This is a genomic window from Pseudomonas sp. TSO6 (assembly GCF_056098905.1).
In genome coordinates, this window is the sequence record NZ_JBLZWV010000020.1 from 169,801 (window position 1) to 222,470 (window position 52,670).

Genomic DNA, 52,670 nt, shown 5'->3' on the forward strand with positions numbered 1-52,670 from the left:
GCGTAGTGATGGGTACCGGCGACATCGACTGGCCGGCCACCTGGGCGCAGATTCGCAATCATCCCGAGGTCAGCTTCATTCCTGAAGTCTGGCAAGGGCACAAGGATCATGGTGCCGGCTTCTGGTCGGCGCTGCAGTTTTTGACGCGGCTTGCTTAAGTGCCGGTTTCGAGAGGGTATTCAAGGTGACACAGACTGTCCGTGTAGCAGATTACATCATGGAGCGCCTGGCGCGTCTGGGCGTGGAGCAGGTCTACTTTCTGCCGGGCGGCGGTGCGATGCACCTCAATGACGCCCTGGGGCGCCACCCCGATCTGGAGCCGGTGCTGTGCCTGCACGAGCAGGCGGCGGCTATTGCCGCCGAAGCAGCCGGCAAGCTCACGGGTGGCCCGGCAGCATGCATGACGACCTGTGGCCCAGGTGCGACCAATACGGTTACGGCAGTGTTGGGTGCCTGGCTGGACTCAACGCCTGTGTTCTTCGTTTCTGGCCAGGTCAAGAGTGCCGACCTTAAAGCCGGTACCGGCCTGCGCATGCTGGGCGTTCAGGAAGCCGACATCGTGTCGATTGTCGAGCCGATCACCAAGGCGGCTTTCACCCTGACCGATCCCGAGGCGGTCGCCGAAGTCTTCGACCAGCTCGAACATGCCGCGCTCAGCGGGCGCCGAGGCCCGGTATGGCTGGATGTACCGCTGGACGTTCAGGCTGCCCGGATTGACCCGGCGACCTTGCGCCGGGCGCAGCGCCCCGTGGCTGCGGAGCAACCCGACATCCGTGCGGCGGTCGAGCAAACCGTGAGTTTGCTGCGCCAGGCCAAGCGCCCAGGCATCATCGCCGGCAGTGGTATTCGCATGGCGGGTGCGGTTGATGCATTCAACCAGTTGATCGAAGCCGCAGGCGTACCGGTCATGCCCACTTGGCTAGCCATGGACATCATCGAGGACGAGCACCCGCTCTATGGCGGCCGTCCAGGCTCCATAGCACCGCGCTGGGCCAACTTTGCGCTGCAGAACTGCGACCTGCTGATCGTGCTTGGTTCGCGCCTGGATATGGCGCTGACTGCCTACAACCATGCTCACTTCGCACCTTATGCGAAGAAAGTTGTGGTGGATATCGATCCGGCGGAAATCGCCAAGTTGCAGATGCCCATCGAGGTCTCCGTCGTCTCGGATGTGAAACCGTTCATTGAAGCCTTGGCTGCGCATGTTTGCCGTGATCGCCTACCGTCCTACGCCGACTGGCTGGCGCGCATCGCACAATGGCGCAAGCAATACCCGCTGTTGCAGAGCGAGCACGCGGACGACAGCCAGGGCGTGAGCATGTACTACTTCACTGACCAGCTGTCCTCGCTGCTCAACGAAGGCGACGTGATCGCACCGGGCAGCTCGGGTTTCGCCTCCGAGTTGTTCCTGCTCAACCTGCGCCTGAAGAAGGGCCAGCGTTGCTTCCACAACCGCGGCACGGGGTCGATGGGCTTTGGCATTCCGTCGGCAATCGGCGCGTGTCTGGCCTCTGGCCGCCAGCCGACTGTGTGTGTTGAAGGCGATGGTGGTTTGCAGCTGAACATTCAGGAGCTGGCGACCCTGGCCGCGCAGAATCTGCCGGTCAAATGCTTCGTCATCAACAACCAGGGCTATGCCTCGATTCGTGCCTCGCAGAGCGCTCATTTCAAACTGCTGGTGGGTGCCGATGCCAGCAGCGGATTGCAGCTGCCGGACCTGGCGCAACTGGCCAGTGCGTATGGTGTGGGTTATGCGCGCATCGAATCGCACAAAGATTTGCAGGCTGATTTGCAGGCAGTGCTGGAGCGCGATGGCCCGGTGATCTGTGAGGTACTTGTGCAGATCGAGGAGCCGCGTGTTCCACGGGTGATGACGCGCATGGACGAGAACGGCAAGCCGGTAACCGGTGCGCTCGAAGACTTGTATCCGTTCCTCAGCCGCGAAGAGCTGGCACAGCAGATGGCTGTTTCGCTGGACCGTCAGGGATGAAGGTGTGGCTCAAGCGTCGCTTGACCGGGTTGTGCTACGGCTACCTGCGTAGCCAGCACGACTGGGCGCATGATAAATCGCCCAAGGTGCGTCATGCACGCGTGCTGCCCATGGCCAGCCACGCGCCGTGGGTCAATGACGCCGCGTTTTTGAAGGTGTACGAGACCGTGCGCCACGCCACCTTGGTCGACATCATGCGGCTGTACGAGTTGTGGACGCTGGCGCGCCAACTCGACAACGTTGAGGGCGACTTTCTCGAGGTTGGGGTATGGCGCGGTGGCTCGGGGTGTTTGCTGGCAATGGCCGGCCAGCGCGAGGGGCGTAGTGTTTTTTTGGCGGACACGTTCACTGGCGTAGTCAAGGCCGGAGCACATGACACCAGCTACAGCGGCGGCGAGCATGCTGATACCGGTGTTGACCTGGTCCTGGAAATGGCCAAGCGTTGCCGGGTGGCAGATAACGTACGCGTACTGGTCGGCATGTTCCCGGAGAACAACGCGGAACAGGTCAGTGACCGGCTGGCGTTGCTGCATATTGACGTTGACGTCTATGAGTCTGCTCGCGATGTACTGCTTTGGGCTGCGCCCAGGCTCGTGCGTGGAGCCGTGGTGGTTTTCGACGATTACGGGTTCTTTGGCTGTGAAGGGGTAACGCGCATGGTCAACGAGTTCGTGACGCAGAACAGCGGATACCGCTTCCTTCATAACCTCAACGGGCATGCCGTCCTGATCAAGGTAGCCGATCATGGCGAATGAGTTCGGCTTCGACCAACTGTTGGTGTATGGGGCCAGGCTTGCAGGGCGGCGCGTACGGGATTATCTCGTTGCACGAGGGCAGCGCGTGGATGCTTTTCTCGACCGCGATGAGAGCTTGCACGACGTGGACGGCTTACCAGTCTTTAGTGCGCAAGACTGGGCTGCTAACCATGACCCGGCTAAAGCCTGTGTGTTGATAGGTTTGTTCAACGCCCATGTGGATACCAAGACCATTTTCGATGATCTGGAGGCGCTGGGGTTTGGTCGCATAGTCAGCCTGGTCGAATTCGTAGGCCTTTATCCAGAAGACCAGCCGTTTCGTTACTGGCTGGTTGCCCCCAGCTTTTACGAACAGCATGCAGCACGTATTGCAGCGTTGCGGGTTGCGCTGGAGGATGAGGCGAGCAAACAGCTGTTGGACGCGATAGTGGAGTACCGCACCTTGGGTGATCCGCGTTGCCTTCCTTCGGTAGCAGGGCAGCAGTATTTCCCGGAAGACGTGCCGGGTTTGCCTGAACCGCTGCGGTTCATCGATTGCGGTGCATACATCGGCGACACTGTTCAGGCGTTGCTGGCTGCCGGTTTTCGTTTCACCAGCCTGGCGACATTCGAGCCGGACCTGGATAACTATCGTCATCTGACGGCGCAACTTGGCCAGGTCCCGGGCGCAATCCATTTTCCCTGTGGCGTGTCAGACAGCAGCCGTTTGAGTGGGTATGACCCCACTCTGGGGGCGGGTGGACATCTTGTCGAGTCCGGCGGGAACCCTGTGTGTTGTGTGCGCCTGGATGACGCCTTGCCCGGATTCGCGCCGAACTTCATCAAGATGGATATCGAAGGCGAAGAGCCGGCAGCCTTGTGCGGGGCGGCGGGCCTGCTGCGTGCACATCGTCCGCACCTGGCCATTAGTATTTATCACCGTGCGGAACACCTCTGGGAAATAGCTGAGCAGTTGCAAGGCTTTGATTTGGGCTACCGCTTTTACCTGCGCTGTCACTCGCCCAGTACCTTTGATGCAGTGCTCTATGCTGTGCCTGAGAGGCCGTGAGTGCCACATGTCACGGTAGCTCATATGCTTTTTCGTCAGCGAAATACGTAGCGGTCGCGGTGCAAGGAAATCGGATGTGCGATCAATGAATAAACTGTCCACGATAGACCAGCCTGTTGTCATTTATGGTGGCGGTCAGATAGGTGTTGGCTTTTGTCGGCGTTTGATGCAATGCGGTGTGAACGTTTGCGCCATCATTGATCGTCATCCGGAAGGTGTGTCGAATGCGCCTGTACCGGTGATGAATGTGGAGACGTGCATTCAAAGGCATGGTAATGCGCTGGTGTTCGTGGCAATAGGAAATGGCCTTGCCCACCCTCCGATTGCGCGTACCTTGCGAAGCGTCGGCTATACGAAAATACTGCACTTGCCCGCGTTTCTCCGTGGAGAAAAAGCGGCCGCCATGACGCGCGCATGGAACGCATTTTATTCGGGTGATTATGCGGTGCCCTTTGCCAGTTTTGACGAGCTGTATACGGTGCACGCGGGTGACTACCTGTTGAGCGCGTTGTCAGATTATGTGACTGCCATTGTGCACAAGGACTATGTCTATACCGTAAGGCGTTCTTACGATGGCATTGATCACGATTACGCTGACTACTTCAAGTGGCAAAATCAGGAACAAGACGTTATCGACAGGGCGACCAACGTCCGGCTGGATGATCCGGCAGTCAAGGCACTGCTTCCTTTTGATGAGTTGTTTACCCAGGCGCAGCTGGACTTTTATCGCGCGAAAACCTTTTTCGATATGGGGGATTATTATCGAGAGGCTGCGTCAGTCGCCGTGTTTGATAGCGCAGCGCACCGCTTCAATATTCTCGATGGCTCTCATCGCGCCTTCTATCTGGAGCGCCAGGGGTTCGACGGCATTCCGCTTAAAATGAAGCGGGCGGAGTGGGAGGCTTATTTCAGAGCGTACCAGGCACAGGCGCTGATGGATTATTGCAGGCAGCTGCAGTCGCTTCCTGTTGTTGTTAAACATCCTGCTTTCATGTCGTTCCCCGTACGCGAGCGTGAGCCAGACGTTGAGTTCTTGCGCCTGCTCAAGGGAGTGTGCCCGGTATGATCTGGACTGCCGAGACGCCGATAGTGCTGTACGGTGCCGCCCATCGTGGGACGATGGTTTCGCGTTATCTGAGGGCTGGCTGCAATGTCACAGGCTTTATTGACAAGCGTGCTGCCGAGATAGAGCGCCACGAGGGGCTGCCGGTCACAAGTGTAGGGCATGCAGACAAATCTGCACTCGTGATCATTTGTGTAAACAATATTTTTGAGCACGAAAGCATTGCGCTTGGCTTGGCCGCAGAGGGGTTCGAACGGGTCATTTTTTGCCCGGTGAATGGGTCCAACATGTCGTGGCGATCTGCTGAAGACCGGGCGCAGATGGCAAAGCTTCATAACCATATCATTGACGAACAGCTGACCTTGCCCGTTGAGATCCCTGCATTGAGAGGGCTTTTTCATCCGGACTACAAGGATGATGCGCTCATCAGTGACGCGTCGGGGGACGTGCTGGCGTGGATACCGGCCTTGTTGGTCTGTGCACGCCGTAACGGGAATGGCCTGTTCCAGGACAGTCCGGTGTTTACCCTGTTCCCCTACCTGGAGCTGTTCAAGTGGTTTGACGGTGAGGCGGGCGCAACACCGGACCACTACATGGACCTTTACTGTCGCAACGCGGCTGATCAATTTGGTATCGCGCAAACGGCCGCGTGGGTGGATAACGTGCTGCGAAGCCGTAGGCAGGTGTATGAGCGCATGCGGCAAACGGAATCTATCGACCCCTTGTTCTTTTTGAACCATGCGGTGAAGGCGGACTGGAACAGTGAAGAAAACCACTTCAACATGGACAGCGGCAAACACCGTGCCGCCTTCCAGATTCATCGCAAGCGATCACTGGTTCCGCTCAAGCTGTCGAGTGCGGACTATGAGGCCTACCTTAATCGCCCCGCTTTGAAAGCGCTGATTGATTGCATGGTGCGATCAGGCATCACCGAATTGCCCTATCCAGTAATGCACTCGTATTTTCTGAGAGCGCCGTATCGGGCAGAAAGTGCCTACTATGAGACGTTGCTGAAGTTGTGCCGTGTGCTGGTACTGAGAAACTTCAGCGAAACCGGCAGGGTCAGCCTCCGCGGCGTTCATCTGCGGGCAGAAAGCGCCGAGCTCGAGCCGCTGGCCCAGGCGTTTGCGCTGCTAGGTTGCTCGGTTCGCCATGCTTATCAAGAAAGCGAGTTTGACCGTGGCGTCAGGGATTTGTACCGCATATCCGATCGCTTCGCACGGTCGGCCGCTGCGCTCGAAGCGTATGACTTTTTACTGGATGAGTGGGTGGCTCGATAATGCGTGCGCAACTGATTGATGTGTGTGCGCAGCCTGACTTGCAGGCGCAGGTGGATGATGTTATCCAGCGAATGGAGCAGCACTGCCCGGTACGCGTTTTGTGCTATTCGCTGATGGGCTCTATTCCTCTTGGTATGGGGAATGCTTCGTCTGATTATGACCTGCTTGCGTTTTACGAGCCGCAGCGGGCAATAACCGCCAAGCAGTATGATGTTATCAATAACAAGACCCCGCTGCTGGGCGCGGAGCACATTGCAGGGCAGGTAAACTTGTTGCTTGCTGATATTGAACTGTGTGCTTTGAAATTTATGGATATGCCGGAGGCTGTATTTTCGCAGGCATACCCTCATCATCTTAACTCTCTGACCGTCCATGACGCCGCGTTCGATATCACTGTGGTGCCTGGTTGCAGCTCTCCCAAGGTTGCCTCGATTTTTTCCGATATGTTCTATTACGGCAACGGTGTGTTGACGGATCGCTTGGGTAGCGTGCGTGAAAATTTTGCAGAGATGAAAAACCTGCTTCGGGTCTATGACTTTTGCAAGCGCCGCTTCGTAACGACTTACGGCCGGCTTCAGCACTATCTTGTGGATGAGGGCAATGTCAGGCTACGTACCTACCTGCAAAGCATCAACGATATTTTGGCGATCGAGTATGCGCTTGACCGCCTCGACGTACCGCCGCCTGATGTTTCGGTCATGCTGAATTATCTCGATGATGCAAAGGTGTCGGGAATTGCGCGGCACTATGTCGATGTTAACGGCAGCACCACGTCTGCAAAAGAAAAGCTACTGATTGATCCGAACTTGACGTTGAATCAGTGGATCGCTGAGAGGCTGGAGCGTATCAGGCCGCGCTTGGCGGCACTGTACCCGCAGCGCGCGGATGCACTGTTCGATATCGTTATCGAGTGACAAACGATTTTTTCAGGTGCTTGGTTTTATTTTATGTTGCGGGATGGCAGTTCGTGGCCATTCCAATCGGTTAGGCAGGTAATATGATGAATGCTGGCTTGTCCTCACTCGGCGCCAATTTTTCAGCGATGCAGAAGGGTTGCATCTATTCATTTGCACTTCCGTCTGGCGAGCGTTTGCCGGTTTGCTGGTCGGATGCGCCTCTGCGTGATGCTCAAGATCACATCGTGATCAGGCACCCGTCTCGGCTGGAGGCATTATCACGTCTGGATAATTACCCCAATATCAGGCGCTTGCTGGACTCGAACACTGGCCTGGCCGATTTGGCGGCGCTAAAGAAGCAGGCGCTCGGCTGGCTGAGTGAGGGGTTCTATATCTTTGGGGCCTTCAAGGTCGGTTTGCGATTGGCGCTTCACGCGCAAACGCTAGGCGTTGAGGTCAAAGGTTTTCTCGACAATGACCGGGCGAAGGAAGGCGGTTCAATGGAGGGGATCTCGATCGCTCACCCATCCAGCCTTTCTTTGGACAACGCGGTCGTCGTTGTCGCGAGTGGCAGGCATGGCAACGCCATTTCCAGGCAATTGGGTCAGGTGCCGGGGATTCGCCTGGTCAACATGCATGAATTTCTATACGCGCTGGATGGCGCGGGGCCTGGCCTGGGGTGCGAGAAGTTTTCCAGTTTTGCAGAGGCACCATTACGTGATCCCTGGCGGTTCATTTCTGCTTTTTTGTGCCTGGACGATGAGCCATCACGCAAGGTTTTTGATGCGTTGATCGGTATGCGCACACGCCTGTCAATTGCGTGTGCCGAGCAGGCCAAGTCGCCTTGGGATGAAGAGTATTTCGACAAGGCATTTGTACGGCCTGAACAGGCAGCGCGCTTTGTGGACGCTGGCGCGGCAGCGGGCGATACCCTGCATCGGCTGGAGAAACACTTTGGCCCGGTCGAGCAGGCCTGGCTGTTTGAACCCGAATTACCCGCTTACTACGAGGCGCTCAAGAGTGTCTCGGACCGGCCCAGTGTCTGGCTGTTCAACATGGGGCTGGACGAAGTGCCCAGCCGGGCCATCTATCAGCCAGAGCTTTCGTATGACATTGCTGGAGAATTAAGCAGTGATGTTCCCGCAAGCATCACCTCGTTCATTCAGGGTGTACCGCTGGATGCCGTGGTGCCGGGCAAGGTTGGCTTGTTCAAGCTCGACATCGAGGGCATGGAGGCATCTGCCTTGCGGGGCGCACGCATGATCATCGAGCGCGACAGGCCCGCGTTGGCAGTCTGTGCTTATCATCGTTCTGACGATTATTGGTGCTTGATCGATGAAGTGCAGTCCATTCGCAGCGATTACAAGGTGGGCATGCGCTTGTACGCGGACATTCTGGAAGACATTACCCTGTATTTCTATTAGGCCTGTGGCCAGGCGGCCATGCTTTGGGGGCGCCTGAACTGCTGCGGCGTCTCCACTCCCGCGTTTAACCTACCCATGAGTCCCTGACGCCAATGCCTGGATTTTCCTCGCTTTCACCCGTAATCAGAAACGCGTTGCTTGCCGTCCCCTCCACGCTTGGTTTGCACAACGCCTTGGCGGGGCAGCATGTGCTATTGACCGGTGGTACAGGTTTTTTTGGATCATGGTTGTTGGCGTTGTTTCAGCAACTAAACCTGCAAGGCGCAGGTGTGAATGTCACCGTTCTGTCACGCTACCCATCCCGGTTTCTGGATGCGCAGCCTTGTTACCGTGAGTGCGCTTGGCTGCATTGGGTCTGTGGTGATGTGCGTGATCTGCTGACCGTTCCGGGTCAGCCTGTCAATCTGATTATTCATGCGGCAACCGAAACTTCCGCGGCTGCCCATGGCAAACCGTTGGAAATTTTCGACACCATCATGACCGGTGCGCGTCGGGTGCTCGACCTGGCAGTAAGGGATCAGGCGCGCGTGCTTTTTACTGGCTCCGGTGCGCAGTACGGGGTTCTGCGGGGAGGAGCCGGTGAGGTCGCCGGGGTCGCGGAAGGCTTCGCTAGCGCTTGTGTCAGCAACAGCGCGGGAAGTGCGTATGCCGAAGGTAAGCGAGCACAGGAAACCTTGGGCGCGATTTATGCACAGACGCATGGCATTGACGTAATCATGGCGCGCTGCTTCGCCTTTTCGGGGCCAGGTCTGCCGCTTGATGGCCACTTCGCCATTGGCAACTTTGTTCGTGACGCCCTGTTTGCGGATCAGGTGGTGATCCGCTCTTGTGGGACGGCGGTGCGTAGCTATTTGCACGGTGCAGATCTGGCTGCATGGCTGTTGGTTTTGCTGGCACGAGGCAAATCCGGCGAGGCCTACAACGTTGGCTCCGATCAGGCGATCAGCATTGCCGATCTGGCGCGTCGGGTTGTTTCGCGAGTGGCTCAAGGAAAACAGGTGCGGATCATGGGGCGCCCCGAGGGTTCGGAGCGTTCCTTTTATGTACCGGATATTGGCCATGCCCGTGGGTTGGGGCTGGACGTCTGGACCAGCCTGGACCAATCGATCGACAGCATGGCTGCCTGGGCGAAATCCCTGGGTGAACGAAATTGAATTTCAACGAGGCTGCGTGTAAGCGAGGCCGTGACAGAGGGGATGCGTGATGGATTGGGCCTCAATTGCAGGCGGTAGTTGCCAGGGGAAGCCTTGGCGAGTGGGTATCGCCGGGGTTCAGCTAGGGCAGGAGCAGAAGGCTTTTCTTTTAAGCGATGAGCAATGGGAGAAGTTGCAGGCTCTATTTCCTCTTGGCCCATTGCAGACCTATGGTAATGCCAACGGTCTTGTCTTCGAGCGGGTGGTGGTAGCCGACGTCACTGGTCACTATGACAGTGTCCTCTTGATTGAGCAGGTTGATGCAAGCTCGCAAGTGCTTACATTCTCGGCCGATACTCGACGCTATCTGATGCAGTTGGAGAACTCCAGGGACGGCGCACAGCTACTCGAACAGTTTGATCGGGTGTTTCTACCTGCCAAAGAGGCGTTCACAGGCCAAGACCTGGTGCGGCTCAATCAGCCGCTGGAACTACCGCTTGCCGAATTGAGCCTGCGCTCGGCTTTCAGCGCAAAGGCATGTGTGCATGGCCGGGACGCTATCGAGTTGGCGGGAGCACACTTCGCTTTATGTGACCTTGAGCCCGAGTTGTCGGGTTGGCTGTCACCTGAGTGGCAGTCTTGCCTGTTGTCGGGTGCCGTTCCTGTGCATACCGCAACCGCTTCGGTGCCAGAATGGTTTCCGCGTGACTGCTATGTAGACGGTAGTGCGTTTAGTAACAGCGAAGACTTGTTCGCTTTTCTTGATGGTATGCAGTGGGCGGAGTACGAGGCGCTGGCGAGTCGCTTGCGGTCGTTTCTCATGCAAGGCAGCGCTCGCCCGGATGAGCGTATTTACCCCTATACCGTAGACTTCTGGATCAATGCGCTGACCTCCGCCATTGCACTGGATGCAACAGCGGTGCGTGGCGCAGCGCCGTTGTTGAGCGTGGTCATCCCAGCCTATAACTATGGTCGGTATCTGGGGCAGGCAGTGCGGTCCGTGTTGAGCCAGGGTGTCGAGGAGGTTGAAGTCCTTGTTGTGGACAATGACTCGACGGACAACACGCAGTTGGTCATGGCGGAATTTTCGTCTGATACGCGGGTGCGCTATATGCGTAACCGGCGGAATTTCGGGGCAGGCAACAGCTCTCAAAATGGCTTTTGGGCAGCCAAAGGCAAATACATGATTTTGTTCATGGCCGACGATTTCATGAATCCAGGCCATGTTCAGCGCCTTCTCCCTGCGCTGGAAAGCAATGCGCAGGTTGCCCTGGGTTACAGTCCTATATGTTGGGTCAGCGAGCAAGGAGAGCCCGTACCAGGGCCTCGCCACCCGGGGCATCGGGGCGCAGATTATTTTGGCGGGCGTAATGAGGTTGCGGATCTTCTGATTTACGACAGCTACATTACTCCCTCTGCAGCCATCATTCGTAGAGATGCCTTTTTCAAGGCCTGGCGGCGTGATGTCAGAATTCGAGGGTCTGGTGACTGGCAGCTTATGGTTCAGCTTGCAGAGCTTTACCCTGACTTCGCCTTCAGCGCTGTGCCTGGTGTGAGCTATCGCGTACATGGTGCACAACATTCCCATGAGTTTTATGTCTCCTCCGCACCGCTGGAAGGGCACACCTGTATTCTCGAAGGCGTATTTGAGCGTGGTAACGAAGGGCGGCTGAAAGGCTATGAACGCGAAGTTGCTGCGCACCTCAAGCGGCGGCTGACGCTTTATCCGCAAGAGCAGGATACCGGGCTCGGCAAACGGGTTCGGCAATTGTGTGGGCGTCTGGAAGCCCTGGCGCAAGACGCCGAGAGAACGCTGTTCTCCATCATATTGACCACGTTTAACCGCCCGCAATTGCTCAAGGATGCGCTGAACAGTATTGCTCATCAGTCCTTCAAGGACTTTGACGTCATTCTGGTCAACGATAATGGCGACCCGGTCGAGTCGCTGCTGGCTGACTACGATTTCCCCATCACCTATATCCGCCAAGGCCGTAATCGCGGCCCTGCCGCAGCCCGTAATACCGCTTTGCACCTGGCCCGTGGTCGGTATGTCGTGTACCTGGACGACGACGACCTGTACCTGCCTGACCATCTTGAAACATTGGCCAAAGCGCTGGATACCCACCCCGACAGTGTGGTGTACACAGATGCAGTCTTCATTCAGGAAGCGATTGCGGCTGGCAAGCGGACTGAGGTGGCGCGCGAGCAACGCTATCCCCACGAGGCTTATTCCAGGGAGCTTTTGCTGGTCAACAACTACATCCCAATCAACACGTTTGCCTGCCCACGCGCGCTCGCACTGTCAGTGGGGGACTTCGATGAGTCGCTGGCAGGCTTGGAGGATTGGGATTTCCTCATGCGCCTGAGCGCGCGAAGCGCTTTCCATCATGTTCGCTGCGAGACGGTGGAAGTCCGTATGCGCCTGGATGACAGTGCGCCTGCACGACGTTCCGAGCAGGCACTGAAAGATTACCCAGCGCTTTATCGCGAGTTGTATGCCCGCCATGGCGACGTCGGCAGCGAAGAAGTAAGCCGCGGGCGTCAGCAAATGCTGGAGCATCTGGGTGGCAAGCCCAAGGCGTTGACGCTGCAAACCTGGCTGGCCGAACGCGTTCCGGATGCCATGCAGAGCCGCTTGATCGCACAGCGTCTGCACGCGACTCAGGGCGGTCCTGTGATCGGAATAATCGTGATGGACGCTGACGGGCACGCAGAGCGGTTGAAAGCTTCTCTGCAAAGCCTGAGTAGTGATCACTGCCTTTATTCCACTTTGAAAATTGTGGCGATGACGCCGGGCGAGGCCCCCGCCACTTCAGCGCTGGACAAGCTGCATTTCATGCGTTTGACTGATGCCAGCTTGAGCGATCAGCTGAACCTGGCTGTTCAGGCGGGTGAGTTCGACTGGTTCATGCTTGTAGAGGCGGGGAGTGAGTTCACTGCAAGCGGCTTGCTGATTGCCGCGCTTGACCTGTTGGCGGCGCCGGGCTGTCGGGCCGTTTACGGTGATGAGGGTTTGCGTTCCGATGGGTCAGAAATGGGCGCTGTGCTGCGCCCTGATCTTAACCTTGATCTACTGCTCAGTTTGCCAGCAAGCATGTCAAGTCACTGGCTGTTCAACCGTCAGGTGTGGCTGGAAATGGGCGGCTTCCGCCAGGAAGCGGGCCAGGCGTTCGAGCTGGATTACATTCTGCGACTGATCGAGTCTGCCGGTTTCGATGGGCTGGGGCATATCAGCGAGCCATTGTTGATCTGTGATGTCCCTTCGTTGCGCGACTGCCCGGACGAGCGCGGGGTCATTCAGCGCCATCTGCATGCACGCGGTTTTGCCCAGGCGCGCATCGGGTCTCGTCTGCCAGGGCGTTATGATCTGGACTATGGCGCCCCCGGCGACGCACCGGTCAGCATCCTGATCCTGCTCCAGGGCAACAGCACCGAGCGGGTGCAGCGCTGCATGGAAACCATTCTGGAGAAGACAACCTATCGAAACTACGAGGTGCTGCTGCTGGCGCGTGATAATGCCGGCCCGGCAGTAAACGGCTGGCTCGACAACGTTGCCCGGCTTGGCACCGATGCCATTCGTTGCCTGCGATTCCCTGCCGGCATGGCGCCTGTGCAAATGCGCAACCAGGCCGCCGGGCAGGCCCGTGGTGATTTCCTGCTGTGGCTGGACGAAGGCGCTGCGGTGCTCGATAACGATTGGTTGCAGCAGATGCTCAACCACGGCATGCGCCAGGAAGTCGGCGTGGTGGGGGCCAAACTGGTGGCGGGGGACGCTACCATCAGCCATGCCGGTTTCGTGCTCGGCCTGAATGGCCCTGTTGGCGAAGCTTTTGCCGGTCAGCCGATGGACGCGTCCGGCTATCTGCAGCGCCTGCAAGTGGACCAGAACTATGTCGCCGTGAGCGGCAAGTGCCTGCTGGTGAACAAAAGCCTGTTCCTGGAGGCGGGCGGTTTCGACGAGTCCCCCGAGTTGCAGCGCTGGACGGATGTTGATCTGTGCCTGCGCCTGCACCGTGGCGGCTACCTGAACGTGTGGACGCCGCGTGTTCAGTTGCTGCTAAGTGAGGATGCTGTAACGCCGGCCACCGCCGCAGAAGAAGATGCCTTGTATGACCGCTGGCTGCCTGTACTGGCACGCGACCCGCTCCACAACCCGAACTTCTCGCTGTCTTCCAGCAATGGCCTCGGCCTGGCGCCCTCCGGTCTGAGCTGGCGACCGTTGTCGTCCTGGAAACCGCTGCCGACGATCCTCGCCCATGCGGCGGACAGAGGAGGGTGTGGCAACTACCGGGTCATCCAGCCGCTGGATACGCTCAACCGCGAGGGGCTGGCCGAGGGGGTGGTGGCGTGGAATTATCTGGCGCCTGCCGAACTTGAGCGTTATCAGCCCGACAGCATCATCCTGCAGCGCCAGGTTGGCGATGAGCAGATTGAGCATATACGCCGGATGCACGCGTTTTCGCGGGCTTTCAAGGTCTTCGAGCTGGACGACTACCTGCCCAACCTGCCACTCAAGAGCGTGCACAGGGCGCACATGCCCAAGGACATTCTGCGGTCCATACGTCGCGGTCTTTCCTATGTGGACCGCTTTGTCGTCTCCACGCAGCCGCTGGCCGAGGCCTTCGCCGGCGTACATGGCGATATCCGCGTGGTATCCAACACGCTGGATACCCGCTACTGGAGCGACCTCAAGGCCCTGCGCCGGCAGTCGTGCAAACCGCGCGTCGGCTGGGCGGGTGGGGCGAGCCATACGGGCGACCTGGAAGTGATCGCGGACGTGGTGAAGGAATTGGCCAACGAGGTGGAGTGGGTGTTCTTCGGCATGTGCCCGGACAAGCTGCGGCCTTATGTTCATGAGTTCCACCCGAGTGTCTCGATTGAGCAATACCCCGCGACGCTGGCCAGGATGAACCTGGACCTGGCCCTGGCGCCGGTCGAGCAGAACCTGTTCAACGAGTGCAAGAGCAACCTGCGTTTGCTGGAGTACGGCGCTTGTGGTTTCCCGGTGATCGCCAGCGACCTGCGTTGCTACCAGGGCTACAGCGATTTGCCGGTCACACTGGTGAAGAACCGTTTCCGAGGCTGGGTAGATGCCATTCGCATGCACATCTCTGATCTGGATGCCACGGCGAAGGCGGGCGATGCACTGCGCAATGCAGTGCTGGGCGGCTGGATGCTCGAAGGCGACAACCTGAGCAACTGGCGCAAGGCCTGGCTGCCGGACTGATACATTGTCGTAGGCCTGGATCGGCCTCTTCGCGGGCTTGCCCGCACCCACAGGTACAGCGCAGGGCTTGACTCCTATGCTGGCCCTGTGGGAGCGGGCAAGCCCGCGAAGAGGCCGGCACAGGCAACACAAATCCCCATCCCCGGCACGGCTATTGCTTCACCGCTGGCAACACACCGTTTTTATGACGGTCAGCCACGCGAGAGAGCACGATGCCCCAGGCCGCCCACGTAACCCGAGCCCCCGATCATCAGGGGCAGACCCCGATCGAGCAGGACAGCCACCAGGGTATCGAGCAAGCCTTCGCCCTGTTCAACCAGGTGTCCAGCCAACTCAGCCAGTCCTACAGCCTGCTCGAAGCCCGGGTCAGTGAACTCAAAGGCGAGCTGGCCGTGGTCAGTGCCCAGCGCATAGAAGAGCTGAGCGAAAAGGAACGCCTGGCCAACCGCCTGCAGAACCTGCTGGCCCTGCTACCCGGCGGGGTAATCGTGATCGATGGCCATGGCCTTGTACGTGAAGCCAACCCGGCTGCTTGCGAACTGCTCGGTGAACCGCTGATCGGCGAACTGTGGCGCCAGGTGATCGCCCGCAGCTTTGCGCCGCGCAAGGACGATGGCCACGAAGTCTCGCTACGCGATGGCCGCCGGTTGTCCATCGCCACCCGCTCGCTGGACGCTGAACCCGGCCAACTGGTGCTGCTCAACGACCTGACTGAAACCCGTCGCCTGCAAGACCAGCTGGCCCGCCACGAGCGGCTGTCGTCGCTGGGGCGCATGGTCGCTTCGCTGGCGCATCAAATCCGTACGCCGCTGTCGGCCGCCATGCTCTACGCCAGCCATCTCGCTGACAGCGAGCAACAGCTGAGCCCGGAAACCCGCCAGCGTTTCGCCGGTACCTTGAAGGAGCGCCTGCACGAGCTGGAGCACCAGGTGCGTGACATGCTGGTGTTCGCCCGTGGCGAGTTGCCGCTGGGTGATCGGGTTACCCCAAAAGCCCTTTTCCAGGCCCTGCAGCAGGCGGCTCAGGCGCATGTGCAGGGGCACGCTGTGCGCTGGCAGTGCGACAGCCATTTGGGTGAGCTGCTGTGCAATCGCGACACCCTGGTCGGCGCCTTGCTCAACCTGATCGAAAATGCCCTGCAGGCCAGCGACGGCCCGGCGCGCTTGAAGGTGCACCTGTTCCGGCGCGAGCGCACCCTGCATCTGTGTGTCAGTGACGCCGGCAGCGGTATCGCCGCCGAGTTGTTGGCGCGCCTGGGCGAGCCGTTCCTGACCACCAAGGCCACTGGCACCGGCCTCGGCCTGGCGGTGGTCAAGGCTGTGGTGCGTGCACACCAGGGCGCTATCAGCCTGCGTTCGAAGGTGGGCCGAGGCACCTGCGTGCGGGTAGAGCTGCCGTTGATCGACGGGCAATTGGCGGAGGGGGTGTAATGGCAATCAAGGTGCTGCTGGTCGAGGACGACCGCGTATTGCGCCAAGCGCTGGGCGATACCCTGGAAATCGGCGGTTTCGCCTACCAGGCAGTGGGCAGTGCCGAAGAAGCGCTGGAGGCGGTGGTGGATGATGCCTTCAGCCTGGTGGTCAGCGATGTGAACATGCCCGGTATGGACGGGCATCAGTTGTTGAGCCAGTTGCGCCGCCAGCAACCTCAGCTGCCGGTGCTGTTGATGACGGCGCACGCCGCCGTCGAGCGTGCCGTCGAAGCAATGCGCCAAGGTGCTGCCGACTATTTGGTCAAACCGTTCGAGCCCAAGGCGCTGCTCAGCCTGGTCGAGCGGCATGCCGCCGGGCGGTTGTCCGCTGACGAGGGCCCGGTGGCCTGCGAGCCGGCCAGCCGCCAGTTGCTGGAGCTGGCCGCGCGCGTGGCGCGCAGTGACTCGACCGTGCTGATTTCTGGTGAGTCCGGCACCGGTAAGGAAGTGCTGGCGCGCTACATTCACCAGCAGTCGCCGAGGGCGGCGCAGCCCTTCGTGGCCATCAACTGCGCGGCCATCCCCGACAACATGCTCGAAGCCACCCTGTTCGGCCATGAAAAGGGGGCCTTCACCGGTGCCATCGCCGCCCAGGCCGGCAAGTTCGAGCAGGCCGAAGACGGCACCCTGCTGCTCGACGAAATCTCGGAAATGCCAATGGCCTTGCAGGCCAAGCTGCTGCGCGTGCTGCAGGAGCGCGAAGTGGAGCGGGTAGGCGGGCGCAAGCCGATCAGCCTGGACATTCGCGTGCTGGCAACCACCAACCGCGACCTGGCTGGCGAAGTGGCAGCCGGTCGCTTCCGTGAAGACCTGTTCTACCGCCTGTCAGTGTTCCCCCTGGCTTGGTGTCCGTTGCGTGAGCGCCCGGGCGACATCCTGCAACTGGCCGAGCGCCTGCTGGCGCGCCATGCGGCCAAGATGAAACACGCCCCGGTACGCCTGTCGCCGCAGGCCCGGGCTTGCCTGCAAGCCTATGCCTGGCCGGGCAACGTGCGTGAACTGGACAACGCGCTTCAGCGGGCGCTGATCCTGCAGCAGGGTGGGGTGATCGAGGCGGCGGATTTTTGTCTGGCAGGCGCCATTCCCTTGTCGGCTGGCATAGAGCCATCACCTGAAGTAGCGGCCGAGGCCAGCGGGCTGGGTGATGACATGCGCCGCCATGAGTACCAGATGATCATCGATACCCTGCGCGCCGAGCGCGGTCGGCGCAAAGAGGCGGCCGAGCGGCTGGGCATCAGCCCGCGGACCCTGCGCTATAAGCTGGCGCAGATGCGCGATGCCGGGTTCGACGTCGAGGCCAGCCTGTTCGGCTGACACTGCGCCCGCAGAGGGCGCGATACCTGTGGGAGCGGGTTCACCCGCGAACACCGGCGCAGCCGGTGCCATATACCGAGTCGGATTCTTCGCGGGTGAACCCGCTCCCACAGGGGCTGTGTTGCCTGAACTATATAGGCTGGCACCTTTGTTGCTTTACGTAGGCTATTCGCCGCATGAGTGTCAAAAAAATGCGGCCGCAGGAGAGAGAAGGGTCATGAGCCAAGGTGTTGAATTCAATCGTCTGATGCTGGACATGCGGGCCATGCAGGCCGATGCCATGTCGCTGCCCAAGGTCACCGCCGCCCCCGAGCTGGCGCCGGGGCAGAGTACCTTTGCCGACATGCTTGGCCAGGCCATCGGCAAGGTGCATGAGACCCAGCAGGCATCGACCCAGCTGGCCAATGCCTTCGAGATCGGCAAGAGCGGCGTCGACCTGACCGACGTGATGATCGCTTCGCAAAAGGCCAGCGTATCGATGCAGGCAATGACCCAGGTACGCAACAAGCTGGTCCAGGCGTACCAGGACATCATGCAGATGCCGGTTTGAGGACGGACGTAGACCATGGCTGAAGCAGTCGTCGACAACCCCCCCGCCAAGACGGGCCCGGCAGCGGCCAAGCGCCCGCTGCCAGGTATGTCGTTCCTGGAAAACATCGCGCAGATGCCCATGCTGCGCCAGGTCGGCCTCATGGTCGGCCTGGCGGCCAGCGTGGCAATCGGCTTTGCCGTGGTGCTGTGGTCGCAACAACCCGATTACCGTCCGCTGTACGGCAGCCTGTCGGGCATGGACACCAAGCAGGTCATGGACACTCTGGGTGCTGCTGACATCCCCTATAACGTCGAGCCCAACTCCGGTGCTCTGCTGGTCAAGGCCGACGACCTCTCCCGTGCGCGCCTGAAACTGGCGGCCGCCGGCGTGGCGCCCAGCGATGGCAATGTCGGTTTCGAACTGCTCGACAAGGAGCAGGGGCTGGGCACCAGCCAGTTCATGGAAGCCACTCGCTACCGCCGCAGCCTGGAAGGCGAGCTGGCGCGTACCGTTTCCAGCCTGAACAACGTCAAGGCCGCACGCGTGCACCTGGCCATCCCGAAAAGCTCGGTGTTCGTGCGCGACGACCGCAAGCCTAGCGCCTCGGTACTGGTCGAGCTGTACCCGGGCCGTGCCCTGGAAGCCGGTCAGGTGTCGGCCATCGTCAACCTGGTGGCGACCAGTGTGCCGGAGCTGGACAAATCCCAGGTCACCGTGGTCGACCAGAAAGGTAACTTGCTGTCCGAGCAGCTGCAGGACTCCGCCCTGACCGAGGCCGGCAAGCAGTACGACTACAGCCGCCGCATGGAAAGCATGCTTACCCAGCGCGTGCGCAACATCTTGCAGCCTGTGCTGGGCAATGACCGATACAAGGCCGAAGTGTCTGCCGACCTGGACTTCAGTGCCGTCGAGTCGACTGCCGAGCAGTTCAACCCCGACCAGCCGGCGCTGCGCAGCGAACAGTCTGTTGATGAACAACGCGCCAGTAGCCAAGGCCCGCAAGGCGTGCCTGGCGCGCTGAGCAACCAGCCGCCAGGCGCCGCTTCGGCACCGCAAACCACCGGTGGCGCCGCTACCCCGGCCGCAGCCATTCAGCCTGGCCAGCCGCTGGTGGATGCCAACGGCCAGCAGATCATGGACCCGGCCACCGGCCAGCCGATGCTCGCACCGTACCCGTCGGACAAACGCCAGCAAAGCACCAAGAACTTCGAGCTGGACCGCTCCATCAGCCACACCCGCCAGCAGCAGGGGCGCATGACCCGCCTGTCGGTGGCAGTGGTGGTAGACGACCAGGTCAAGATCGACCCGGCCACCGGCAACACCAGCCGTGCACCGTGGGCCGCCGAAGACCTGGCGCGCTTCACCCGCCTGGTGCAAGACGCGGTCGGCTTCGACGCCAGCCGTGGTGACAGCGTGACGGTAATCAACGTGCCATTTGCCGCCGACCGTAACGAAGAAATTGCCGATATCGCCTTCTACCAGCAGCCGTGGTTCTGGGACATCGTCAAGCAAGTGCTGGGCGTGGTGTTCATTCTGGTGCTGGTGTTCGGCGTGCTGCGGCCGGTGCTCAACAACATCACAGGGGGCGGCAAGCAGGCCGCTTCGGATAGCGACATGGAGCTGGGCGGCATGGTGGGGTTGGATGGCGAACTGGCCAACGACCGCGTCAGCCTGGGTGGCCCGACAAGCATTCTGCTGCCTAGCCCGAGCGAGGGTTACGAGGCACAGCTCAACGCAATCAAAGGCCTGGTGGCCGAAGACCCGGGCCGTGTAGCCCAGGTCGTCAAAGACTGGATCAACGCCGATGAGTGATAACCGAGCCGTTACCGCCAAGCTGAGCCGTGTCGACAAGGCGGCAATCCTGCTGCTTTCGCTGGGCGAGACCGATGCGGCCCAGGTGCTGCGCCACATGGGCCCCAAGGAAGTGCAGCGGGTGGGTGTGGCCATGGCGCAGATGGGTAATGTGCACCGTGACCAGGTCGAGCAGGTAATGAGCGAGTTCGTCGACATTGTCGGCGACCAGACCAGCCTGGGCGTGGGGTCCGATGCCTACATCCGCAAGATGCTCAACCAGGCCCTGGGCGAGGACAAGGCCAATGGCCTGGTCGACCGCATCCTGCTGGGTGGCAACACCAGTGGCCTGGACAGCCTGAAATGGATGGAACCGCGCGCGGTAGCCGACGTGATCCGCTACGAGCACCCGCAGATCCAGGCAATCGTGGTCGCCTACCTCGACCCTGACCAGGCCGGCGAAGTGCTGAGCAACTTCGACCACAAGGTGCGCCTGGACATCGTCTTGCGCGTGTCGTCGCTGAACACCGTGCAGCCGGCGGCGCTGAAAGAGTTGAACCAGATCCTCGAGAAGCAGTTCTCGGGCAACTCCAACGCCGCGCGCACCACCTTGGGCGGCATCAAGCGCGCTGCCGACATCATGAACTTCCTGGACAGCTCGGTGGAAGGTGCACTGATGGATGCGATCCGCGAAGTCGACAGCGACCTGTCGGAGCAGATCGAAGACCTGATGTTCGTCTTCAACAACCTGGCCGACGTCGACGACCGTGGCATCCAGGCGCTGCTGCGCGAAGTGTCGTCCGATGTGCTGGTGGTGTCGCTCAAGGGTGCCGACGAGCGGGTCAAGGACAAGATTTTCAAGAACATGTCCAAACGTGCCTCCGAACTGCTGCGCGACGACCTGGAGGCCAAGGGGCCGGTGCGGGTCAGCGACGTGGAAACGGCACAGAAGGAAATCCTCACCATCGCCCGCCGCATGGCCGAGGCCGGCGAGATCGTGCTCGGCGGCAAGGGTGCCGAGGAAATGATCTGATCCATCAGGCCAGGAAAAAATGGTGGGGCTGGTGCGGTCATTGTGGGAGCTGGCTTGCCGGCGATGAGGCCAGCCCAGGCAGAGTCGTTGCATGGCAAGGGCTGCGCCCTTGATCGCCGGCAAGCCAGCTCCCACAAGGCCCTTATGGGTCGAACATGCTTGTTGAGTACTTTAAAACATGTCCAGCAAAGAACATCACCCCAGCGACCTGATCCGCGCCCGCGACCTCGAGGGCGTGGACGTGTGGACGCTGCCCAGCTTCGACCCGGAGCCAGAGCCCGTACCCGAGCCTGAGCCGGAACCCGAGCCGGTCGAGGAAGAAATCGAGGAAGTGCCGCTGGAAGAAGTCCAGCCGCTCACCCTGGAAGAGCTCGAGGCCATCCGCCAGGAAGCCTACAACGAAGGCTTCGCCACCGGCGAGCGAGAGGGCTTTCACAGCACCCAGCTCAAGGTCCGCCAAGAGGCCGAAGCGGCCCTGAAGGCCAAGCTCGACAGCCTTGAGCAGCTGATGGCCAACCTGATGGAGCCGATCGCCGAGCAAGACACCCAGATCGAGAAAACCCTCGTGCACCTGGTGGCGCACATGACTCGCCAGGTGATCGGCCGCGAATTGCACAACGACTCCAGCCAGATCACCCAGGTGCTGCGCGAAGCATTGAAGCTGCTGCCCATGGGCGCGGACAATATCCGCATCCACCTCAACCCGCAGGACTTCGAGCTGGCCAAGGCCCTGCGCGAACGCCACGAGGAAAACTGGCGGTTGCTGGAAGACAGCGCGCTGCTACCGGGGGGCTGCCGTATCGAAACTGCCCATAGCCGCATCGATGCAAGCATGGAAACGCGTATCGAGAAAGCCGTGGCGCAGTTGTTCGACCAGTTGCACGACCATTCCCTGCACCCGGCGGCGCCAGACATGTCGGTAGACCTGGACGCCCCCGTCGAGCGTTCGGTGGAAAGCCCTGATGCACCTTAAGCGCACCAGCTTCGGCAAACGCCTGGGCAGTTATGCCGAGGCCATCGAGCTGCCGTCCCAGCCCATCGTCGAAGGCCGCCTGCTGCGCATGGTCGGGCTCACCCTGGAGGCCGAAGGCCTGCGCGCCGCGGTGGGAAGCCGCTGCCTGGTGATCAACGACGACAGCTACCACCCGGTCCAGGTAGAAGCCGAGGTCATGGGCTTTGCCGGGCCCAAGGTGTTCCTCATGCCCGTCGGCAGCATTGTCGGTATCGCCCCCGGCGCCCGGGTGGTGCCGCTGGATGACGGCGGCCGGCTGCCCATGGGCATGAGCATGCTCGGCCGTGTGCTGGACGGCGCCGGCCGCGCGCTGGATGGCAAGGGCGGGATGAAGGCCGAGGACTGGGTGCCGATGGACGGCCCTGTGATCAACCCGCTCAACCGTGATCCCATCAGCAAGCCGCTGGACGTGGGCATCCGCAGTATCAATGGCCTGCTGACCGTCGGTCGCGGCCAGCGCCTTGGCCTGTTTGCCGGTACTGGCGTAGGTAAGTCGGTGTTGCTGGGCATGATGACCCGCTTCACCGAAGCCGAAATCATCGTGGTTGGCCTGATCGGTGAGCGGGGCCGTGAGGTGAAGGAGTTCATCGAGCACATCCTGGGTGAAGAGGGCCTCAAGCGTTCGGTAGTGGTGGCTTCGCCTGCCGACGATGCGCCGCTGATGCGCCTGCGCGCTGCCATGTATTGCACGCGCATCGCCGAGTACTTCCGCGACAAGGGCAAGAACGTGCTGTTGCTGATGGACTCGCTCACCCGTTTCGCCCAGGCCCAGCGTGAAATTGCCCTGGCCATCGGCGAGCCGCCGGCCACCCGGGGTTACCCGCCGTCTGTATTCGCCAAGCTGCCCAAGCTGGTGGAGCGGGCGGGCAATGGCGAGGCGGGTGGTGGTTCGATTACCGCGTTCTACACCGTGTTGTCCGAAGGTGATGACCAGCAGGACCCGATCGCCGACTCGGCGCGCGGTGTGCTCGACGGCCACTTCGTGCTGTCGCGCCGGCTGGCCGAAGAGGGCCATTACCCGGCCATCGACATCGAAGCCTCGATCAGCCGGGTGATGCCCCAGGTGGTCGATGCCGACCACTTGCGCCAGGCGCAGAAGTTCAAGCAATTGTGGTCGCGCCTGTCGCAAAGCCGCGACCTGATCAGCGTGGGCGCCTATGTGGCCGGCGGCGACCCGGAAACCGACCTGGCCATTGCCTTGCAGTCGAAGCTGGTAGAGTTTCTGCGCCAAGGCCTGCAGGAGAATGTGGGCATGGCGCAGAGCCGCGAACAGCTGGGGGCGATCTTCACGCCCCCGGCGGGCTGATAGGCCATGGCGCTGCCCGGACGCGCTGCGCGCCTGGCGCCGGTGGTAGACATGGCCGAGGAAGCCGAGCGCAAGGCAGCCCAGCGCCTGGGGCATTTCCAGCAGCAGGTGGCCACCTCCCAGGCCAAGCTGGCCGAACTCGAACGGTTTCGTGAGGATTACCAGCTGCAGTGGATCAACCGCGGCGGGCAGGGGGTCAATGGCAGCTGGCTGGTCAACTACCAGCGTTTTCTGGGGCAGCTGGAAACGGCCATGACCCAGCAGCGCCAGAGCCTGGTGTGGCACCAGAACAACCTCAGCAACGCCCGCGGCACCTGGCAGCAGGCCTATGCCCGGGTAGAGGGTTTGCGCAAGCTGGTGCAGCGCTACCTGGACGAAGCCCGGCGCGCCGAAGACAAGCGTGAGCAGCGGTTGCTGGACGAACTGTCGCAGCGCCTGCCCCGCCAAAACCATTTTTAACCTGTGCCGGCGATAGGGCCGTTGCAGGCCATAGGTATGACCTTGCTACACCTGCTCCAGCCTGCTAAACCTTAATGGAGTTGCATCCGCCATCATCGAAGGAATCGCTAGCATGGCAGTCGAGACTGATTTTTCGCGGGAAGGGAATAAGCTGACGATCAAGATCAAGGGGCGCTTCGATTTCGGCAAACATCAGGAGTTTCGTGACGCCTACGAACGCCAGCCCTATCGGCCCGATTCGGTAATCGTCGACCTGAAAGACACCACCTACCTCGACAGTTCTGCGCTCGGCATGCTGCTGTTGCTGAGGGACCATGCGGGCGGCGATGAGTCGGATGTGCGCGTGGTGCACGCCAGCTCCGATGTACGCAAGATCCTCGCCATCTCCAATTTCGAAAAACTGTTCGACATCAGTTGAGCGCCGACATGCCGCCCCAACAGGCGTTGACCGTGCTGGTCGCCGAAGACGGGGCCGCCGACAGAATGCTGCTGGCGCAGATCGTGCGCCGCCAGGGCCATCAGGTATTCACCGCAGAAAACGGCGAGCAGGCGGTGGCGCTGTTCGTCGAGCGGCGCCCGCAGCTGGTGCTGCTGGATGCGCTGATGCCGGTGATGGATGGCTTCGAGGCGGCGCGGCAGATCAAGGCCCTGGCCGGCGAGGCGCTGGTGCCGATCATTTTCCTGACGTCGCTGAATGAGGAAGAGGGCCTGGTGCGCTGCCTGGAGGCCGGGGGCGATGACTTCATGGCCAAGCCCTACAGTGCGGTGATCCTCGGCGCCAAGATCCGCGCCATGGACCGCCTGCGCCGGCTGCAGGCTACCGTGCTGGAGCAGCGTGACCAGATTACCCGGCACCACCACCACCTGCTCAACGAGCAGCGGGTGGCCAAGGCGGTGTTCGACAAGGTGGCCCACTCCGGCTGCCTTTCTGCCCCCAACATCCGCTACCTGCAATCGCCCTATGCGCTGTTCAACGGCGACCTGATGCTGGCCGCGTTCACCCCGGCCGGTGACATGCGTGTGCTGCTTGGCGATTTCACCGGCCATGGTCTGCCAGCGGCGGTAGGGGCGATGCCGCTGGCCGAAGTGTTCTACGGCATGACTGCCAAAGGCTACGGCATGGCGCAGATCCTGCGCGAGATGAACGCCAAGCTCAAACGCATCCTGCCGGTGGACATGTTCTGCTGTGCGCTGCTGCTCGACCTCAGTTTGCAGCGCGGTTCGGTCGAGGTGTGGAACGGGGGCATGCCCGATGGCTATCGCCTGTCGGTAAATGGCCATGTGCTATCATCACTGAGTTCTCGGCACCTGCCGCTGGGTATCCTGGCAGCAGAGCGTTTCGATGACAGTACTGAGGTGCTGCCGTTGGCACCGGGCGAGCGCTTGTTGCTGTTGTCGGACGGCGTGCTGGACACCGCCGATGACCAGGAACGGTTATTCGGCGTGGAGCGTTTGCGTGCGGTGCTGGCCGACAATCGCGACCCTGCGCAGCTGTTCGATGAAGTCATGCAGGCGCTGGAGCAATTTGGCGGGCACCCGCGTGATGACATCAGCCTGTGCGATATCCGCATGTTCAGCGCGGAGGAGCGGGTGCCGGCGCCGATGATCTACTCTGATAGCGGCCGTTCCAGCCCGCTGGACTGGTCGCTGGGGTTCGAGGTGCGTGGCGAGAGCCTCAAGCGCTTCAACCCGGTGCCGTATCTGGTGCAGTTGTTGCAGGAAATTCACGGCCTGCGGGCGCGCACCGGCAGCCTGCACGCGGTGCTCAGCGAGCTGTATTCCAATGCGCTGGAGCATGGGGTGCTGGGCCTGGATTCGCAGCTCAAGCGCGATGTGCAGGGGTTCGCCGACTATTATCAGGAGCGCGCCCGGCGGCTGGGTGCGTTGAGCGACGGTTTCGTGCGCATCGACTTCAGGGTTGAACCGCACGCCGAGGGCGGGCGTCTGATGATCGAGGTGCTCGACAGTGGCGCCGGGTTCGATGTGCCGCGTGTGCTGTCGCGGCCGTCGCTGGCGCAGGGCCTGAGCGGGCGTGGCCTGAACCTGATTCAGCGGCTGGCCAGCAATGCCCGCTGGAGCGAAGGCGGGCGTTGCGCACATGTGGAGTTCGTATGGTGAGCCACAGGTTGGCTCGGGCATAATCTGGCTTGATCAAGGAGTGAACAAGTGACTGACATGCATATTGATCACAAGGTCCTCAGTGACCTGCGTGAAGTCATGGAGGATGGCTACCTGCAGTTGGTGCAAACCTTTCTCGACGACTCTGAACGGCGCCTGAGCCAGCTGCACGCGGCCAAAAGCGCCGAAGAGCTTGGTGCGGCCGCCCACAGCTTCAAGGGCAGCAGCAGCAACATGGGCGCCGTGGCCTTGGCTTGCCTGTGCCAGCAACTGGAAGACCGCGCGCGGCAGCGCCCGCTGTATGGGATCGAAGACCTGATCAACCGCATCGATCTGGAATATGTCGAGGTGCAGCACTTCTACCGCGATGAGCAGCAGCGTATTTCTGCAGGCTGATGTGTGAGTTGGCGCGAGTCTTGCTTTTCTCTGGCTGGATGATCTTTCTGTTCCTGGCGCGGAGACCGCTCAATGCCTGTCGCACCCAACCCTTTGTTGCAAGCCAACGCCATTACCAGCACCTCGCGTTCGGCCACCGCGCAGGCGGATAAACCGCTGCAGGCGCTGGGTGACAAGGGCGACGGCTTTGGCCAGGTGATGGCCAGGCAGGGGCGTGATAAGGCCGTCGGGCAGGAGGACAAGGCTGCCCCGGCCAAGCCCAAGGACAAACCTGAGGCGGCAGCGGGTGGCAAGAAAGACCCCGCCGACAAAACTGCGGTTGCCGATGACGGCAACAAATTGCCAGCTGACGACGCGGCCCAGGCCGATACCGGGCTGCGTGATGCCAGCCTGGTGGCCGGCCAGGTCACCGACGCCCAGCCTGGTGCGCAACTGATCCAGGCCCAGGCCGAGGCCGTTGCGCCGGTACTGCAGGCCGCCACGGCGCAGGTTGCTGCGCTGCCCGAAGAACCCGCTGCCGAAGAAGCCTTCGACCCCGATGCCGACCCGTTGGCTAACCTGCCAACCTTGCGGCTGGCCTTGGAGCACAGCGCCCAGGCCAAGGGTGGCACCTCGGCACATGCGCTGGATCCGTCCCGGGCCCAGGGCGAAGATGGGCAGGCAGCCGTCAATACCTTGGCGAATCTGGTGGAAAATGCCGAGGGTGAAGCAGGTGAGCCGGGCGACAAAGCCTTTGGTGCCTTGCTTGAAGATGGCCTGAAAGACACCAAGAGCGCCAGCAGCGACACCCGCATCGATGATTTCGCCAATCGCCTGGCCAGCCTGACCCAGGCGGCCACGGCCAAAACCGCCAATCCCGTGCCGGCCAATGCCAGCCCGTTACACCAGCCATTGCCGATGAACCAGGGTGCCTGGGCCGAGGGCCTGGTCAACCGGGTCATGTACCTGTCCAGCCAGAACCTCAAGTCGGCGGATATCCAGCTGGAGCCGGCGGAGCTGGGCCGCCTGGACATTCGCGTCAATGTTGCGACGGACCAGTCGACCCAGGTCACCTTCATCAGCGGTCACGCCGGTGTGCGTGATGCCCTCGACAGCCAGGTGCACCGCCTGCGCGAACTGTTCGCCCAGCAGGGGCTGGCCCAGCCGGATGTCAACGTGGCCGACCAGTCGCGCGGGCAGCAACAGCAGCAGGGGCAGGCGCAGGGCAGCAACCTGTCCGGGGTGGCGGCGCGGCGGGCGGAGCAGGGCGGGGGCGAGCCCGTCGAAGGCACCCGGCCTGTGGAGCAGCAGGTGGTTGTTGGCGACAGTGCGGTTGATTACTACGCCTGATGTCTGGTACCTGGCTTGGTTTTTGTGGGGGCAGTGAGAACGAGCGCCGCCCGCGCGGCGCATCGCGAGCTGCGCTCGCTCCTACGTTTGTTTCGGGCCAATGGTTTCTGTGGGATTTGCGCGCGTACGCCTTGGCGCATGGCGTGATATCGCGTCGTACAAACAAGGCGGTCGCGCGCGTCTGCCACAGGGATACTGGCCCGAAACAAACGTAGGAGCGAGCGCAGCTCGCGATGCGCCGCGCGGGCGGCGCTCGTTCTCACCGCCGTAAAATCCCTGAAGCCGAATTCTGGCATAACACTTGCTCAAGCCAAGCCATCCACCTTTGAACCCCCGATGGACGACGGATTATTGGCATGGCGAAGAGCGAAGCAGTCAAAGACCCCGCCACTAAAGGCAAACTCAAACTGATCCTGCTGGCCGTCGTAGGCCTGTTGCTGGCGATCGGCCTTTCGGTGGGCGCTACCTGGTTCATCATGCACAAGAGCGATTCGGCCCCGGCCGCCGAGCCTGTGGCCGGCAACGTCAAGCCAGCGGCGATCTACGAGGCGCTGACCCCGGCATTTGTGGTGAATTTCAACCAGAACGGCCGCCAGCGCTACATGCAGCTGAGCATCACCATGCAGGCGCGCAACCAGGCCGACCTGGATGCCCTGAAGGTGCACATGCCGGTGATCCGCAACAACCTGGTGATGATGTTCTCCGGGCAGGGTTTCGACACCCTGGCCAGCAGCCCGGTCGGGCAGGAGATGTTGCGCCAGAAGGCGACCGCAGTGGTCCAGGAAGTGGCGCAGAAGGAAGTCGGCAAGCCGGTCATCGACCAGTTGCTGTTCACCAATTTCGTATTGCAGTAGGAGTCCGCAATGGCCGTACAGGACCTGCTGTCCCAGGATGAAATCGATGCCCTGTTGCACGGCGTCGACGACGGGCTGGTGCAGACCGAAAGTGCATCCGAGCCTGGCAGTATCAAAAGTTACGACCTGACCAGTCAGGACCGTATTGTACGGGGTCGCATGCCGACCCTGGAAATGATCAACGAGCGCTTCGCCCGTTACACCCGTATCAGCATGTTCAACCTGCTGCGCCGTTCCGCCGACGTGGCCGTGGGTGGCGTACAGGTGATGAAGTTCGGCGAATACGTGCACTCGCTGTACGTGCCGACCAGCCTCAACCTGGTCAAGATCAAGCCGCTGCGCGGCACCTCGCTGTTCATCCTCGATGCCAAGCTGGTGTTCAAGCTGGTGGACAACTTCTTCGGTGGCGATGGCCGCCACGCCAAGATCGAAGGCCGCGAATTCACCCCTACCGAGCTGCGCGTGGTGCGCATGGTGCTGGACCAGTGTTTCGTCGACCTCAAGGAAGCCTGGCAGGCAATCATGCCGGTCACCTTCGAGTACATGAACTCCGAGGTCAACCCGGCCATGGCCAACATCGTCGGCCCCAGCGAGGCAGTGGTGGTGTCCACCTTCCACATCGAACTGGACGGTGGCGGCGGCGACCTGCACGTGACCATGCCGTACTCGATGATCGAGCCGGTGCGGGAAATGCTCGATGCCGGGTTCCAGTCCGACCTGGACGACCAGGATGAGCGCTGGGTCAAGGCCCTGCGCGAGGACGTGCTGGATGTGGCCGTGCCACTTACCGCCACGGTCGCCCGGCGCCAGTTGAAGCTGCGCGACATCCTGCACATGCAGCCTGGTGACGTGATCCCGGTGGAGCTGCCGGAGCACCTGGTGCTGCGCGCCAACGGTGTGCCGTCGTTCAAGGCGCGGCTGGGCTCACACAAGGGCAACCTGGCCCTGCAGATCATCGACCCGATCGAACGCCGCTGACGGCGTGCCGGTCGCTCATAACGAATTGAATGCCTGTCGAGGAAACCATGGCTAACGAAAACGAGATCACCTCCGCAGAGGACCAGGCGCTGGCCGATGAGTGGGCTGCGGCCCTTGAGGAAACCGGCTCGGCCGGTCAGGCCGACATCGATGCGCTGCTGGGCGGTGACACCGGCAGCAGCGGCGGCGCTGGCCGCATGCCGATGGAAGAGTTCGCCAGCTCGCCGAAGCCGAACGAAAACGTCAGCCTCGAAGGCCCGAACCTGGACGTGATCCTGGACATCCCGGTGAACATCTCCATGGAAGTGGGTAGCACTGAGATCAACATTCGCAACCTGCTGCAACTCAACCAGGGCTCGGTGATCGAGCTGGACCGCCTAGCTGGCGAGCCGCTCGATGTGCTGGTCAATGGCACGCTGATCGCCCATGGCGAAGTGGTGGTGGTCAACGAGAAGTTCGGCATTCGCCTGACCGACGTGATCAGCCCCAGCGAACGTATCAAGAAGCTGCGCTGAGTGAAGGGCACGATGCGCGCCATTGCGGCGTTCGCTGGACTGCTGGCCAGCCAGGTGTGCCTGGCCGCGGCCACGCCAACGGCGACCCCGGCGACGGCGCCTGGCAGCCTTGGCGGCCAGTTGGCGCAGATGGTCTTCGGCCTGCTGCTGGTGGTGGGCCTGATTTTCTTCCTGGCGTGGGTGCTGCGGCGTATGCAGAGCACGGCGGTGAAGGGCGGGCAGGTGATCGAGATCGTCGGCAGCCGGGCCATCGGCCCGCGTGACCGCCTGCTGCTGGTGCAGGTGGGCAAGGAGCAGATCCTGATTGGCCACACCCCCGGTAGCATCGAGGCCCTGCATGTGCTGGCCGAACCCGTGGAAGTGCCGGCTGGCGCACGTCAGGCAACGCCGGAATTTGCCCAGCGGCTGATGGAGCTGATGGGCAAGGACCCTAAGGACAAGAAGTGATGAGCGGCCCGCTGCGTTTGTTGTTGACTTTGGCGCTGCTGCTGGCTGCGCCGCTGGCCCTGGCCGCCGACCCGTTGTCGATCCCGGCCATTACCCTGTCCAACGGGGCGGACGGGCAGCAGGAGTATTCGGTCAGCCTGCAAATTTTGCTGATCATGACGGCGCTCAGCTTCATCCCGGCGTTCGTCATCCTGATGACCAGCTTTACCCGCATCATCATCGTGTTCTCGATCCTGCGCCAGGCCCTGGGCCTGCAGCAGACGCCGTCGAACCAGATTCTGACCGGCATGGCGCTGTTCCTGACCATGTTCATCATGGCACCGGTGTTCGACCGGGTGAACTCGGACGCCCTGCAGCCGTACCTCAAGGAGCAGATGACCGCCCAGCAGGCCATCGACAAGGCCCAGGTGCCGCTAAAGGACTTCATGCTGGCGCAAACCCGGCAAAGCGACCTCGACCTGTTCATGCGCCTGTCCAAGCGCACCGACATTGCCGGCCCCGACCAGGTGCCGCTGACGATCCTGGTGCCGGCATTCGTCACCTCCGAGCTGAAAACCGCGTTCCAGATCGGTTTCATGATCTTCATCCCGTTCCTGATCATCGACATGGTGGTGGCGAGTGTGCTGATGGCCATGGGTATGATGATGCTGTCGCCGCTGATCATCTCGCTGCCGTTCAAGATCATGCTGTTCGTGCTGGTGGATGGCTGGGCGCTGATCATGGGCACCCTGGCCAGCAGTTTCGGCGGCGTCTGACGCCGTCAAGGAGAGCCGCCGATGACACCTGAAGTAGCTGTCGACCTGTTTCGTGACGCCCTGTGGCTGACCACCCTGATGGTCGCCGTGCTGGTGGTGCCGAGCCTGTTGGTGGGCCTGGTGGTTGCGATGTTCCAGGCCGCCACCCAGATCAACGAACAGACCCTGAGCTTTCTGCCGCGTCTGCTGGTGATGCTGATCACGCTGATCGTCGCCGGGCCATGGCTGGTGCAGAAGTTCATGGAGTACATCACCACCCTCTACACCAACATCCCGCAGCTGATCGGTTGACGCGGATATGCTGGAGCTGACCGACGCGCAGATCGGCACCTGGGTTGCCACCTTCATCCTGCCGTTGTTCAGGGTGACTGCGGTGCTGATGACCATGCCGATCCTTGGCACGCGCATGCTGCCGGCGCGGGTGCGCCTGTACGTGGCGGTGGCCATTACCGTGGTGATCGTGCCAGCGCTGCCGCCGTTGCCTGAATTCGACCCGCTGAGCCTGCGCGGCCTGCTGCTGTGCGCCGAGCAGATCATTGTCGGTGCACTGTTCGGCCTGGCCTTGCAGTTGTTGTTCCAGGCTTTCGTGATCGCCGGGCAGGTCGTCGCGGTGCAGATGGGCATGGCCTTCGCCTCGATGGTCGATCCCGCCAACGGCGTTAACGTCACGGTCATCAGCCAGTTCATGACCATGCTGGTGAGCGTGCTGTTCCTGTTGATGAACGGCCACCTGGTGGTGTTCGAGGTGCTGACCGAAAGCTTTACCACCTTGCCGGTGGGCAATGCGCTGGTGGTCAACCAGTTCTGGGAGCTGGCCGGGCGGCTGGGTTGGGTATTTTCTGCCGGCCTGTTGCTGATCCTGCCGGTGATCGCTGCGTTGCTGGTGGTGAACATTGCCTTCGGCGTGATGACCCGCGCCGCGCCGCAGTTGAATATCTTCTCCATTGGCTTTCCGCTGACCCTGGTCATGGGCATGTTCATTTTCTGGGTCGGTCTGGCCGATGTGCTGTCCCACTACCAGGCATTGGCCAGCGAAGCGCTGCAATGGCTGCGTGAACTGGCGAGGGCGCGCTGAGCATGGCAGAAAGCGAGAGCGGTCAGGACAAGACAGAAGACCCCACCGACAAGCGCAAGCGCGATGCCCGCGAGAAAGGCGAGATCGCCCGCTCCAAGGAGCTGAATACGGTGGCGGTGACCCTGGCTGGCGCGGGTGGCCTGCTGGCATTCGGCGGTCATATGGCTGAGACGTTGCTGAGCATCATGCGCATGAACTTTAGCCTGACCCGCGACATCATTGTCGACGAGCGGGCCATGGGCGCCTTCCTGCTGGCCTCGGGCAAGATGGCGATATGGGCGGTGCAGCCGGTGCTGATCCTGCTGTTCGTGATTTCCTTCGTGGCACCTATTGCCCTCAGCGGCTTCCTGTTCTCTGGCAGCCTGCTGCAGCCAAAATTCAGCCGCATGAACCCGTTATCGGGGATCAAGCGCATGTTCTCGATGAATAGCCTCACCGAGCTGCTCAAGGCGCTGGCCAAGTTCTTCGTGATCTTGGTAGTCGCGGTGGTGGTGCTGTCCAACGACCGCCAGGCTTTGCTGGCGATTGCCAATGAGCCGCTGGAGCAGGCGATCATCCATAGCCTGCAGGTGGTGGGTTGGAGTGCCTTGTGGATGTCGGCCGGGCTGTTGCTGATTGCCGCGGCCGACGTGCCGTTCCAGCTGTACCAGACGCACAAGAAAATGAAGATGACCAAGCAGGAAGTGCGCGACGAGTACAAGGACAGCGAGGGCAAGCCCGAGGTCAAGCAACGCATTCGCCAGCTGCAGCGCGAGATGTCGCAGCGGCGCATGATGGCAGCGGTGCCGCAGGCCGATGTGATCATCACCAACCCGACGCACTATGCGGTGGCCCTGCAGTACGACCCGGAGAAGGGCGGGGCGGCGCCGTTGCTGCTGGCCAAGGGTACCGACTTCATGGCCTTGAAGATTCGGGAGATTGGCGTTGAGCACAAGATCCAGATCCTCGAATCGCCGGCGCTGGCGCGGGCGATCTACTACTCCACCGAGCCAGAGCAGGAGATCCCCGCCGGCTTGTACCTGGCCGTGGCGCAGGTGCTGGCCTATGTGTTCCAGATCCGCCAGTACCGCGCCGGCAGGGGTAAGCGGCCAGAGCCGTTGAAAGAAGATTTGCCGATCCCGCCGGACCTGCGCCGCGACAGCTGACCTGATCCCGCAGCGTGGGCCTCACACGGGCTCTGTGGGAGCGGCCTTGTGTCGCGATAGGGCCGCAAAGCGGCCCCAGGGTTTCGGCATCACGGCAACATTTTTGGGGCCGCTCTGCGGCCCTATCGCGACGCAAGGCCGCTCCCACAATGAAACTGTGCTTGTCCTCTGGCAAAGTTGGAAGGCTTCTTGCAAAGCCACGCCCAGGCGCCCCTTGGGCGTCAAAGTTTTGCATCAAGAGGACTCGCGGTGGATCGCACTCAGTTAATCAGCAACGCCCGCAATAACCTGGCCGGTCTCGGTCGGGGCAACCTGGGCGTGCCGCTGCTGCTGCTGGTGATGTTGGCAATGATGATGTTGCCGATACCGCCGTTCCTGCTCGACGTGTTCTTCACCTTCAACATCGCCTTGTCGATCGTGGTGCTGCTGGTCTGTGTGTACGCCCTGCGCCCACTGGACTTCGCCGCCTTCCCCACCATCCTGCTGGTGGCCACGCTGCTGCGCCTGGCGCTGAACGTGGCGTCCACCCGCGTGGTCATGCTGCATGGCCAGGAGGGCCACGGCGCTGCCGGTAAGGTGATCCAGGCCTTCGGTGAAGTGGTGATCGGCGGCAACTACGTGGTCGGTGGCGTGGTGTTTGCCATCCTCATGATCATCAACTTCGTGGTGGTGACCAAGGGTGCCGGGCGTATTTCCGAGGTGAGCGCGCGTTTCACCCTCGACGCCATGCCCGGCAAGCAGATGGCCATCGATGCCGACCTCAACGCCGGCCTGATCGACCAGGCCCAGGCCAAGCACCGCCGTGCCGAAGTGGCGCAAGAGGCGGAGTTCTACGGCTCGATGGACGGTGCCAGCAAGTTCGTCCGCGGTGACGCCATCGCCGGCCTGCTGATCCTGTTCATCAACCTGATCGGCGGCATGCTGATCGGCATGTTGCAGCACGGCATGAGCTTCGGCGATGCCGGCAAGGTATACGCCCTGCTGACCATCGGTGACGGTTTGGTGGCGCAATTGCCATCACTGCTGCTGTCCACCGCTGCCGCGATCATGGTCACCCGCGCCTCGGGCTCCGAGGACATGGGCAAGCTGATCAACCGGCAGATGTTCGATTCGCCCAAGGCCCTGGCGGTGTCCGGCGGGCTGATGATCGTCATGGGGCTGGTGCCGGGCATGCCGCACGTGGCCTTCCTCGGCCTTGGCCTGCTGGCCTGTGGCGGCGCCTACCTGGTGTGGAAGAAGCAGAACAAGGTGAAGCTGGAGGCGCAACAAGAGGCGCAGCGCCAGCAAGACCTGTTGCCCTCGCCGCAGCGCGCGCTCGATACCAAGGAGCTGGGCTGGGACGACGTGACGCCTATCGACATGATCGGCCTGGAGGTCGGTTACCGGCTGATCCCGCTGGTCGACCGCAACCAGGGCGGCCAGTTGCTGGCGCGGATCAAGGGTGTGCGCAAGAAGCTGTCCCAGGACTTGGGTTTCCTCATGCCCACCGTGCACATTCGTGACAACCTCGACTTGCAGCCCAGCGCCTATCGCCTGACCCTGATGGGGGTGATCCTGGCCGAAGCGGAGATTTACCCGGACCGGGAGCTGGCGATCAACCCCGGGCAAGTGTTCGGCACCCTGAACGGCATTGCCGCGCGTGACCCGGCGTTTGGCCTGGAGGCGGTTTGGATCGACGTCGGCCAGCGTTCCCAGGCGCAGTCGCTGGGCTACACCGTGGTCGACGCAAGCACCGTGGTGGCCACCCACCTCAACCAGATCCTGCAGAAGCACTGCCATGAGCTGATTGGCCACGAAGAGGTTCAGCAACTGCTGCAGGTGCTGTCCAAGGCATCGCCTAAACTTGCAGAAGAGCTGGTGCCGGGTGTCATTTCCTTGTCGGGCCTGCTCAAGGTGCTGCAAGCACTGTTGTCGGAACAGGTGCCGGTGCGCGATATTCGCAGTATTGCCGAAGCCATCGCCAACAACGCCGGCAAGAGTCAAGATACCGCCGCGCTGGTGGCGGTGGTGCGCGTCGGATTGTGTCGCGCCATCGTGCAAAGCATTGTCGGCGTTGAGTCGGAGCTGCCAGTGATTACCCTGGAGCCAAGGTTGGAACAGATTTTGCTCAATAGTCTGCAAAGGGCCGGGCAAGGTCAGGAAGATGGTGTTCTTCTGGAGCCGAGCATGGCCGAGAAGCTGCAACGTTCGCTGATCGAAGCGGCCCAGCGCCAGGAAATGCAGGGCCAGCCGGCCATCCTGCTGGTCGCCGGCCCGATCCGCGCCATGCTGTCGCGTTTCGGTCGCCTGGCTGTACCGAATTTGCATGTTCTGGCGTATCAGGAAATACCGGACAACAAGCAAGTCACCATCGTTGCCACCGTGGGCCCTAACGGCTGAGGTAGTGGATAATGCAAGTTAAGCGATTTTTCGCCGCCGATATGCGTCAGGCCATGAAGCTGGTCCGTGACGAGCTGGGCGCCGATGCCGCGATCATTGGCAACCGCCGCATTGCCGGTGGTGTCGAACTGACGGCCGCGCTGGACTACAAGCTGTCCGCCCTGGCTCCGCGCGTGCCCAACGCCGAGCTGGAAGAAGAGCTGCGCAAGACCCATACGCGCATCGCCACTGCCCAGGCCGAGCTGGACCACCGCCAGGACAGCAGCGACAACAACCGCCAATTGTTTGCCGGGCAGTCGCTGACGGCCGCCGAGCCGTTGATCGAGCCGCATGTCGATGCCCCTGAGGCTGCCGCTGCCCCTGCTGCGGCGCCGGTCGACCCGCGCTTGTTCGATGCCATGCGCTCCGAGCTGTCGGGCCTGCGCGAGCTGCTGGAAGTGCAGCTCGGTTCGCTGGCCTGGAGCCAGCTGCAGGGCAGCAAGCCACAGCAGGCCAACCTCTGGCGCCGGCTGCAGCGCATCGGCCTGTCCGGGCCTATCGCCCGTGAGTTGCTCGACCTCACCGCCGAGATCGAAGAGCCTCGCCAGGCCTGGCGCATGCTGCTGGCGCACCTGGCGCGGATGATCGAAATCCCCGAAATCGAACCGATCGAAGAGGGTGGTGTAATTGCCATGGTCGGCCCGGCCGGCATGGGCAAGACCACCACCCTGGCCAAGCTGGCTGCCCGCTACGTGCTCAAGTATGGCGCGCAAAACCTGGCGCTGGTGAGCATGGACAGTTTTCGTATCGGCGCCCAGGAGCAGCTCAAGACCCTGGGCCGCATCCTCAATGTGCCAGTGACCTACGTCGACCCGGGCCAGTCGCTGGCTGCGGCACTGGAGCCACTGCTGCGCAAACGCGTCGTGCTGATCGATACCGCCGGCCTGCAAGCCAGCGACCCGGCACTGCGCATGCAGCTGGAAACCCTGGCCGGGCGTGGCATTGCCGCGAAGAATTACCTGGTGCTGGCTACCACCAGCCAGAAGCAAGTGCTGACCGCCGCCTACCACAGCTACAAGCGCTGTGGCCTGGCCGGTTGCATCCTGACCAAACTGGATGAAACGGCAAGCCTTGGCGATGTGCTGAGCCTTGCCATCAGTCATGAACTGCCCGTGGCCTACCTCACCGACGGCCCGCGCATTCCTGACGACCTGCACCTGCCGCGTGGCCACCAATTGGTGTCCCGTGCGGTCAATGTGCAGCAGCAGGACGAGCCCAGCGAAGAGGCCATGGCCGACATGTTCGCTGATCTCTATCACAACCCCCGACGGGCGGGTTGACCATGAAGCGTGTGCAAAGTAGCTATGCCAAGGGGTACGCAGAATTGCCCCACGTGTGGCCTGAGTCCCAGCGAGACAAGGTAAAGAACAGACATGGGTAGCATGCATCCCGTACAGGTGATCGCCGTGACCGGTGGCAAAGGTGGCGTCGGCAAGACTAACGTTTCAGTGAACCTGTCCCTGGCGCTGGCCGAGCTTGGCCGCAGGGTCATGCTGCTGGACGCCGACCTGGGCCTGGCCAACGTCGACGTGTTGCTGGGCCTTACCCCCAAACGTACCCTGGCCGATGTCATCGAGGGGCGCTGCGAGCTGCGTGACGTGATGCTGCAGGGCCCTGGCGGTGTGCGCATCGTACCGGCGGCCTCGGGCACCCAGAGCATGGTGCACCTGGCCCCGGCCCAGCATGCAGGGCTGATCCAGGCGTTCAGCGAAATCGGCGACAACCTCGACGTGCTGGTGATCGACACTGCGGCGGGTATTGGCGAGTCGGTGGTCAGCTTCGTTCGCGCTGCCCAGGAAGTGCTGCTGGTGGTGTGTGACGAGCCCACCTCGATCACCGATGCCTACGCCCTGATCAAACTGCTCAACCGCGACTACGGGATGAATCGTTTCCGTGTGCTGGCCAACATGGCGCAGAGCCCGCAGGAAGGGCGCAACCTGTTCGCCAAGCTGACCAAGGTCACCGACCGCTTCCTCGACGTTGCCCTGCAGTACGTGGGCGCCGTACCGTACGACGAGTGTGTGCGCAAGGCAGTGCAGAAGCAGCGCGCCGTGTACGAAGCCTTCCCACGCTCCAAGTGCGCGCTGGCCTTCAAGGCGATTGCCCAGAAGGTTGACAGCTGGCCGCTGCCGGCCAATCCGCGCGGCCACCTGGAGTTCTTTGTCGAGCGCCTGGTGCAGCCCACCAGCGCGGGCCCCGTGCTATGAACGCCAGCGGCTTCAAGATGTACAGCCGGGCAGCGAAAGACGGCCAGTACGAGCTGATCGAACGCTACGCCCCGCTGGTGAAGCGCATTGCCTACCACCTGTTGGCGCGGTTACCGGCCAACGTGCAGGTCGAGGACCTGATCCAGGCCGGCATGATCGGCCTGCTTGAAGTGGCCAACAAATATGACGCCAGCAAAGGCGCTAGCTTTGAAACCTATGCCGGCATCCGCATCCGCGGGGCCATGCTGGACGAGGTGCGCAAGGGCGACTGGGCACCGCGTTCGGTGCACCGCAACACCCGCATGGTCAGTGACGCGATGCGTGCCGTTGAAGCCAGAACAGGCCGGGACGCTAAAGATCATGAAGTTGCTGCCGAACTCCAATTGAGTCTCGATGATTACTACGGGATCTTGAACGATACCTTGGGCAGCCGCCTGTTCAGCTTTGACGACCTGTTGCAGGACGGCGAGCACGAAGGGCTGCATGAGGATGGCGCCAGTGGCCATGTCGAACCTGCGCGTGGCCTGGAGGACGAACGCTTCCAGGCTGCCCTGACCGAGGCCATTGCCAACCTGCCGGAGCGTGAGCGCCTGGTACTGGCGCTGTACTACGACGAAGAGCTGAACCTCAAGGAAATTGGCGAGGTGCTTGGGGTCAGCGAGTCGCGGGTCAGCCAGTTGCACAGCCAGTGTGCCGCGCGCCTGCGTAGCCGCCTGGGGGAATGGCGGGCACGTTGAGCCCGGTGTCGTTGCAGTCGTTTTCCACGTGCGTTATCCACGTTGTACCGAATTGAATGAGTGCGTGCCCGGTAGACCGGGCGCGTTTGAGACTGCTTGGAGGTCTAATTGGACAAGAACATGAAAATCCTCATCGTTGACGACTTTTCGACGATGCGGCGGATCATCAAGAACCTGTTGCGTGACCTGGGCTTCACCAACACCGACGAAGCCGACGATGGCATCACGGCGCTGCCGATGCTGCAAAGGGGCGCCTACGACTTCCTGGTGACCGACTGGAACATGCCCGGCATGTCCGGCATCGACCTGCTGCGCAAAGTGCGTGCCGACGATCAGCTGAAGACCTTGCCAGTATTGATGGTGACCGCTGAAGCCAAGCGCGACCAGATCATCGAAGCGGCCCAGGCCGGCGTCAATGGCTATGTGGTCAAGCCGTTCACCGCTCAGGTGCTCAAAGAAAAGATCGAGAAGATCTTCGAACGCGTCAACGGCTGAGTCACGTCAGGGGGCGCGCCATGGATTCATCACAAACGTCTTTGGGGGAGTTCGAATCGACCCTGAAGAAACATGCCCAGGAGTTGGTCGAAAGCCTGGAACGGGGCCGTTTTGGCGAGGCGGTACAGCTGATTCACGAGCTGAACCAGACCCGCGATCGCGGCCTGTACCAGGAAGTCGGCAAGCTGACCCGCGAGTTGCACAGCGCTATCGTCAGCTTCCAGATCGACCCGACCATCCCGCAGGCCGAGGAGGTGTCGCAGATTACCGACGCTACCGAGCGCCTGTCGTACGTGGTCAAGCTGACCGAGGGCGCGGCCAACCGCACCATGGACCTGGTCGAGGCAAGCACCCCGGTGCTCAACGACCTGGCCAGCGAAGCCAAGGCGCTGAGCACCGACTGGCAGCGCTTCATGCGCCGCGAAGTGGCTGCGCCGGAGTTCCGTGACCTGGTCAAGCGCGTCGACAGTTTCCTGACGCACAGCGCTGAAGGTAACCGCAAGGTTGCCGGGCATCTCAACGACATTCTGCTGGCTCAGGACTATCAGGACCTGACCGGCCAGGTGATCAAGCGCGTCACCAGCCTGGTGACCGAGGTGGAAAGCAACCTGCTCAAACTGGTGCTGATGGCCAGCCAGGTCGACCGCTTTGCCGGTATCCAGCATGACCACGATCAACTGCGCGCAGAAAAAGATGCAGAAAAACATCCGACTCGGGGTGAAGGTCCGCAGATTCATGCCGATAAGCGTGAAGACGTTGTGTCCGGTCAGGACGATGTCGATGATTTGCTGTCCAGCCTGGGTTTTTAAGGAGCACGTTTGATGAGCTTCGGCGCCGATGAAGAAATCCTCCAGGATTTCCTGGTAGAAGCCGGCGAAATTCTTGAGCAACTGTCCGAGCAACTGGTCGAGCTGGAAAGCCGACCTGACGATGCCGACCTGCTCAATGCGATCTTTCGCGGTTTCCACACTGTAAAAGGGGGCGCCGGCTTCCTCCAGCTGAACGAGCTGGTGGAGTGCTGCCATATCGCCGAGAACGTGTTCGACATCCTGCGCAAAGGTGAGCGCCGGGTCGATGCGGAACTGATGGACGTGGTGCTTGAAGCACTGGATACGGTCAACAGCATGTTTGGCCAGGTGCGCGAGCGCGCCGACGTAACCCCGGCCACCCCCGAGTTGCTGGCGGCCTTGTCGCGCCTGGCCGAACCCGGTGGTGCCGAGGCCGCTGAAGCGCCTGCGGCACCGGTAGCCGAGCCGCCGGTTGCGGCCATGGCCCCTGCCGATGACCAGGACATCACCGACAGCGAGTTTGAACAGCTGCTCGATTCGCTCGACGCGGTCAAGGCGCAAGCCGCGGTCGACGAGCAGATGCAGGGCGAGACCATCAGTGGTGCGGGTGACGAAATCACCGACGCCGAGTTCGAGTCGCTGCTCGACCAGTTGCACGGCAAAGGCCAGTTCAGTGTCGAAGCTGCAGTACAGCCGGTCGTCGCACCCGCAGAAGCGGTAAGCGACGAAATTACCGACGAAGAATTCGAATCGCTGCTCGACCAGTTGCATGGCAAGGGCACGTTCCAGGCTGATGCCTTGCCTGCCGTCAAAGCACCGGCGCCGGTCGCGGTTGACAACAGCGCCGCTGGCGACGAAATCAGCGAGCACGAGTTCGAGGCCCTGCTGGACCAGTTGCACGGCAAGGGCAAGTTTGGTGGTGACGTTGCTGCGGTCGAGGCCCCGGTTGTGGCCAAGGCGCAAGCGCCTGCCCAGGCCTTGGCCGACAGCCAGCCGGTGGCCAAGCCAGCCGCTGCTGCGCCGGCGCCTGCGGCCGCCAGCAAGCCTGCGCCGGCCCCCCGTGCGCCGGCGCCGGCCGCCGAGAAGCATGCCGTCAGCGAAGCGGAAACCACCGTTCGCGTCGACACCGCGCGCCTGGACGAGATCATGAACATGGTCGGCGAACTGGTGCTTGTGCGTAACCGCCTGGTGCGCCTGGGCCTGAACAGCGGCGACGAGGCCATGTCCAAGGCCGTGTCCAACCTCGACGTGGTCACTGCCGACCTGCAGACGGCGGTGATGAAAACCCGCATGCAGCCGATCAAGAAAGTGTTCGGCCGCTTCCCGCGGCTGGTACGCGACCTTGCCCGCCAACTGAAAAAAGAGATCAACCTGGAACTGGTCGGCGAAGAAACCGACCTGGACAAGAACCTGGTCGAGGCCCTGGCCGACCCGTTGGTGCACCTGGTGCGCAACGCCGTCGACCATGGTGTCGAGATGCCCGACGAGCGTGAAGCTTCGGGCAAGGCCCGCACCGGACGCGTGGTGCTGTCGGCCGAACAGGAAGGTGACCACATCCTGTTGTCGATCTCTGATGACGGCAAGGGCATGGACCCGAACATCCTGCGCGCCAAGGCCGTGGAAAAAGGCCTGATGGACAAGGATGCCGCTGATCGCCTGAGCGAATCTGACTGCTACAACCTGATCTTCGCCCCAGGCTTCTCGACCAAGACCGAAATTTCCGATGTGTCTGGCCGTGGCGTGGGCATGGACGTGGTGAAAACCAAGATTTCCCAGCTCAACGGCTCGATCAACATCTACTCGGCCAAAGGCCAGGGCTCGAAGATCGTCATCAAGGTGCCGCTGACCCTGGCGATCATGCCCACCCTGATGGTGATGCTGGGCAACCAGGCATTCGCCTTCCCGCTGGTCAACGTCAACGAGATCTTCCACCTCGACCTGTCGCGCACGAACGTAGTCGACGGCCAGGAAGTGGTGATCGTGCGCGACAAGGCGCTGCCGCTGTTCTACCTCAAGCGCTGGCTGGTACAGGGCCAGGTGCACGAAGAGCAGCACGAGGGTCATGTAGTGATCCTGTCGGTCGGCACGCAACGCATCGGCTTTGTCGTCGATCAACTGGTTGGCCAGGAAGAAGTGGTAATCAAGCCGCTGGGCAAGATGCTGCAGGGCACCCCGGGCATGTCCGGGGCCACCATCACCGGTGACGGTCGCATTGCGTTGATTCTCGACGTCCCGAGCATGCTCAAGCGTTACGCCGCGCGGCGTATTTGATTTCGGTGGCGCACCCTGGCGGGTTGCGCCGCCTAATGGAGTGTTTATGGCAGTCAAGGTCCTGGTGGTGGATGATTCCGGTTTCTTCCGCCGCCGTGTCTCGGAAATCCTCTCGGCGGATCCGACGATCCAGGTAGTAGGTACCGCGACCAATGGCAAGGAAGCAATCGACCAGGCGCTGGCGCTCAAGCCCGATGTCATCACCATGGACTACGAAATGCCCATGATGGACGGCATCACCGCGGTGCGGCACATCATGCAGCGCTGCCCGACGCCGGTATTGATGTTCTCCTCGCTGACCCACGAAGGCGCTCGCGTCACCCTCGACGCGCTGGATGCTGGCGCGGTGGATTACCTGCCGAAAAACTTTGAGGACATCTCGCGCAACCCCGACAAGGTCAAGCAGATGCTGTGCGAGAAGGTGCATACCATTTCGCGCAGCAACCGCCGCCTCGGCAGCTATGCCAGGCCGGCGCCGGTCGCCGCCCCTGTGCCCGCCAGCAGCCCTGCGCCGGCCAGCAGCTTCGCCAGCCCGGCGACAGCCCGCCCTGCGGCGACCGCCCGTGCGGCTGCCCCGGCGGCGTCGCACTCGCCAGCCCCCAAGCGCAAACCTTACAAGCTGGTGGCCATCGGCACCTCCACGGGCGGCCCGGTGGCCCTGCAGCGGGTATTGACCCAGCTGCCGGCCAACTTCCCGGCGCCGATCGTGCTGATCCAGCACATGCCGGCGGCGTTCACCAAGGCCTTTGCCGAACGCCTGGACAAGCTGTGCCGCATCAACGTGAAGGAAGCCGAGGACGGTGACATGCTGCGCCCAGGTCTGGCCCTGCTGGCCCCCGGCGGCAAGCAGATGATGATCGACGGCCGTGGCACGGTGAAGATCCTGCCCGGTGACGAGCGCCTGAACTACAAGCCGTGCGTGGACATCACCTTCGGCTCGGCAGCCAAGTCGTACGGTGACAAGGTGCTGTCGGTGGTGCTCACCGGCATGGGCGCCGATGGCCGCGAAGGTGCGCGCCTGCTCAAGCAGGGCGGCAGCACCGTGTGGGCCCAGGATGAAGCCAGCTGCGTGATCTATGGCATGCCCATGGCCATCGTCAAAGCCAACCTGGCGGACGCGGTGTACAGCCTGGACGAAATCGGCAAGCACCTGGTGGAGGCCTGCGTCTGATGGACGTGCTCAGCCTGATCGGCCTGATTCTCGCCTTTGTCGCCATCGTCGGTGGCAACTTCCTTGAAGGCGGCCATGTCGGCGCTCTGGTCAACGGCCCGGCGGCGCTGATCGTGCTGGGTGGCACCCTGGCGGCTGCCTTGTTGCAGTCGCCGCTGTCCTCCTTCAAGCGCGCCTTGCAGATTCTGCGCTGGATCCTGTTCCCGCCACGGGTCGACCTGGCGGGTGGCATCGACCGTGTGGTGAACTGGAGCCTGACCGCGCGCAAGGAGGGCCTGCTGGGGCTGGAAGGGGTGGCCGACGCCGAGCCCGACCCGTATGCGCGCAAGGGCCTGCAGTTGCTGGTGGACGGTGCCGAACCAGAAGCCATCCGCAGCATCCTTGAAGTCGACTTCCTGACCCAGGAAAGCCGTGATATCCAGGCGGCCAAGGTGTTCGAGAGCATGGGCGGCTATGCGCCGACCATCGGCATCATTGGTGCGGTGATGGGCCTGATCCACGTGATGGGCAACCTGGCCGACCCCTCGCAGCTGGGCAACGGCATTGCCGTGGCTTTCGTCGCCACCATCTACGGCGTGGCCAGCGCCAACCTGATCCTGCTGCCGGTCGCCAACAAGCTCAAGGCCAACGTCATGCGCCAGTCGCGCTACCGCGAGATGCTGCTTGAAGGCTTGTTGTCGATTGCCGAGGGTGAAAACCCGCGCTCGATCGAGTTGAAGCTGCAAGGCTTCATGGAGTAACCCATGCGTCGCCGTCGTCATACCGAGGAACACGAAAACCACGAACGCTGGCTGGTGTCGTACGCCGACTTCATCACCTTGCTGTTCGCCTTTTTCGTGGTGATGTACTCGATTTCCTCGATCAACGAGGGTAAGTACAAGGTTATTTCCCAGGCCTTGCTCGGGGTGTTCAACGACCCTGAGCGCAGCATGAAACCGATCCCCATCGGCGATGAGCAGCCGTTGAGCGTGCGTCCGGCAGAGCCGCTGGTCAAAGACAGCGAGCAGACCGAAGCGGGCCTGGCAGCGACCAATGTCGACCCGCTGAAAACCATCAGCGATGACGTGCGCGATGCCTTTGGCGACCTGATCAACAGCAACCAGATGACCGTGCGCGGCAACGAGTTGTGGATCGAGATCGAGCTGAATTCGTCGCTGCTGTTCGGCAGTGGCGATGCCATGCCCAGCGACAAGGCATTTGCCATCATCGAAAAGGTGGCCAACATCCTCAAGCCGTTCGCCAACCCGGTGCATGTCGAAGGTTTCACCGACAACCTGCCAATCCGCACTGCACAGTACCCGACCAACTGGGAACTGTCGTCGGCGCGGGCGGCGAGCATCGTACGCCTGCTGGCCATGGAAGGGGTCAACCCGGCGCGCATGGCCTCGGTGGGTTATGGCGAGTACCAGCCGGTGGCCGGCAATGACACGGCCGAAGGCCGCGCGCGTAACCGCCGGGTGGTGTTGGTGATTTCGCGCAACCTCGAAGTGCGCCGCAGCCTGACCGGTTCGGGCAGTGCCCATGCAACGCCGGATGCTGCACTGCGCCGGGCTGGCACACAAAGTGCACCTGCAACGCCAGCAACGGTGGCGGGGCAGTAACTCGTCAATTCTCTGTCACCGCTTACCTTGTGGGAGCTGGCTTGCCGGCGATGCAGGCAGCGCGGTGTTTGGCACCGGCTTCGCCGGTGATCGCCGGCAAGCCAGCTCCCACAGGTGTCCGGCGAAATGTATGAGTCATGAGTCGTCCTATGAGAGTCTGGGCAGTAGCCAATCAAAAAGGTGGCGTCGGCAAGACCACCACAACCATCGCCCTGGCTGGCCTGCTGGCTGAGGCAGGCAAGCGCGTGGTCGTTGTCGACCTCGATCCGCACGGTTCGATGACCAGCTATTTCGGGCACAACCCCGATGCGCTGGAGCACAGCTGCTATGACCTGTTCCTGCACAAGGGCGCAGTGCCGGACGGCCTGCCCGGGCAGTTGCTGCTGCCCACCAGCGATGAGCGCATTTCGCTGTTGCCGTCGAGCACCGCACTGGCCGTGCTGGAGCGCCAGTCGCCGGGGCAGAATGGCCTGGGCCTGGTGATCGCCAAGAGTCTGGCGCAGCTGTGGCAGGATTTCGACTATGCCGTGATCGACAGCCCACCCTTGCTGGGCGTGCTGATGGTCAATGCCCTGGCCGCCAGCCAGCAGTTGGTGATACCGGTGCAGACCGAGTTTTTGGCGGTGAAGGGCCTGGAACGCATGGTCGGTACCCTTGCCATGATCAACCGCTCGCGCAAGCAGGCGCTGCCGTACCAGATCGTGCCAACGCTGTTCGACCGCCGCACCCAGGCCTCGCTGGGCACACTCAAGCTGCTGCGTGACACCTACGGCCAACAGGTGTGGCAGGGCTATATTCCGGTGGATACGCGCCTGCGCGATGCCAGCCGCAAGGGCGTCACGCCCTCGCAGTTCGACAGCAAGAGCCGCGGGTTGATTGCTTACCGGGCGCTGCTGAAGCACCTGCTGACCTACAAGACTGCAGTGCAGGTGGCCTGATGACCCAGACCCGACACACCAGCACCCGGCCGCAGATGGCCTTGCAGTCGTACCTCGATGGCCTGCTGCAGGAGGCCACCGAGGCCGAAGACCTGTTTGAGCCGCCAGCCTCGGCGGACGCGTTCGCCGAGGCAGTGCGTGAGGAACAGGCACGTGATGCCCGTCAGCTGGCCCGACCGGTACCCGCCGAAGCCCCTGCCAGCCTTGCCCCACGGCCGTTTGCCGAACCCAGGCTGGCGGTGCTGCCCAGCGTCGTGCCAGTAGAGGCGCCGGTGGTGACGGTGGTCGAGCAGGAGGTGCTCGCCGAGGCCGCCATTCCGGTGCTGGTCGAAGAACAAACCGTGGAACCCGCAGTGCCGCTGGTCGATGTGCACCTGCCGGCGCCCAATCTACCGGTGCCCCCGGCGACCGTCGACGGCCGCCCGGTGTGGGCGGCGGAGCCGTTCGAATGCCTGCTGTTCGACGTAGCCGGCCTGACCCTGGCGGTGCCATTGGTGTGCCTGGGCTCGATCTACAACCTGGCCGGCCAGGAGCTGACGCCGCTGTTCGGCCAGCCTGACTGGTTCCTGGGTATTTTGACCTGCCAGGCCGGCAACCTGAAGGTGCTGGACACTGCGCGTTGGGTAATGCCCGACCGCTACCGCGACGATTTTCGTCAAGGCCTGAATTACGTGATTTCCGTGCAAGGCTACGAATGGGGACTGGCCGTGCATCAGGTCAGCCGCTCGTTGCGCCTGGACCCGTCCGAGATCAAGTGGCGTAGCCAGCGCGGGCAGCGGCCGTGGCTTGCCGGCACGGTGATTGAACACATGTGTGCACTGCTCGACGTCGCCGCACTGGCCGAGCTGATCGCCAGCGGCGCGGTCAAGCAGATGCACGCCAAACAGAAATGACACAGAACACAACCGCCAAACAGCGGATTTTGAGGGTAGGGGAATGAAAAAGTCGTCTGCACAAGGTTCCGAAGATCCGATCCTGCAGTGGGTTACCTTCCGTCTGGACAACGAGTCCTACGGCATCAACGTGATGCAGGTACAGGAAGTGCTGCGCTACACCGAGATCGCCCCGGTACCGGGCGCTCCGAGCTACGTGCTGGGCATCATCAACCTGCGCGGCAATGTGGTGACCGTGATTGACACCCGTCAGCGTTTTGGCCTGATGCCGACCGAAGTCACCGACAACACCCGCATCGTCATCATCGAAGCCGACAAGCAAGTGGTCGGTATTCTGGTCGACAGCGTGGCCGAAGTGGTTTACCTGCGCCAGTCCGAAATCGAAACCGCACCGAACGTGGGTAACGAAGAGTCGGCCAAGTTCATCCAGGGCGTGTGCAACAAGAATGGCGAACTGCTGATCCTGGTCGAGCTGGACAAGATGATGACCGAGGAAGAGTGGTCCGAGCTGGAGAACATCTGAGTTGATCCTACAGGTTGCTGTCATCTTCCTGGCGCTGGTCTGGGCGCTGAGCCTGTGGTTCTTCCTCAACTACAGCAAGCGCCAGCGCGAGCTGGCTGCGCAGCAGGCCGAGGGCGATGCGCTGCGTGACCAGCGCATCAAGGACCTGGCCAAGCGCCTGGACGACTACCAGAACGGTACCGTGCGCATGGGCGAAGCGCTGCACGAACTGAGCGTGACGATGGCCCCGCTGCCTGACAGGCTCCAGCAGTTGGAGCAGCGCGACCCCAACAACGTCACCTTCTCCCAGGCGGCCAAGCTGGTTGGCATGGGCGCCAGCGTGGCCGAGCTGACCGAAAGCTGTGGGCTGACCCAGGCCGAGGCGGAGCTGATGAGCAAGCTGCACCGCAGCGGCTGACCTCGGTTACAGGCCTGCCTGGGCGCACCGGGGCAGGGGCTGATCCTGTATCGCGCTGCGGGTCAGGTAACTCAGGACGCCGACCTCAGGGTTTGCCCCAAGAATGGTAGTTGCCGATGGTTGCCACACTACCCAGTGCCTGGTCGTTGTTGCGCGCCTGGGCAATGGGGAAGGCCAGGTTTTCCGTGAGGGCGCGATAAGTGGTCTGCGGAATCGACTCCAGCTTGCTTAGTTGCCGCAGGAACTGCAGCCTGGGTAGATGCCGAGCAACTACATCGTTGAGCAAGCCAGGCCCGGTCATCCTGCTCAATTCCTTGGCGTAGGCTGCGTAACCGTGGGTGCCTGCCAGTGGCCTGATGTCGTAGAACGATAGATTGCTGCGGTAGCGTGCGTCCATCTCTGCAGAAATCGCCTGCAGGGTCGGGTTGTTGGCATGGCTGCCGATCATGTTGCTGTTGTAGTCACAATGCATGCCCAGCAGCTCGTTGTTCACCGGGCTGCCGAGGACCAGGCCATCAGGCGTGGTTTTCAAGGCTACCGAGCTGATCATGGCGAAGCTGTCGGGGTTGTCTTCGAAGCTGCGCAGCGTGTCGTCGACGTCCATGTAGATTCCGCCCTCCGAATGGAGTAACGGGTAGCGCAGTACGTCGGAGGCAGACGCGAAGTTTGCCCCGTTACTGTCCAGTGCCTGGCGGTACTGATGGTAGTAGTCAGTTTGCTCGAAGGCCGCGTAGAAGGGCTGCTCTTCCAGGGTTTTGATCTGAACGTTCGAAGCAGCGGTCAACTTTGCGCGGTTTTTCATGAAGGCTTTAGGGTTGGACTTCGACAGGTAGAACTCATAGGTAAAGCCCGTACCCTCAAGGCGTTTGGCATTGCTCGCGATGTTCTCCACCAGCTCATCCGGGATGCTCTTGCCGCCGACCCAGATGCTGAGGATTTTCTTGGGCAGTGGGGTTACTTCCGAGCTGTTGACCACAGGCACGCTGAGCGGCAGTTGCAGGTCGACGTCCAGGTTACGTAGCGTGTACATGCGCATTGCATCGCTGGCGCCACGCGTGGCCGGGTTGACCTGATACAGGTCGCGCGTGCCCGCGTTTACCTGGTAGTAATTTGGCAGGACTTCGTTGGCATCCTCCTGGAGGATGAAGGCATCGTTTTCAGTGTCATACAGTACCTGGACTTCGTTGCCGTCCTTGAGCGCCAGCAGCGGGTTGGTACCCGTTGCCCGATTCAAGGGGCCCCTGGCAATCCGCGTGGCTTCTACAGGTGGCTCGGCTGGCACGAAAAAGTCTGCCAGTATTTCTTCAGGTAGCCGGGGAGGGCTGTTGGGGCCCAGCGGGTAGCCCAATTGATCGTTAAGACGCGTGGGCAGGACGAAGCGCGAGCTTTTGCCTGGGAACAGCATTCGCAGGCCGTCTGCAGGGAGCAAGGCCAGTGGGGCGGCATTAAGCAGGCCGAAGGCGATGTTGCTCACACCAGCGTCCTTGTCTGCAAGGGTCTCGCCGTTGATCGCCTGATCGAGCCCCAGGCCAAATTGCGCGACACCGCCGGCTGCAAGCAGCGGGATCAGCTCGGGAACCACCAGCGCCAGTGGTGCCAGCAGGTTGATCGACGCCACGAGGTAGCCGCGCCAGCGAGCCTTGGTCACCTGCGCATCGCTGGTGATGATGAAATCGGCATCGGCATAGCTGCGCTCGCGCTGGCGTTGGGTGAGGGCTGTGAACAGATCACCTGCGAGCAACGGGCTGTAGTGGCCGGCCTTGTAGTTGATGTACTCGCGGGGGGGCCAGGGGCCGTCGACGGTGAAGCCTGCGCGGTTGGGCGATCGGTGGTGAAAACCGGGGTAGGCGCCAAGGCCCGCCAGCGCGGTATCCAGCCCACTGAAGTCCAGGCCATCGGGGGTGTCGGCCAGTTTGAAGTACTGGCGCAGGCGCAGGCGTTTTTCGTCGTCGCGGCACTGTTCGGCGAACCAGTCTTGCATGGCAGCCATACCGTCGAACTCATGCAAGGGCGATGCATTGCCTGGCAGGTACAGCAGTACTTTTGGCTGTGCCTCGTCTGTGATGCAGATCAGGTCGGTGGCTGCGTAGCCGTATACGTTCAAAGGCCTTGCTTGCAAACCGGGTGCTTTTGCCATCAGCCCCGCCACTTGCCACGCCATCTGGCGGCCTGCATCGCTCAACGAGCCTTCCTGGACCTGCTTGTTGCAGTCGGCCATGAAGCTGATCTGCATTGACTGCCGGTGGGTTTGTTCAGCCTGTTGCCAGTAATTGTCGAGCATGCCCACGAAGCGGGTGTGAAAGTCCAGGTCCCAGATGAACTGCTGCATGGCCTCGACGTCGACCGGCAGGTGTGTGCTGCTGTCGTAGCGGGCCGGGGTCGTGCGCCGGAACAGGCCGTTGAGCACCGAGAAGCGGGCGCTGTTGTCAAACACCCCAGGTTCGGGCAGGCGCTCGACGATGGTCAGCGGGCCATCTGGCAACGTGCCTGCCCAGTGGCCAGGGAGCAACTGGCCGATCAGGTTCTTGGCTGTTTCACCCTGCCAGTCTGAAAGCGTCGCTTGGGTAAGTGAAAGGCGCTGGACGATGACTGCCTGATTGCCACGGTAGTGCAGGGTGACTACGTCGGTCTGGTCGGGGTCAAGGTCATGGCCCTGCTGCGTCAGCCATTGGTGGATCGCACGGCTGGCTTCGCGGTCAGGGCGGGGGATATGGCTCAGGTGATCGCGAACGTACTGCACGGCGGCGGCGTTGATGCGGCTTGTGGACATGGTGTTCACCTTGCTCATTGACGGGAATGGCAAGGCTGAACGGCTGACGCCGACGGCGGTGTTAGATAACTACCGGTGGTTTGCCGGCGGCAGCAGTGCAGTGACCGGAGTGATGTCGCGCGGCGCCTCGGGTTCGTCGCTGAAACCGGCGGGCACCTTGCCCCGCAGTTGCCAGGCGAAGGCAATGATCTCGGCAATGGTCAGGTACAGTGCCTCCGGGATCTGCTCGCCCAGTTCCAGGCGTGCCAGCAGGCGCACCAGTTCGGCGTTTTCGTAGATCGGCACCTCATGCTCGCGGGCCAGGGCCAGTATGGCCTCGGCCAGCGCATCGTCACCTTTGGCGCTGAGGGTTGGGGCCTGCTGGCCGTCGTAGGTCAGGGCAATGGCCTGGCGGGGTGGTTTCTGTGTCATGCGTTTTCGTCTACCCAGCGTTGCTCAACCCGTGTGCGCGGGCCTTGAGGGGGGATGCCCGGGTGGCATTCCAGGTCGCCAACCTCCAGGCCGCGCTCGAGCAGGCGCTGGCGCAAGGCACCGAGCTGGCTGTCGATCAGCTTTGCGGTTTGTTCGCGCTCTGCCCACAGGTGCCCGCTCAGGCGGCCTTGGCTGAACTGCGCCTGTACTTGCAGTGGGCCGAGAGGTGAAAGGTCGAAGGCCAGTTCGATGCGCCACAGGGCTTGCAGAGGGTCCTGTGCTTCGTGTTGGCGGTCTGCCTGCTGTTGCGGGGTTTCTTCACGCTGCAGTTTGACCTGCAATGGGATGAACTCCTGGCCGTGGCGGATCGGCACTTCGGTTTGCCAGGTGGTCTGCAGATTGCCGTTTTCCAACGTGCCGGTTTGTTGCAGGCTGCTCATGGCATGGCTTTGCAGGCGCGAGATGGCCGCAGCGGCCAGGCGCAGCAGTTGTTGCAGGTCGCCTTCGTCTTCCATGGCCTTGAGCAGGCGCGAGGGCAGGGGGAATGCCCCTGGCTGCGGCTTGGGGCTGACCCGTTCGAGCATGCCCAGCGCGCTGCGGGCCAGCGCCGGCATGGTCACGGCCAGGCTGGCGGGCGCGAGGTCGGGCGTGCCGGGTGTGCTGGCGGGGGCCTGAGTGATCAGGCGCAGCAGGTGGGCCTTCAGGTCTGTGGCCACGCTGGCAGGAAAACCGCCCAGCAGTTTCGCTTCAAGGAAAGTGCCACTGTTGTTCAGGGCCTGGGCCACGGCCTTGGCGTCGCCTAGCTGGCGGGCGTCTGGCAGGCCGGCCAGCAGGCGCTCGGCGCTGGCACGCAGGTCGCCATCGACGCCCGGGTCGCGGGTGAGCTGTTGCAGGGCGTTGAGCAGGCCGGGCAGCGAGGCCTGGCGGTTTTGCTGGGTCAGCAGTTGCTGGGCAATGCTGAGCTGGTCCTGCCTGCCGCTAAGCGGGACAAAGCGCAGCGACTGGTCGCCCTGCACCAGTGCGCTGAGCAGGCTGCCAATGGCCAGTGGGCGCGGGCTGTCGATGCTCAGGGTGGAGCCGGCCTGGGCAGTGTTGAGCAGGCTGACCAGCGCCCGGTAGCTCGCCGGTTGCCCAGGCGCCTGGGCCAATGCCTGGTTGGTCAGGACCTTGCCTTGCAGCAGGGTGCCGACGGGCACTTTGCTGGTATCCAGGCGAGTGAGGGTGGTGATCTGGCTGGCGTTGGCCTGCTGCAGCATGATTGCCAGGCGGTTGCTTTCGGTCTGGCTGACAGTGACCTGGCTGCCTTGGGGTAGGGGCTGGCTGGCGCTGGCTTGCAGTTGGGTCTGCACGCCGTTGGCCTGCATCAACCGCAGTACCAGCTGAAATTCCTGGCCCGTCTGGCGCAGCGACACGACCTCGGCCTGCGCGGTCTCGCCGGGTGCCAGCAGGCCGGGCTGCGCCTGGATCAGGCGCAACAGTTCGCCGGTCATGCCCGCCTTCATGGCTTGGCTGTTGATCGCGGTTTGTGCGCCGAGACTATTGATTTCAGTCATGATTGTATACAACCTGTCGGACCCGGCCTCTTGGCAGCGCGGTGGCGCGTGTAATAATGCCGACCGCCCGTGGTTGCCAGTATAACGGCAGCGCGCGGGGCGACTTGAGACACAAGGGTTCTGGAGCGGCGGGGGGGGGGGGGGGGGGGGG

46 protein-coding genes and 1 pseudogene (1 of these 47 running past the window's edge) are annotated in these 52,670 nt (G+C 62.0%); 44 read left to right on the forward strand and 3 right to left on the reverse strand.

Annotation, left to right across the window (positions count from 1 at the left end; genetic code table 11):
• From ACN6NG_RS06720 to ACN6NG_RS06935, 44 genes and pseudogenes are all read left to right on the forward strand, one after another.
• Positions 1-158, forward strand: partial view of an N-acetylneuraminate synthase family protein gene (locus ACN6NG_RS06720; protein ID WP_474313304.1) — the 3' end only. Its footprint begins 1,741 nt before the window's first position; only the last 158 of its 1,899 coding nucleotides appear in the window; its start codon lies off the left edge, out of view; it ends in the stop codon at positions 156-158.
• Between the two features lie 26 nt (positions 159-184).
• Entirely contained in the window at positions 185-1,990 is a 1,806-nt protein-coding gene (locus ACN6NG_RS06725) for a thiamine pyrophosphate-binding protein (protein WP_474313307.1), read from the forward strand.
• Positions 1,987-2,745 (forward strand): TylF/MycF/NovP-related O-methyltransferase, encoded by a 759-nt coding sequence (locus ACN6NG_RS06730; protein WP_353457014.1) that lies wholly within the window; start codon positions 1,987-1,989, stop codon positions 2,743-2,745. The genes ACN6NG_RS06725 and ACN6NG_RS06730 overlap by 4 nt, the downstream gene beginning before the upstream one ends.
• Entirely contained in the window at positions 2,735-3,793 is a 1,059-nt protein-coding gene (locus tag ACN6NG_RS06735; protein WP_353457015.1) for an FkbM family methyltransferase, read from the forward strand. The genes ACN6NG_RS06730 and ACN6NG_RS06735 overlap by 11 nt, the downstream gene beginning before the upstream one ends.
• Before the next feature lie 85 nt (positions 3,794-3,878).
• On the forward strand, positions 3,879-4,859 hold the full coding sequence (locus tag ACN6NG_RS06740; RefSeq protein WP_353457017.1) for a hypothetical protein: 981 nt from the start codon (positions 3,879-3,881) through the stop codon (positions 4,857-4,859).
• Entirely contained in the window at positions 4,856-6,136 is a 1,281-nt protein-coding gene (locus ACN6NG_RS06745) for a hypothetical protein (protein WP_353457018.1), read from the forward strand. The genes ACN6NG_RS06740 and ACN6NG_RS06745 overlap by 4 nt, the downstream gene beginning before the upstream one ends.
• Positions 6,136-7,050 (forward strand): hypothetical protein, encoded by a 915-nt coding sequence (locus ACN6NG_RS06750; protein WP_019471419.1) that lies wholly within the window; start codon positions 6,136-6,138, stop codon positions 7,048-7,050. Before ACN6NG_RS06745 ends, ACN6NG_RS06750 begins: the two co-directional genes overlap by 1 nt.
• A gap of 86 nt (positions 7,051-7,136) precedes the next feature.
• Positions 7,137-8,456 carry an FkbM family methyltransferase gene (locus ACN6NG_RS06755; protein WP_258653514.1) on the forward strand — a complete coding sequence of 440 codons (1,320 nt, stop codon included), beginning with the start codon at positions 7,137-7,139 and terminating at the stop codon, positions 8,454-8,456.
• 92 nt (positions 8,457-8,548) lie between these two features.
• Entirely contained in the window at positions 8,549-9,610 is a 1,062-nt protein-coding gene (locus ACN6NG_RS06760) for an NAD-dependent epimerase/dehydratase family protein (protein ID WP_353457019.1), read from the forward strand.
• A 100-nt stretch (positions 9,611-9,710) separates the two neighbouring features.
• On the forward strand, positions 9,711-14,816 hold the full coding sequence (locus tag ACN6NG_RS06765) for a glycosyltransferase (protein ID WP_353457020.1): 5,106 nt from the start codon (positions 9,711-9,713) through the stop codon (positions 14,814-14,816).
• 212 nt (positions 14,817-15,028) lie between these two features.
• Positions 15,029-16,246 (forward strand): sensor histidine kinase, encoded by a 1,218-nt coding sequence (locus ACN6NG_RS06770; protein ID WP_059394789.1) that lies wholly within the window; start codon positions 15,029-15,031, stop codon positions 16,244-16,246.
• Positions 16,246-17,601 carry a sigma-54-dependent transcriptional regulator gene (locus ACN6NG_RS06775; RefSeq protein ID WP_474313312.1) on the forward strand — a complete coding sequence of 452 codons (1,356 nt, stop codon included), beginning with the start codon at positions 16,246-16,248 and terminating at the stop codon, positions 17,599-17,601. Before ACN6NG_RS06770 ends, ACN6NG_RS06775 begins: the two co-directional genes overlap by 1 nt.
• A 217-nt stretch (positions 17,602-17,818) precedes the next feature.
• Positions 17,819-18,151, forward strand: coding sequence for a flagellar hook-basal body complex protein FliE (gene fliE, locus ACN6NG_RS06780; RefSeq protein WP_003254438.1), 333 nt, complete (start codon positions 17,819-17,821; stop codon positions 18,149-18,151).
• A 15-nt stretch (positions 18,152-18,166) separates the two neighbouring features.
• A complete protein-coding gene (gene fliF, locus ACN6NG_RS06785) occupies positions 18,167-19,945 on the forward strand; it encodes a flagellar basal-body MS-ring/collar protein FliF (protein ID WP_016498549.1) in 1,779 nt (592 codons plus the stop codon).
• On the forward strand, positions 19,938-20,957 hold the full coding sequence (fliG, locus tag ACN6NG_RS06790; protein WP_016488432.1) for a flagellar motor switch protein FliG: 1,020 nt from the start codon (positions 19,938-19,940) through the stop codon (positions 20,955-20,957). The genes fliF and fliG overlap by 8 nt, the downstream gene beginning before the upstream one ends.
• 178 nt (positions 20,958-21,135) lie before the next feature.
• Positions 21,136-21,930, forward strand: coding sequence for a flagellar assembly protein FliH (gene fliH / locus ACN6NG_RS06795; protein WP_063423075.1), 795 nt, complete (start codon positions 21,136-21,138; stop codon positions 21,928-21,930).
• Entirely contained in the window at positions 21,920-23,275 is a 1,356-nt protein-coding gene (fliI, locus tag ACN6NG_RS06800; protein WP_059394792.1) for a flagellar protein export ATPase FliI, read from the forward strand. The genes fliH and fliI overlap by 11 nt, the downstream gene beginning before the upstream one ends.
• Positions 23,276-23,281: 6 nt before the next feature.
• Positions 23,282-23,734: a flagellar export protein FliJ gene (fliJ, locus tag ACN6NG_RS06805; RefSeq protein ID WP_474313315.1), complete on the forward strand. Its 453-nt coding sequence runs from the start codon at positions 23,282-23,284 to the stop codon at positions 23,732-23,734.
• Positions 23,735-23,846: 112 nt separating this feature from the next.
• Positions 23,847-24,152: an STAS domain-containing protein gene (locus tag ACN6NG_RS06810; protein WP_016498553.1), complete on the forward strand. Its 306-nt coding sequence runs from the start codon at positions 23,847-23,849 to the stop codon at positions 24,150-24,152.
• Positions 24,153-24,160: 8 nt separating this feature from the next.
• On the forward strand, positions 24,161-25,852 hold the full coding sequence (locus ACN6NG_RS06815) for a fused response regulator/phosphatase (RefSeq protein WP_063423078.1): 1,692 nt from the start codon (positions 24,161-24,163) through the stop codon (positions 25,850-25,852).
• A 48-nt stretch (positions 25,853-25,900) separates the two neighbouring features.
• On the forward strand, positions 25,901-26,248 hold the full coding sequence (locus ACN6NG_RS06820) for an Hpt domain-containing protein (protein ID WP_016498555.1): 348 nt from the start codon (positions 25,901-25,903) through the stop codon (positions 26,246-26,248).
• Positions 26,249-26,320: 72 nt separating this feature from the next.
• Positions 26,321-27,577, forward strand: coding sequence for a flagellar hook-length control protein FliK (locus ACN6NG_RS06825; RefSeq protein ID WP_353457025.1), 1,257 nt, complete (start codon positions 26,321-26,323; stop codon positions 27,575-27,577).
• Between the two features lie 356 nt (positions 27,578-27,933).
• Positions 27,934-28,431 (forward strand): flagellar basal body-associated protein FliL, encoded by a 498-nt coding sequence (fliL, locus tag ACN6NG_RS06830; protein ID WP_016498557.1) that lies wholly within the window; start codon positions 27,934-27,936, stop codon positions 28,429-28,431.
• 9 nt (positions 28,432-28,440) lie between these two features.
• Positions 28,441-29,409, forward strand: coding sequence for a flagellar motor switch protein FliM (fliM, locus tag ACN6NG_RS06835; protein WP_013973595.1), 969 nt, complete (start codon positions 28,441-28,443; stop codon positions 29,407-29,409).
• A gap of 47 nt (positions 29,410-29,456) precedes the next feature.
• On the forward strand, positions 29,457-29,924 hold the full coding sequence (fliN, locus tag ACN6NG_RS06840; protein WP_049274740.1) for a flagellar motor switch protein FliN: 468 nt from the start codon (positions 29,457-29,459) through the stop codon (positions 29,922-29,924).
• Positions 29,925-29,936: 12 nt separating this feature from the next.
• A complete protein-coding gene (fliO, locus tag ACN6NG_RS06845) occupies positions 29,937-30,371 on the forward strand; it encodes a flagellar biosynthetic protein FliO (protein ID WP_474313332.1) in 435 nt (144 codons plus the stop codon).
• Entirely contained in the window at positions 30,371-31,126 is a 756-nt protein-coding gene (gene fliP, locus ACN6NG_RS06850; RefSeq protein WP_229609960.1) for a flagellar type III secretion system pore protein FliP, read from the forward strand. Before fliO ends, fliP begins: the two co-directional genes overlap by 1 nt.
• A gap of 21 nt (positions 31,127-31,147) precedes the next feature.
• Complete coding sequence (gene fliQ, locus ACN6NG_RS06855) at positions 31,148-31,417, forward strand: flagellar biosynthesis protein FliQ (RefSeq protein ID WP_012273497.1); 270 nt, start codon at positions 31,148-31,150, stop codon at positions 31,415-31,417.
• Positions 31,418-31,424: 7 nt separating this feature from the next.
• Positions 31,425-32,201 carry a flagellar biosynthetic protein FliR gene (gene fliR, locus ACN6NG_RS06860; protein ID WP_016498561.1) on the forward strand — a complete coding sequence of 259 codons (777 nt, stop codon included), beginning with the start codon at positions 31,425-31,427 and terminating at the stop codon, positions 32,199-32,201.
• A gap of 2 nt (positions 32,202-32,203) precedes the next feature.
• Positions 32,204-33,208: pseudogene (gene flhB, locus ACN6NG_RS06865) on the forward strand (flagellar biosynthesis protein FlhB); the annotation flags it as partial.
• Positions 33,209-33,595: 387 nt separating this feature from the next.
• On the forward strand, positions 33,596-35,725 hold the full coding sequence (flhA, locus tag ACN6NG_RS06870) for a flagellar biosynthesis protein FlhA (RefSeq protein WP_474313319.1): 2,130 nt from the start codon (positions 33,596-33,598) through the stop codon (positions 35,723-35,725).
• A gap of 11 nt (positions 35,726-35,736) precedes the next feature.
• Positions 35,737-37,044, forward strand: a complete 1,308-nt coding sequence (gene flhF, locus ACN6NG_RS06875; protein ID WP_059394800.1) for a flagellar biosynthesis protein FlhF — start codon at positions 35,737-35,739, stop codon at positions 37,042-37,044.
• Between the two features lie 93 nt (positions 37,045-37,137).
• The gene (fleN, locus tag ACN6NG_RS06880; protein ID WP_012273492.1) at positions 37,138-37,971 is read left to right on the forward strand and encodes a flagellar synthesis regulator FleN; all 834 of its coding nucleotides are present in this window, start codon (positions 37,138-37,140) and stop codon (positions 37,969-37,971) included.
• On the forward strand, positions 37,968-38,708 hold the full coding sequence (gene fliA / locus ACN6NG_RS06885; RefSeq protein WP_016488414.1) for an RNA polymerase sigma factor FliA: 741 nt from the start codon (positions 37,968-37,970) through the stop codon (positions 38,706-38,708). Before fleN ends, fliA begins: the two co-directional genes overlap by 4 nt.
• Positions 38,709-38,828: 120 nt before the next feature.
• Positions 38,829-39,203, forward strand: a complete 375-nt coding sequence (locus tag ACN6NG_RS06890) for a chemotaxis response regulator CheY (protein WP_162489843.1) — start codon at positions 38,829-38,831, stop codon at positions 39,201-39,203.
• Positions 39,204-39,223: 20 nt separating this feature from the next.
• A complete protein-coding gene (locus tag ACN6NG_RS06895) occupies positions 39,224-40,012 on the forward strand; it encodes a protein phosphatase CheZ (RefSeq protein ID WP_016498567.1) in 789 nt (262 codons plus the stop codon).
• A gap of 12 nt (positions 40,013-40,024) precedes the next feature.
• Positions 40,025-42,262: a chemotaxis protein CheA gene (locus ACN6NG_RS06900; protein WP_474313321.1), complete on the forward strand. Its 2,238-nt coding sequence runs from the start codon at positions 40,025-40,027 to the stop codon at positions 42,260-42,262.
• 46 nt (positions 42,263-42,308) lie between these two features.
• Entirely contained in the window at positions 42,309-43,433 is a 1,125-nt protein-coding gene (locus ACN6NG_RS06905) for a protein-glutamate methylesterase/protein-glutamine glutaminase (protein ID WP_229609964.1), read from the forward strand.
• Positions 43,433-44,173 (forward strand): flagellar motor protein, encoded by a 741-nt coding sequence (locus tag ACN6NG_RS06910; RefSeq protein WP_043197155.1) that lies wholly within the window; start codon positions 43,433-43,435, stop codon positions 44,171-44,173. Before ACN6NG_RS06905 ends, ACN6NG_RS06910 begins: the two co-directional genes overlap by 1 nt.
• A 3-nt stretch (positions 44,174-44,176) precedes the next feature.
• The gene (gene motD, locus ACN6NG_RS06915) at positions 44,177-45,034 is read left to right on the forward strand and encodes a flagellar motor protein MotD (protein ID WP_063423084.1); all 858 of its coding nucleotides are present in this window, start codon (positions 44,177-44,179) and stop codon (positions 45,032-45,034) included.
• 149 nt (positions 45,035-45,183) lie between these two features.
• The gene (locus tag ACN6NG_RS06920; protein WP_016488407.1) at positions 45,184-45,972 is read left to right on the forward strand and encodes a ParA family protein; all 789 of its coding nucleotides are present in this window, start codon (positions 45,184-45,186) and stop codon (positions 45,970-45,972) included.
• Complete coding sequence (locus ACN6NG_RS06925) at positions 45,972-46,865, forward strand: CheW domain-containing protein (RefSeq protein WP_063423085.1); 894 nt, start codon at positions 45,972-45,974, stop codon at positions 46,863-46,865. The genes ACN6NG_RS06920 and ACN6NG_RS06925 overlap by 1 nt, the downstream gene beginning before the upstream one ends.
• Positions 46,866-46,908: 43 nt before the next feature.
• Positions 46,909-47,388 (forward strand): chemotaxis protein CheW, encoded by a 480-nt coding sequence (locus ACN6NG_RS06930; RefSeq protein WP_003254393.1) that lies wholly within the window; start codon positions 46,909-46,911, stop codon positions 47,386-47,388.
• Between the two features lies 1 nt (position 47,389).
• Positions 47,390-47,785, forward strand: a complete 396-nt coding sequence (locus ACN6NG_RS06935; RefSeq protein ID WP_016498573.1) for a DUF2802 domain-containing protein — start codon at positions 47,390-47,392, stop codon at positions 47,783-47,785.
• Positions 47,786-47,870: 85 nt separating this feature from the next.
• Here ACN6NG_RS06935 and ACN6NG_RS06940 read toward each other — a convergent pair whose 3' ends face one another.
• The 3 genes from ACN6NG_RS06940 to fliK all read right to left on the reverse strand — a co-directional run bounded on the left by ACN6NG_RS06940 (position 47,871) and on the right by fliK (position 52,519).
• Complete coding sequence (locus tag ACN6NG_RS06940; RefSeq protein ID WP_474313325.1) at positions 47,871-50,555, reverse strand: dermonecrotic toxin domain-containing protein; 2,685 nt, start codon at positions 50,553-50,555, stop codon at positions 47,871-47,873.
• Between the two features lie 69 nt (positions 50,556-50,624).
• A complete protein-coding gene (locus ACN6NG_RS06945; RefSeq protein WP_049275141.1) occupies positions 50,625-50,966 on the reverse strand; it encodes an EscU/YscU/HrcU family type III secretion system export apparatus switch protein in 342 nt (113 codons plus the stop codon).
• A complete protein-coding gene (gene fliK / locus ACN6NG_RS06950; RefSeq protein WP_474313326.1) occupies positions 50,963-52,519 on the reverse strand; it encodes a flagellar hook-length control protein FliK in 1,557 nt (518 codons plus the stop codon). The genes ACN6NG_RS06945 and fliK overlap by 4 nt, the downstream gene beginning before the upstream one ends.
• Positions 52,520-52,670 lie beyond the last annotated feature (151 nt).

Coding starts and splice junctions, on each gene's coding strand:
- ACN6NG_RS06750 (WP_019471419.1), top strand. CDS start 6,136: ATGCGTGCGCAACTGATTGATGTGTGTGCGCAGCCTGACTTGCAGGCG.
- ACN6NG_RS06755 (WP_258653514.1), top strand. CDS start 7,137: ATGAATGCTGGCTTGTCCTCACTCGGCGCCAATTTTTCAGCGATGCAG.
- ACN6NG_RS06945 (WP_049275141.1), bottom strand. CDS start 50,966: ATGACACAGAAACCACCCCGCCAGGCCATTGCCCTGACCTACGACGGC.
- ACN6NG_RS06745 (WP_353457018.1), top strand. CDS start 4,856: ATGATCTGGACTGCCGAGACGCCGATAGTGCTGTACGGTGCCGCCCAT.
- ACN6NG_RS06925 (WP_063423085.1), top strand. CDS start 45,972: ATGACCCAGACCCGACACACCAGCACCCGGCCGCAGATGGCCTTGCAG.
- fliL (WP_016498557.1), top strand. CDS start 27,934: ATGGCGAAGAGCGAAGCAGTCAAAGACCCCGCCACTAAAGGCAAACTC.
- ACN6NG_RS06770 (WP_059394789.1), top strand. CDS start 15,029: ATGCCCCAGGCCGCCCACGTAACCCGAGCCCCCGATCATCAGGGGCAG.
- fliE (WP_003254438.1), top strand. CDS start 17,819: ATGAGCCAAGGTGTTGAATTCAATCGTCTGATGCTGGACATGCGGGCC.
- fliP (WP_229609960.1), top strand. CDS start 30,371: ATGAGCGGCCCGCTGCGTTTGTTGTTGACTTTGGCGCTGCTGCTGGCT.
- fliH (WP_063423075.1), top strand. CDS start 21,136: ATGTCCAGCAAAGAACATCACCCCAGCGACCTGATCCGCGCCCGCGAC.
- ACN6NG_RS06740 (WP_353457017.1), top strand. CDS start 3,879: ATGAATAAACTGTCCACGATAGACCAGCCTGTTGTCATTTATGGTGGC.
- ACN6NG_RS06910 (WP_043197155.1), top strand. CDS start 43,433: ATGGACGTGCTCAGCCTGATCGGCCTGATTCTCGCCTTTGTCGCCATC.
- ACN6NG_RS06735 (WP_353457015.1), top strand. CDS start 2,735: ATGGCGAATGAGTTCGGCTTCGACCAACTGTTGGTGTATGGGGCCAGG.
- ACN6NG_RS06930 (WP_003254393.1), top strand. CDS start 46,909: ATGAAAAAGTCGTCTGCACAAGGTTCCGAAGATCCGATCCTGCAGTGG.
- fliK (WP_474313326.1), bottom strand. CDS start 52,519: ATGACTGAAATCAATAGTCTCGGCGCACAAACCGCGATCAACAGCCAA.
- ACN6NG_RS06810 (WP_016498553.1), top strand. CDS start 23,847: ATGGCAGTCGAGACTGATTTTTCGCGGGAAGGGAATAAGCTGACGATC.
- ACN6NG_RS06730 (WP_353457014.1), top strand. CDS start 1,987: ATGAAGGTGTGGCTCAAGCGTCGCTTGACCGGGTTGTGCTACGGCTAC.
- ACN6NG_RS06895 (WP_016498567.1), top strand. CDS start 39,224: ATGGATTCATCACAAACGTCTTTGGGGGAGTTCGAATCGACCCTGAAG.
- ACN6NG_RS06775 (WP_474313312.1), top strand. CDS start 16,246: ATGGCAATCAAGGTGCTGCTGGTCGAGGACGACCGCGTATTGCGCCAA.
- fliM (WP_013973595.1), top strand. CDS start 28,441: ATGGCCGTACAGGACCTGCTGTCCCAGGATGAAATCGATGCCCTGTTG.
- ACN6NG_RS06760 (WP_353457019.1), top strand. CDS start 8,549: ATGCCTGGATTTTCCTCGCTTTCACCCGTAATCAGAAACGCGTTGCTT.
- flhF (WP_059394800.1), top strand. CDS start 35,737: ATGCAAGTTAAGCGATTTTTCGCCGCCGATATGCGTCAGGCCATGAAG.
- motD (WP_063423084.1), top strand. CDS start 44,177: ATGCGTCGCCGTCGTCATACCGAGGAACACGAAAACCACGAACGCTGG.
- ACN6NG_RS06905 (WP_229609964.1), top strand. CDS start 42,309: ATGGCAGTCAAGGTCCTGGTGGTGGATGATTCCGGTTTCTTCCGCCGC.
- fleN (WP_012273492.1), top strand. CDS start 37,138: ATGGGTAGCATGCATCCCGTACAGGTGATCGCCGTGACCGGTGGCAAA.
- fliQ (WP_012273497.1), top strand. CDS start 31,148: ATGACACCTGAAGTAGCTGTCGACCTGTTTCGTGACGCCCTGTGGCTG.
- ACN6NG_RS06920 (WP_016488407.1), top strand. CDS start 45,184: ATGAGAGTCTGGGCAGTAGCCAATCAAAAAGGTGGCGTCGGCAAGACC.
- fliO (WP_474313332.1), top strand. CDS start 29,937: ATGCGCGCCATTGCGGCGTTCGCTGGACTGCTGGCCAGCCAGGTGTGC.
- fliG (WP_016488432.1), top strand. CDS start 19,938: ATGAGTGATAACCGAGCCGTTACCGCCAAGCTGAGCCGTGTCGACAAG.
- fliJ (WP_474313315.1), top strand. CDS start 23,282: ATGGCGCTGCCCGGACGCGCTGCGCGCCTGGCGCCGGTGGTAGACATG.
- fliF (WP_016498549.1), top strand. CDS start 18,167: ATGGCTGAAGCAGTCGTCGACAACCCCCCCGCCAAGACGGGCCCGGCA.
- fliI (WP_059394792.1), top strand. CDS start 21,920: ATGCACCTTAAGCGCACCAGCTTCGGCAAACGCCTGGGCAGTTATGCC.
- fliA (WP_016488414.1), top strand. CDS start 37,968: ATGAACGCCAGCGGCTTCAAGATGTACAGCCGGGCAGCGAAAGACGGC.
- ACN6NG_RS06940 (WP_474313325.1), bottom strand. CDS start 50,555: ATGTCCACAAGCCGCATCAACGCCGCCGCCGTGCAGTACGTTCGCGAT.
- fliR (WP_016498561.1), top strand. CDS start 31,425: ATGCTGGAGCTGACCGACGCGCAGATCGGCACCTGGGTTGCCACCTTC.
- fliN (WP_049274740.1), top strand. CDS start 29,457: ATGGCTAACGAAAACGAGATCACCTCCGCAGAGGACCAGGCGCTGGCC.
- ACN6NG_RS06890 (WP_162489843.1), top strand. CDS start 38,829: ATGAAAATCCTCATCGTTGACGACTTTTCGACGATGCGGCGGATCATC.
- ACN6NG_RS06825 (WP_353457025.1), top strand. CDS start 26,321: ATGCCTGTCGCACCCAACCCTTTGTTGCAAGCCAACGCCATTACCAGC.
- ACN6NG_RS06815 (WP_063423078.1), top strand. CDS start 24,161: ATGCCGCCCCAACAGGCGTTGACCGTGCTGGTCGCCGAAGACGGGGCC.
- ACN6NG_RS06900 (WP_474313321.1), top strand. CDS start 40,025: ATGAGCTTCGGCGCCGATGAAGAAATCCTCCAGGATTTCCTGGTAGAA.